The sequence below is a fragment of the [Scytonema hofmanni] UTEX 2349 genome (assembly GCF_000582685.1).
GTDB classification, from domain to species: domain Bacteria; phylum Cyanobacteriota; class Cyanobacteriia; order Cyanobacteriales; family Nostocaceae; genus Hassallia; species Hassallia hofmanni.
In genome coordinates this window covers 4386649-4435511 of record NZ_KK073768.1, presented here as the reverse complement: position 1 = coordinate 4435511, position 48863 = coordinate 4386649, and the positions used below count along the sequence as shown (strand labels likewise).

The following is a 48863-nucleotide window of genomic DNA, read 5'->3' as shown; positions in this document are numbered from 1 at the left end:
ACCCGCCTGTGGCACCCTCCCCGCTTGCGGGGAGGGTTGGGGAGGGGTTCTTCATCAATTATGGGTGATTGCCCGGACATGATATATTATATGTTACAAAAGAGGTAAAGACGTAGAGACGTAGCACTGCTACGTCTCTACATGGGTTTCAGGTAACGCATAATTAATTGACACAGATATCTATTACGAAAACAATTTAAATCGCGCTAATTGAGTTTCAATCGCCTCTTTTAGTATTTTATCTAAGTCGGTGCTATCTGCAAATTCTAAAATTTGCGATCGCGCTAAGTCAAAGGGAAATTGTCCAGATAAATCTGGGCGTTGCATTTTTGCTAGTAAAATTTGTTCAGAGCGTTTACTTTGAATGGCATAGCCAATTTCAATACATACGTTGGGACTGGGTATTAGTTGAGCTATTTCTTTGCCGTCGATGCTAGCAATGGGTGTAGTGTCAGCGATAAACAACAAACTTTTGCGGATTTTTCGCATCATTGTCCGGTTTAGTCGTAGAGAACCATCGCGAGGGCGGTAAGATTCAACTAAGCTTAAAGGTAAGCGCGATCGCATATTCAATATTTCTAAACTAGTTTGCAGCCCTTGTCGCAAAGCGTCACTCGAAAAGGCATACTCAGTTTGATAGCATAAAAAAATTGTCGGCTCTAACTGCGCTAAAACCCCTTGTTTGGTAAAATAAATTTCATGACTAATTAAGTCTATGTTGGCTACGCAATAACCACCGCTACCTTCAATATAAAACTCAATATTTTCTCCTTCCAGATAGCGTTCAAACCAAATTGATTGCTTAATTTGGTCACTTTCTTCTAAAAAATCCGCTCTTAATCCCGATTTTAGGAGGCTTTTTTTACTTAAACGAATATCTGGGGGACGTTTTTCCACTTCCCGAATCGGCTCGTAATCCTCAAGATACCATGCTCTGAGCGCAATAATTGACATAAGGCGCTATTTTAAATCTCTCTTACTATTCAACCTCGTACAAGCTTACACCCAGGCGCGGCACAAATAACAACAACACCCAAGCTTCTACTAGCTGCGTTATTTCCTCTCTTTCTTGCTTTTAGTCAGGGATGCACTTACTTTCATCACTGCACACAAGTAATGAAAATCAGTGACACTACCCCCTGATTTTTATATTTGAGGAAATCTCGGCGTTCGCGTTGGGTGTTGTTGTGTTGTAACGAGACAGATGTAAATCAATCAGCGTTTTTACCTCTTCTTTTCACTTTTAGCTGTTGTATCTGCCAGGAAGCTTATTAGCTTCTACTAACTATTAGATTAGCACCTTTAAAAAATCAGCAAATTATTTGCAACTAAACTTTACCTTTGGGGAGACATCTGAGTAATGATATCGTCTTTCGCTCCCGCGATAAAATTAGCAAAACGCTCTGCTAGCGGTGGTACAATAAGCAAGGGATTGTTAAAAGCAGAGAATATATGAATATTTGTAAAACCCGGAATAGCACCAATCAAAGGTAAACTATTGTTGCTAAAATCGGCTAAACAATGATGCCAAGTACCTGCTACATTTTCCAAGGCTGGTAAAACGTTGCCGATGCTTTTTCTTAACCATTCTTCACTTTCTTCTTCTTTGACTTTGGCATTGACATCGGTGAGAGCGCGGCTAATTTGCCCGATGCGTAAACTACCATCGACAAATTGAACTACACCCGCATCTAAAATTGGTGGTACTATTTCATTACCAGGTTCATCCCATAATTCATCAATTTGAGTTGACTGAGTTTTGAATTTAAACCATTGCAAATTAGCTGGCATGATTAAGGTTTGTAACTGCACATCAATGGGTGGAGTTTTAATCATTTCTGTATGGGTAAAATACAGTTTAATGGAAATACCGGCTGATTTTAATAGCTGTCGGCTGAGTCCCCCAGCGCAGACGACGACGTTACCACTATGATAAGTTTTGGTTGTTGTGGTTACGCCGTGTGGTAATATTTGTAATACTTGCTCAATCTGGATTTCACCGCCAGCACCTAGAAAAGCTTGGATGTATGCTTGTACTGTTTTATCTGGGTTGACATGTCCGTGTTTGACTGTTAAAGCACCGGCGATCGCTTGAGGATTCAGTAGTGGTTCTAATTCACAAGCTTCTTGTATATTGAGTAATTTCGGCGGCGTTGTCACATGGGTGTATAATGCAGCAACTGCTTGCGGATCGACATCCGCAGGAATAGTTAATAATAAATTCAATTCCCGAAATTCCATATCAGCGTCTAACTCTTGTGAGAGGATATGGTGACGGGCGATCGCTTCATTTGATATTTGACGGGTTAATGGTGTAGTAGCAGCCCAATAAGCTAGTCCACCATAACTATAATGAGTAGCATTGTTGGCGATCGCATTTTGTTCTAATAATAGTACTGAGAAGCCTTTTTTTCTCAACTCGTAGGAAAGTGCAGTACCAGTGATTCCACCACCAATTACAATCCAGTCGTAGCTTTTCATATTAGTAAGCAAATTGCAGAGGCGCAGAGAATAAATAATGGATATCCGTAGTGAAAGTTTATCAGATTATGCTGCAATCGCTGAGGTTAATATATTCGCTTTTGGGCAAGAAAATGAGGCAAAGTTGATTGAGGAAATTCGTGACTCTCAAGGCTATATTCCTGAACTTTCTCTGGTTGCAGAGGTTGATAATGTTATAGTTGGTCATATTCTTTTTAGTTATATTGATTTAATTGGTGAAGAAACTTTACAGGTACTCAGTTTAGCACCTCTGGCAATTCTTCCAAAGTTTCAAAAACAAGGAATTGGCAGCGCACTTGTAAAAGCTGGATTGGAAAAAGCAGACGCAATTAAAGAAGCTTTAATTATTGTATTGGGTCATCCGCACTTTTATAAGCGCTTTGGTTTTCAGCCTTCAGTTAATTATAAAATTATCTCTCCTTTTCCAGTTCCAGAAGATGTCTTCATGGTGAAAATATTGCAAAACTATCAAGAAAAATATCAGGGTAAAGTTGTTTATCCCCCAGCTTTTTCGGCTGTTTGAGTATAATATCATGTTGGGTAAATTACTTGCAATGTAAAGACGTTCCGGCGGAACGTCTCTACGACGGTAGGTAGGTTTTCATTACTGTTAATTAAACGTATATGATATAATATTCCATAAAAATTAAAACCTCTGCGAACCTTTGCGCTAACCTCCGCGCTACTTTGCGTTTAAAATTAAACTATTTTGGCACTGACAATACCCTTTGCTTCAAGCACAGATGCAACTTGTAAAATTAACGCTTCGTTGTAGGGAGCAGCTATTAATTGCACTCCTAAAGGTAAACCATTTTCCTGTTGAATTGGCACAGATAAAACAGGTAAGCCGATAAAAGATAATGGTTGAGTGTATAATCCTAAATGGGGACGGACAAGAATTTCTTCACCATCCAAAATCATAGTTTCTTGACCAATTAACGGTGCTGAACAGGGAGTAGTTGGGGCAATAATTACATCTACCTTTTGGAAGATTTCGCGGACGCGATCGCGATACCATCTTCTAAAGCGTTGCGCTTGGATGTACCAACTACTGGGAATTAAAGCACCAGCAAGAAAGCGATCGCGTGTTGCTGGATCGAAATCTTCGGGACGCGATCGCAATTTTGACAAATGCAGATTTGCACCCTCGCAAGCGGTAATTACAAACGCTGCTGCACGAGCGCGATGTGCTTCTGGTATCGTTATATAATCTCGCACACCCAAAGCACGAGCAACTTTTTCAACTGCTGCTAAAGCTTCCAGATTTGCCCCTTTGAGAAAATAATCGTCAGCGATGGCAATTCGCAAATTATCAATATTTTGCAGAGACGTTACATGTAACGTCTCTACAAGAGGACGCTTTGTGCAAATTGGATCGCGATCGTCTTCACCTTGAAGCACATCAAACACCGTTGCAATATCCCGCACCGAAGTAGCAAAATGTCCAATATGGTCAAAACTGCTAGAAAATAAAGCTACACCAGCACGAGACAACCTACCATAAGTCGGCTTCAAACCAAAAATACCACAAAAAGCCGCAGGAACGCGAATTGAACCATTAGTATCAGAACCCAACGTCAGGGGAACCAACCCCGCAGCAACCGCAGCAGCAGAACCACCAGAAGAACCACCAGCTACCCGACTTAAATCATGAGGGTTGTGAGTAGCACCATAATGAGAATTTTCCGTCACAAATCCGTAAGCGTACTCATCCATATTTAAAGTACCGACAAAAACCGCACCCGCTTGTTTCAACCTTGCTACCGCAGTTGCATCCTTAATTGCTGGGGGATTTTCCGCATTAATTTTCGATCCTGCCAAAGTTGTTAAACCAGCAACATCAAAAAGATTTTTTACCGCAAAGGGAACCCCAGCAAGTATTCCCGGATAATTACCTTGCGCTATTTCCCCATCTATGCGTGCAGCATCTTCCATTGCAGATTCAGCAGTCACAGCCGTAAAACAATTTAACTCATTATCCCGTGCCGCAATTCGTTGTAAAGTAGCTTCAGCAACATCCACCGCACTAAAAGAGCGATCGCGCACAGCATTTGCTATCGACAAAGCATCATTCATGGTTCAAAAATTGGTGCAGCTTCAACATCATCCGGCAACTCAAACGAATTCACAATTCTCGCTGTCGCCTTAATTCTCTCAAAATTTGCCACCACGCCATCCCGATACTCATCCCTCAACTGCAAATCCATCAACAAAGCCATTAAATTCACATACTCACCCACATCAAACCCCTTCTCCATCTCTCCTCCTCTGCGTCCTCTGCGGTTCGTTATACTAAATCTACAACCTCTAGCGGCAACTTAAAAAAACCATCTTCCCCTGGTGCAAACTCAACAACCTTCAACACAGCATCAACATTTAAAGCACCATAAACGTGAGGAAACAAATCCTCAACCCCCTCATAACGAATTTCCGCTTCAACATTTTCAGAGTCAATGCAAAGAATTACCAAATCCCTTTCATTTCTAAAACGAAAATTTGCCACTTTGATAACTTGTGTCAATGTCGAACAGTGAATAAAACCCTCCGAATCCAGAGTATCACCGCGATAAAATCCTGCAAGTTTCGCTTTTTCCCATTCTTCGCGCCTCGTGATGTGCAAAATAAGTGTCATAATTTTGTTAAATCATTTTCTGCGTTGTATCTTGTCTTATATTCGCGTGTATCGTTCGCCCCAAGGGAAACTGCTACGCGATCGCTGCAAAAATATTGCTAAAATTTGAGATGTCTATAGAGGCGATCCGATGCTTGAAACTACCATCCTCGAACACCTCCAACAACTACCCGAATCCCTCCAGCAGGATGTTCTCCATTACATCGAATCTCTGCTGAAACAGCAGGCACAGAGCAATCTGTCAGAAGCAACTCCCCCCAACCGCCAGCAAGCCTTTGGGATTTGGCAAGGCAAAGTTCGCATGTCCGATGACTTTGATGCGCCACTTGATGACCTCGAAGACTATATGTGATGGGTTTTCTACTCGATACGCATACAGTCCTGTGGCTAATTCAAGGAGACACAAACTTGAGCGATCGCGCTCGAAGCATAATTGAATCCCCCGATAGCAAATTATACTTCAGCATCGCTAGCGTCTGGGAAATCTCTATCAAAATTGGATTAGGAAAGCTGGAGCTTGATTACTCCCTGCAAGCCCTGACCACGCTTTTGCAGCAGCTTGACATCGATATTCTGCCCATTAGTGTTGCCGATTTGGAATACTATCTGGCGTTGCCGCTCCATCACCGCGATCCGTTTGATCGCATTCTGATTGCGCAAGCGATGCACCATGCCCTGATGATCGTCAGTCGTGATAGTGAGTTTGCGGCTTATTCAGTGCAACGGTTGTGGGCGTGAAAATTGATTTCGCTTTTTGCTGAAGCGATCGCCTGTATACTGTATTTTTTATTCTTCCCTCAACCTTGACTTACTATCACCAACATCAAAACGTTTTTTCTCAACAATACCTGAGTGAGTTGCAAGGACAGATTTTTGGGTGTCCCTATTTTACCGTCAACAACCTCAATCGTGACTTTGTGGGGACAAAAGGATTTTCGCTAGTATTTAGGCGATCGCATATGACAACAGTTGAGCAACGCTTTCCTTACTTCAAGTCTTATTTAGACTTAGCACTGCAACCAGAGTGTAATGCTTTTTACCTCAATCCCCTCTTGTTAAAATCAGGCTCTCGTGTAGATCCGCACATTGATCGCTCACTGCGTTCTTATTGTAAAACTATCGAACCGCCGACAGTCGTTAGTGTTCTTTATGTCGTCGTTCCTCCTGATATAGTGGGAGGGGAACTCGTACTGCGATCGCACAAACGCAAAATTGGGCAGATTGTTCCTCAATCAAATACTTTACTATTTTTTCAAGGCGATTTGACTCATTCTGTCAACGCTGTCATCAGTTCGAGCGATCGCTTGAGTTTAGTTTGCGAACAATACAATCTCGAAGACGATCAACTGTATGATATTCCAGAATTTAAACTAGAATCAAGAGCAAGTCAAGCTAGCGATCGGCAAAGTAAAAAGCGAACAGCAAAAGTGAAGCATTAACCCTCTTAATTAATGCGATTCCCTACAGGATAGCTTGTCTGCGACACGCTCCGCGAACGCTTCAGGCACTTGAAGTGTATACTAACGTTTGACGATAGTAACGTAAAACGATAGGATTGTGATTGTCACCAGTTTCAAATCTGAAGAGACAAAGCTTATCTTTGATGGCTCAATAGCTATATCTCCTCATACCATTTCTGTGTGAAGCTGCGCCTAATTTAGCCCACGCAGGTGGGCTTTGTACGTGTAGCCGCGAGTTTACTCGTCGGGTTATTAAGCGCAGCATAACAGCAGTACAGCATTGCGTCTATCTCGTTATTTTGGTAATAGCGCTCAGTTTTAGTTGAATTTACAAACACAATACGATTTACGTCAAGCTCTTGAAGAAAATGCAGAAGTTTACAATCAAATTCCTAAACTTCCGTTTAATGATGTTAGCCTGAGATTATTTTCAATTCCCGAAACCAGTTATATCATGTCCGATAGATTACATATGATGTAGAGACAAGGATTTTGGTTTTTTTGTTGTTGACGGATTTCCTCTGCGATCGCATCATTTTCTGGAGCTAGAGCGCAACGCAAAGGCTTTCCTTGCAGAGTGGCAATAGTATCCATCAATTCCCGAAACCACTTATCCGCATAAACCGGATTGCGCTCTCTTAACAAAGAGTAAGCAGTATCAATTTCAGCTTTTGCCGTCTGAGTCAACCTAATTTGAAATGCCATACTTTTGCCGCATTTCTTGCTCAAATTCGGTAAGACTAATGTTTAGCATAGAGTTAATTTTGCATCAAATTTAAACTCAATTTAATGCTATCTCATAGAGACGTTACATGTAACGTCTCTATTTTTCTTAAGCGATCGCTGTTATCTATGCTTGCAATTGGCAAAGTAACAAACCAAACCACTCATTTGCATCCTTCCACACATGAAGCGGTATCAAACCTTTTGCTGCAAGTTGTTGTTTAATTGTGTTGATGTCGAATTTACGTGAAATTTCGGTAAAAATTGTTTCGCCTATTTGAAATTTAACACTTAGATTTAAAGCGCGTAATTCCACAGTTTGCTCACACAGACTTTTCAAATGCATCTCAATCTGATTTTCAGTCTCGTTATAAAAAGCTAAATGCTCAAACTGAGTTGTGTCAAAATTGCCTTCAAATCGGCGATTTAAATGATCCAACATATTCAGGTTAAACGCTGCCGTCACACCTTGGCTATCATCATAAGCTGCTTCTAAGATGTGTTTCGGTTTTTGCAAGTCTATCCCCAATAAAAAATACTCTCCCACTTGCAGAGCATCTTTAATTTCCGATAAAAACACATCACACTCTTGAGGATTGAGATTACCCAACGTACTACCGATAAAACAAATCATCCGACTGGGTAATTGCTTTGGTAAAAGTTGCGCTAAAGCCATCTCATAAGTTCCCGCTAGAGCATGAACTTGCAATGTGGGATAATCTGCCAATAGCTGCTTGGCACTAGTTTCTAACATCCCTGCACTCACGTCAATGGGCAGATAACGCAGAGGATAGCCTAGCTGCTTGTACGCATCTAAAATAATACGGGTTTTGGTTGAGCTACCGCTGCCAAGTTCCACGAGTTCGCAATCACCTGTAATTTTGGCAATTTCCTCAGCACAATCAAGTAGAATTGCCGTTTCTGTTCGCGTAACGTAATATTCTGGTAATTCGCAGATTTGCTCAAATAACTCAGATCCGCGATCGTCGTAGAAGTAACGAGGGGGTAAAGTTTTCCGTGTTTGAGTTAATCCCTTAACTACATCACTTCCAGCGCTAGAGGAAACAATCAAAGTTGGTTCTAGCAAACGCTGTATTTCTAAGCGTTTTTCAATGGTATTTTGAGAAGTAACGTTACTGCTGAGAGCTTTAGATATTGACATTGAACCTCCGATAACTTGCGATGATAGGCTGCATTCTAATGTGCAAACCCTAAAGCAAAATTGTAAAACATTAAGGCACATCAAATAACATCACGCCTGAGCTAAATTAGATAGGCATGAAGGCTATTTATTGTGTTTTTTACCTTAAATTGGCACCGAAACGCATCGAAACCCCGCAAAAATCTGACGCACACCAGGATGATACCAGTTGCGAAAACTAGAACGTAGTGCGAAAGGAGTAGTTGCCCAACTACCACCTTTTAAAACTCGGTGTTGCTGGTCAAAATAAACTTGTGAGTAACCCACATAAGGATACATCCTGAAACCATCGTAGCCATCAAACCAGGATGCAGTCCATTCCCAGACGTTACCCAAAGTATCATACAAACCATAGCCACTTTGCCCTTCTGGGTAAGCATCTACTGGGGTTGTGTTGATAATTTGGCGATTCTTCTGTGGAGATGTTACATCAACACAATTACAATATTGCGGTGTTAATTTTTCGTCACCCCAAGGATAGATGCGGCGACGATTCATGTCTGCATCCCAACTAACTGCTTTTTCCCACTCGGCTTCTGTGGGTAATCGCTTACCAACAAATTGGCAATAAGCTTCTGCTTCGTACCAACTAACACCACAAACTGGGTGATTATCCGCAGATAAAACATCGTGCCAATAAAGCGGTTCCAATACATGCTCTATTTGCAACCATTCCCATCCAGCTTGCGACCACCAGAGCGGATTTTCGTAGCCTCCCGCTTCCATAAATGCCCGATACTGCCCGCAAGTCACAGGGTAACGGTCAATATGATAAGTGTCCAAATACACTCGATGTGCTGGGCGCTCGTTATCAAGAGCATCAACTGAATTGCTACCCATTTCAAACTCACCAGCCGGGATTTTAATGAAAGATGAGGTTGACTGTTGACTCTTGACTATTGACTGTTGACTCTTGACTGTTGACTTTTGACTGTTTGCTAATTCCAACAAAAAGGCGATCGTTTCACAGTGTTGGCTTTCGTGCTGAAGCAAAAAACGCCAAAGACGTTCTTGCTGATTCAAATCAGCTACTTCTAGGTAATCTAAGACTTGTTTTCTAACTGTGTCTAAGTAATAGTAAATTTCTTCCAGCTTTGGTAATTGGACTCGCTGTGATTTGGGTAAACCATCAGCTGCAAAAAATTTGCGGTATTGCGGAAATAAACAAGAATTACCTGCACCACGTTCTAGTAGCCATAAAGACTCAGTGTAGGCAATATGTCCCAAGTGCCACCCCACAGGACTAAAATCGGGATGAACTTGACAGCGAAATGTGGCTTCGTCCATATCCTCGAACAAAGCCAGAGTGTTCGCGCGACATTGATCGAAAGCAAGGGAAATTGCTTGTTGTAAATTAGATTTTCTTAATTTGGATATCACAGTCTTCTTCCACAGTCATAATGCTATTTTCCGGGAAAGCAGTCCAATTACCAGCGAATAGCGGTTCAGATGCAATAATTACCGAGTTAGGAAAAATTGGATCGTCCCGTAGCCAATAAAGAGACGGAGCTGGTGAGCTTGCAGCAAAGCGCGAAGCAATCAACCGATGTCCATCGCTAATTATCACATTTACTGAAACATCTACTTCATGATCTTGGGCTAAATCTAAAAGCGTTAATAATGTTTTGCGTAAAGCAGATTCTAAAGTTAGATGTTGATTGTCTTGCCACTGGGAGAGCAATAGAGCAAAAATATGCTCAGAATCAGTACTTCCATTGATTAGTTCGTAATATTCAGGTGTTAAAATGCTGCGAATTTTTCTATATAATGTTTTTCGGAAATTCTCAATTCTGCCATTATGAATAAATAGCAAATTGTTATAGTTGAATGGTTGACAATTAGCAAAATCTAATGATTGACCTGGTGTAGCACTGCGAACATAACTCAGTACGCATTTAGACTCAACGTAACGGCATAGATTTGGTAAATTAATATCGTTCCAAATCGGTACTGTATTTTTGTAGGTAAAAGGTTCAGTATCTTTTTGAAGATGATACCAGCCAACACCAAAGCCATCAGCGTTGACTACTCCAGATATCATTTCGCGGGGTTGGTAACTCTGGACTATCAGCGAGTGTTCTGGTTTGTATAATAGATGGTCTAGAAAAACAGGTGAACCAAGGTAGCCAAGTAATCGGCACATAATTTAAGTATTTGCTTTAATTGAGGTATGTGAATGAATATTGGATTAATTTAGGCGATCGCTCTCCTGAAATTACTTACTAACCCTTTACATAAGTTAACATTTTTTGAAGAGAATTATTGTCTGTAGCGGTGAGATATGATGAACTCAATGATGGTGATTTTTCCCTATCGACATAATTCGACATGGGTGTTTGATGATGAACGAGTCGGATTAGTTCACGAACCTTTTGTAAGTGGTGTACCGGAAATGATTGATATTCTGGTGCAAGACATTCCCAATGTTGATGAAGGTTTTAAACTTTGATTTTCTGCAAATCCTTTCCCAGCTTATCAAGCGGAATTGATTTGGTTAAGAGAAGAATATAACGGAAATTGGTATTATTGGAGTCAAACAAATATGGAAGGATGGCTATGTCCAGCATTGTTTAAATACTTTATTGAAGTGCCTAATACCAATTCTTTATGAGGCTGCGCTTAATAACCCGACGAGTAAACTCGCGGCTACACGTACAAAGCCCACCTGCGTGGGCACTCATTAGGCGCAGCTTCACACAGAAATGGTATAAGAAGATATATTGTAAAGCGGAAAGTCTTTATTAAGGAAATTTTATGAGTTTCGTAGTTAGCACTTCAGCGCTGAAGCGCTGAGTAAGAAGAACTAATTTTAAATATTAATACGGGTTATCTTAACACAATTATTTTTAAACAATCTTATCTATTTATATTTTTTACAGCGCTGAAGCGCTGACTACGAAGAACTAAAGATGAATATTCACGATTTAAATACAATTATTTATCAACAGCCTTACCCGCTTTTATTCGCTACTATTAGCGGTTCCCATTTATATGGTTTTCCCTCACCGGATTCTGATTATGATTTGCGCGGTGTTCACATTTTACCAGTGCGCGAAGTTGTGGGATTAAATACTGGACAGGAAACTATTGAACTGTCGGAAATTCGCGAATCTTTACAGATTGATTTGGTAACTCACGATGTGAAAAAATTCTTTTTATTACTACTCAAAAAGAATGGTTATGTGCTAGAGCAATTATATTCACCTTTAATACTCAAAACAACACCGGAATATGAGGAATTAAAGATTATTGCTAAGGATTGCATAACTCGTCATCACTGCTACCACTATTTTGGTTTTGCTGCAACACAATGGAAGTTGTTTGAGAAAGAACAACCGCATCGAGTTAAACCGTTGCTTTATGTTTATCGAGTGCTGTTGACTGGTATTTATTTGATGCAAACTGGGGTTATAGAAGCAAATTTAGTTAAGCTGAATGAAATTTTTGATTTACCTTATATTTCTGATTTAATCGCAGCGAAGCTGACAAATCTAGAAAAATCAGTTTTACCAGATGCTGATTTTACTTTTTATCAACAAGAATATAATCGCTTACGCGATCGCTTAGAAATTGCTGCTCAAACCAGTATACTACCTGAAGCACCTACAGCTAAAGCAGCTTTGCATGATTTACTGATACGATTGAGAACTAGGAGTTAAAATTTAGCAGTTCTTAATTCCTAACTTTGCGCTTTTAGTAGAGACGTTCTGGTGGAACGTCTCTACTACTCCTAACTATTTAATACTTTAAACTCCAAGCGGCAAAAGCCAAGGCACCCCAACCCGCAATAAGAGCTGCACCTCCAAGTGGTGCGATCGCTCCCAATATTTTCACATTTGTTAACGAGAGAGCATATAAGCTACCTGAGAACAAAGCAATCCCAATAATGAACAGCCACCCACTTGCTAACAAAGTCGGTGGCGGAGATTCTTGGTAGATGCTCAATAATAGTGCTACTAACAATAATGCCAGAGCGTGGTACATTTGGTAACGAGCAGCAGTTTCAAAAATTTCGAGGGAGCGATCGCTAATTTTATCCCGCAATGCATGAGAAGCAAAGGCACCACCCGCAACCGACAAACCGCCTAAAATGGCACCTATACTCAAAAAAATTTGCGTCATGGAGTTATCCCATTTTCGCTGTGTTTAGGGTTTAAACATCAAAATGATAAGAGACTGCCCCATCCTCGCTTACTTTAAAGTTAGCATGAAATTCTTGCGCTTTTTCATCTAAATATTCTCTGGCAACGGCAGCTGGTAGCTGTGACTGCATTGCAAAGCTTAAAACGGTGACACGTCCATTGTTTTCAGTCAGCATTTGATAAAAAAGAGATTGCAAGCGATCGCTCACCTGTTGATTAATCATTTTTTTCTCTTGCTGACTGTCACGGTACAATCCAAATGCTAGCCATCCACCCAGTATTAAAGTCGGAACGCCAAAAACTAAACCACCCACAACAGTATTATTATCAGGATAGGTAACATTTGGAGCATCAAATTCTCGATCAAAATCTACGGGCAATCGCCGAGATGCGTTCTCTATAGCTATTTTGTCAAATAGTGCTGAAACTGATAGCGTCATAAACATAAATCCGAGTGTAAGCAGCCATCCAGAAGCTAATTTTCCTGCTGTCTTCATAGTTGTTCCACTTAAAAGAATGAACTTTGTTTGTGATTCTAGCCTCACTTGCCCAGATGTTCCACTAAGAAAGCAGCGACTAGGGACTGGGGACTAGGAAATAAAAATGACATCTCATGTCATGTCTGGCAGAGCGTACATATTGTAGAGACGTTCCGTCGGAACGTCTTTACGACCGTTGCAGCATTTTTATTACTATTAATGAGCGCGGACATAATGTTAAAGATGAAAAAGGTAACTAATGTTGCCTTGCTCACTGGTTTCAAAAGTAGCGTTGAACTCTTTAGCTTTTTGATCGAGATATTGTTTAGCTTCTTGCCCAGATAGTTGTGCTTCCATCGCTAACTGTAAGACGGTAATTCTACCATTATCGGCTTTGAGCATTTGATAAAAAGTAGAATCTAGGCGATCGCGTAACAATTTTTCATTTCTTCTACGCAATCCCCAAAGCATGTATCCTCCCCCTGCTACTAATGGGACACCTAAGGCTATTCCTCCAACAAAAGTATCTGTCGCGTCTTGCTGTTCTAAGGTATTCTGGTCTTTATCTGGTAACTGCGATAAGGCAGAAACACTGACCATCAAACATAGAAATCCGCTCATCAGCAAGAACCCGGCAGTTAGTTTGGTGAGAAATTTCATAATCGAAAGCGCAAAATGTAAGAGTTATCTTGCCGCAATCTTAACCTCACTTACGCGTAGCTTCCAATATTCGTGAAAAATAAAAGCGAGTCCGAGTCATAGACTGTCTTTCGACACTAAAGCCGTTTTTTTCTAGTATTTTCACTACATCAGCTTCACGATGCAAGTAAGCACGAGTTGCTTTACTCGGTCCTGGGAAAAAACTGCCGATTTTTTTTAGTATACTCAAAGCGCAGGTTTTCGGCGCAAAGCTGAGAATTATCCGCGACTGTGCCAGAGAACATAGATGAGAAATCATCTCGTCTGCCTTTTCTTGGGGATAGTGGATGAGAACATCTAGGCAAATGACGGTATGATAACTACCACTCAACGCTTCTAAATCTTGGACGGCGAAAGTGGGATTATCGCTTTGTCCTAAAGTTTCTAAAGCTCTATCTTTTGCTTCTGTCACCATTTTGTCAGAAATATCGCTGGCATAAACTTTCGCATTATCTGCCGCTAGGGGGATGCTAAGACTACCCACACCACATCCAGCATCACAGATTGATATTTCTGCTAAATTGTTATCAGCTTTTAACCAGCTAAGGACTGTATCGACGGTTTGCTGATGTCCGTTGCGGATGTCTAGCTGAACTTTGTTGACTTCGCCATCACCATAAATACGTCTCCAGCGATCGAAGCCGGTGGAATTGAAATAATCTTTAACAATTGTTTTGTCGTCGGTTGCGTTCATGTTGAATTTTGTTTGATGGGTTCCCAATGCTTAAAAATATCATTAATAGCAACCGTCAAGAACGCTCTTCCAAATTTTTCTATACTCTGGAGCGCGATCGCTTTTGCTGTAATTCGATGACTGTATCTATCGAGCATTGATGCGAACCGACAAGAGCTGACGGTGTTACAGATTTTTTGTGATGTAGTCTCATGCAAAGTGCGCTTTTGGCATAGGTGAAGCGATCGCATTATTTTATAATTATCATTCAAATTGCTCTTTAGACAATACCCTGAGTACGCCTTGAACTGAAGTTCAAGGCTCATAGCCCAAGTCCGTTAAAACGGACTCAAATGTATATCCAGTAAGCTAAAGCTTACTTAAGCTTTGAGCCAAGAAATTTATTTCTTGGCGGACGAACAGGTGTAAGATATAAGGTAGTACAAATTTTTATACTCGCCAATTATCAATTAATAAAGGATATCCTAATGCCTGGATATTTTGATAATGTTTAGTATTCCCTGTTACTAAAACTAAATTATTTTCGATAGCTATAGAGGCTATTAAGATATCTGCTAATCCTATTGGTTGTCCTGCTTTTTCTAAATCTGCCTGAATTAAGCCGGAAATTTCTGCACAGCTTTGGTCTAAATGCAAAATTTATAATTGAGATAAATCTGCCAAAAATTGTTGAATGCGGTCATTCCGATTTATTTTTCTCCATCCCTTAATAATTTCAGAAACAGTAATTACCGAAATTGTGTACTGTTGCCATATAGCTCTATAAGCAATAGCTTTAGCATTTATTTTAGGATTTTTTAATTTGCGAATCTCTGATACAATGTCTGTATCAATTAAAGATTTTCTCACAGCTAATTTAGTTTTTCTAAATTCCTGTGTTTGAAAATATCTGCAACCATTGTATCAACTAATTCCGCCTCGTTAGACCATTTACCGATAAAGGAATCATTAATAACTTCTGGTTGTGTTAGTTGCTCAATCATTGCTTTGATTATGTCAGAAATTTCGCAATGATAAGTTTGTGTTAATTTTTCTATTTTTGCAAATGTTTCTTGATCTAGTTCGATTTCTATTTTTTTCATAATTCAGTTATTTTTGTCATAAATTAAGTAATATTATAACGCTGTGAGTAATTATGGCGGATCTCTCTTTCACCGCCGAAACCAACTGCGAACCCAACGCTACTAACCCCAAAACCCACGATGGGAGAGTACCTTTACGCAAAATTTAGCTCAATAGTCGCTGCCAAGTGAGTTCTTTTGTCGCTTCATCCCAATGCCAGCGTAATAATTTGGCGGGTTGATTTGGGGAAATTCCTGGTAATCCAATTGCTTTTCTTGGTGCTTCGGTTGCAAGAATTATGCCAGTTTCTACATCACAACCCCACTTCACCAAGTTTTGCGCTCCCACCAATAAAGGTAAAGTCGTCCCCGATAAAGTTCCATCAGGCAGTCTTGCCGTACCGTTTTTTACTTCAATTTGCCGAGTATCCCAAGGATAAACCCCATCAGGAAGTCCCAAAGGTGATAAAGCATCACTTACTAAAAAAAGTCCTTTGTGAGAACTGGCGCGTAGAAGAATTTGTAGCATAATTGGTGAAACATGCTCACCATCTGCAATAAAACCACACATCACATCAGAATTAAGAATTGCTGCGCCTAATAATCCCGGTTCGCGATGATGTAATAATGGCATAGCGTTAAAAGCATGAGTCACCATCGTTGCACCCAGTTTAAAAGCGTGTTGCGCTTGGGCGACGGTGGCTTGAGAATGTCCTAAACTAACGGTAATGCCCTTTGAACGCAAGTAAGGAATGACTTCACCAGTGGGATCTAACTCTGATGCGAGGGTGATAACTTTGATAATCTGGGCATAATCGCCCAAAACTCGCTTTACTTCTTCAATTGTTAAAGGTAACAGATATTCTGCCGGGTGTGCGCCGCGCTTTTGGTAATTTAAAAATGGTCCCTCTAGATGGACACCGAGAATTTGCGAACCGACTTTTTGACGAGAAATAAAATCAGCGATGACAGCAAGCGATCGCTGAATATTATCCACCGAAGTTGTCACCAGCGTCGGTAAAAATCCATCTACCCCCACATCCCAAAGATATTCACAGATTTTTTGCAGAAAGTCGAAATTTTCAGCTTTTAATTCCGGAAATGCCAACCCTAACGCACCGTTAATCTGTAAATCGACACCTCCCAAGGAAATCCAATCACCACAAAGATCCAACAATTCCAAGTCAGGAGGTGCGATCGCTTTGAAAACTGTACCCATTGGCAAAATTCGCTCAACTATACCCTCACGAACCAAGAGCATCTGCAAATCTTTGTATCCCGGCACTCTAGCGTTGATAATATTTATGGGTGTTGCTTTGCTCATCACGATAGTTTTGTAAAATTCAACATCACTCTATTGGGGCATTGGGCATTGGGCATTGGGCATTGGTAATAATTCTTTTCCTAGTCCCTAGTCCCTAGTCCCTAGTTCCCAATCCCCAATCCCCAGTCCCCAGTCCCCAATCCCCATTCATATGACTTCCCTTATCGGTATTATTATGGGCAGCGATTCCGATTTACCCATCATGGAGGGTGCGATCGCTATTTGTGAAGAATTTGGCATTCAAACCGAAGTTGCCATTGTTAGCGCCCATCGTACCCCAGAACGTATGGTTGAATACGCACAATTTGCACACCAACGCGGCATTAAAGTGATTATCGCCGGTGCTGGCGGTGCTGCTCATCTTCCCGGAATGGTTGCATCTTTAACTCCTCTTCCGGTTATCGGTGTTCCCGTCCCCAGTCGTTACTTACAAGGACTTGATTCACTGTATTCTATTGTACAAATGCCTACTGGTATCCCAGTTGCGACCGTGGCAATAGGTAATGCGACAAATGCCGGTCTTTTGGCAGTTCAAATTCTCGCTACCCAGCAACCTGAATTACTCGAAAAAGTCCAAAAATATCGCCAAAATCTCTGCGATTCGGTAATAGCAAAGCAAGCAAAGTTAGAAGAATTAGGCTTTGAGCAATATTTGCAACAGATGTAATATCGGTTATTTACTTAGAATTAACTATACTTAAGTAAAACTTTTGTGGGTTTATCTGTATAAAAAGATATAAAGTATCTAATTCCTAACAGCAGTAGCTTTATCTTTTTGTAAAAATTATTAACTTATTTTATCTAAATTTCATAATTTATTGACTTAATGTCCGAAAATGCTGACACTGTAACGGATACAATTACTTTATTTAGCAATGCTGATGCATCCAAGTAGCAGTAAAAACTAGAAAATTGTATTTAACACTACAGAATTACTATTTGGCTTAATAGAAAATCAATCAACTTTATTACTGGATTCACCAAACTTTTGAACAAAAAACAGCACTGAACCTTTGCGAGTTTCTGCTGCGGGGTTAATTGGAGAAAGAAAAAGCTAAAACGATAAGTTGTTAGTATTTTATCCTTTACACTTGAAACTTTTTTAGGAAAGGTTTATGTAATAGGATATTGGCAATTGTTGGCATTAATTAGTAACTAATCTCCAATCCCTAAGGGAAAAAAAATTAACCTGCCAGAGAATAATTATTAAAGAGTGAATAAAGGATGGTTGACTGTTTGACAAAATACATAATATTTTATTAATAATCTCCGTAAAATTTACAGAGATAGCACCAGTTTCTTGATTAATACTGTAGTTATTTGGCTTTTTGATTTTCAGACAATCAATTGCCAATGATGAAAATAAGCAAGTTTCAACAACCAGCTTGCCCGAATGACAAATATCAAAAACGACTTGTTTCGCTTTTGGTGTTAGCGCTTTGTTGCTTAAGGTATTTTTTCAGTTAGGGATATTAAAAGGCATGATGTTAAAAGTTACGCAAAAAAAGAAATCGAAAGCTAGCAGTAGACATCAAAGAAAGAGAACACAATCGAACTCAATTGTCAATAAATTTAATCTAGCGATAAAACGACTATCTCCAAGTTGGCAAGCTTGCTTACCGATCGCTTGTTTGATTGTGTTGGGGTGGGGTTGTGCAGCGGTTGCCCAAACTCCATCAGCCGGACCAACTACAGGGGACTTGAAAGTTGCCCTTGATACATTGTGGGTAGCGATCGCTGCTTTTTTGGTGTTCTTCATGAACGCTGGTTTTTGTATGTTAGAAACCGGGTTCTGTCGCCAGAAAAACGCTGTCAACGTTCTTTCCAAAAACTTGATCGTGTTTGCCCTATCGACAGTGGCATTTTGGGCGATCGGTTTTGCCTTGATGTTTGGCGATGGCAATGATTTCATTGGACTGAATGGGTTTTTCTTAGGAGGAACTGATAACAGCCCCGCCACAGGAGAAGCTTATAAAGGCATCTTCAGCGCCCTAAACTGGACTGGTGTACCTCTAGCTGCTAAGTTCTTATTTCAGCTAGTATTCGCCGGCACAGCCGCCACTATTGTTTCTGGGGCAGTTGCGGAAAGAATTAAGTTTATTGACTTCTTAATCTTTAGCCTCTTACTCGTAGGCATTGCCTACCCCATTACCGGACACTGGATTTGGGGTGCTGGTTGGTTAGCAGATATGGGTTTCTGGGATTTTGCCGGTTGTACAGTGGTTCACTCAGTTGGTGGGTGGGCAGCTTTGATGGGAGCAGCATTTCTCGGACCGCGCATTGGTAGATATGAAAATGGGCAAGTTAATGCCATTCCCGGTCATAACATGAGCATTGCCACCTTGGGCTGCTTGATTTTGTGGTTGGGCTGGTTTGGTTTCAACCCAGGTTCAGTGATGGCTGCCGACCCTGGTGCAATTACCCACATAGCCTTAACCACCAATATGGCGGGTGCTGTCGGTGGCATTGCTGCGACAATTACAGCTTGGCTGTATTTGGGTAAGCCAGACCTTTCAATGATTATCAATGGTATTTTAGCTGGCTTGGTGGGAATTACAGCATCTTGTGCTTACGTCAGCGTTGGCAGTTCTTTCATCATTGGCTTGATTGCCGGAGTCTTGGTAGTTTTCTCTGTCACCTTCTTTGACAAACTCCGCATTGATGACCCTGTGGGAGCAACCTCAGTTCACTTAGTTTGTGGTATTTGGGGAACTCTGGCAGTAGGTTTATTCGCTGTTGGTCCTGGTGGATATCCTTGGATGGTTGACTTGGCAGGTAAGCCAGTCGGACCCCACGGATTATTCTTTGGTGGTAACTTTGGCACATTGATTCCGCAATTAGTCGGTATTGTCTCGGTAGGCGGCATGACTGTTCTTCTGAGCAGCATCTTCTGGCTGGCGCTAAAAGCTACTTTAGGTATCAGAGTAACTCCCGAAGAAGAGTTTGAAGGTTTAGATATCAGCGAACATGGTATGGAGGCTTACAACGGATTTGCGAAAGAGGCTAATCAGAGCGGATTTCCTGAAGTAGGTAATCTAGGAGAAATACCACACCGGGGTAAACCTACTATCACCTAATAGTTGGATCGTTGTTATACCAATTATTTGTGAAGTTGCATAGAATTTTACCCCACCCCGATCAGCCCCTCCCCGCAAGCTCTTAGGGGAAAATCCGGTTCCCTCCCCGCTTGCGGGGAGGGTTAGGGTGGGGTTCTTATGGGTGCAACTTCATATTAAATTGGTATTAGTTGTTTGCTGTTGGGATTTCCATTAAGTATCAACTAACAACTTTTTTAATCAACTATCAACAAATAACAAACACAAAATTTCATATTTGTATAGTAACAAGCTTAAAAATTTAAATTTTGTAGCAATAAATGTGATTGATTAAGAATAACAGATGCAAAAAGTGCATAAGAGCATATTGATTTAAGACTTAGCAACTGCTATAAGAAGTATATTTTTAGTTAGTTATCCCAGAAACGAAATTTGAGTAACTTCCAAGACAAAAAGGAGTATCACAAAGTACTCAAATGTAAGTAACACAAAAAATTGTTGGTACTCAGGGACAAAGAAGAAGTGTTGAAGAAAGTTGTAATGATTGGGGCGATCGCCTCATTGCTTCTAGGTGTACTGACGAGTAATGCCTTGGCAGCACCCACAGATGTAAACGCAGCAATCACTAATGCTCAAACATCAGCCGATACAGCATTTATGCTGATTTGTTCGGCACTCGTGTTGTTGATGACACCTGGATTAGCGTTTTTCTATGGTGGATTTGTGCGATCGCGCAACATCCTAAATACATTGATGATGAGCTTCGTGCTGATGGCGATCGTTGGAGTCACCTGGATTTTGTGGGGCTACAGCCTTGCTTTTGCACCAGGTAATCCCTTCATCGGCGGATTAGAGTGGTTTGGGTTAAATGGTGTCGGCTTAGAGACAACCGATTATCTTAAAGGCACAAGCCCAGTGGAAATAGTTTCCTATGCACCGACAATTCCCCACCAGGCATTCATGATTTATCAGGCAATGTTTGCCATTATCACCCCAGCGTTGATTAGTGGTGCGATCGCCGAACGCATGAACTTCACCGCTTACTCATTATTTGTGCTGCTGTGGTCTACGTTTATTTATTCGCCCCTAGCGCACATGGTATGGGCTAAAGGCGGATTTTTGGGCTTGGCTGGTGGAATGGGCGCCCTAGACTTTGCAGGGGGCACAGTCGTTCATATCAGTTCCGGTGTTTCTGCCCTCGTCGCTGCCATCTACCTCGGACCACGGAAAACATATCCCGACCGTCTCAGCCCTCCTCACAACGTTCCTTTCATTTTGTTGGGTGCAGGCTTGCTGTGGTTTGGCTGGTTCGGCTTCAATGCTGGTAGCGCCTTTGCTTCTGGCGGTTTAGCAACAACCGCATTTGTTGCCACCAATACAGGTGCAGCGAGTGGTGCTTTAATGTGGCTAATCCTGGAAAAAGTCTTGCGGGGTAAACCAACAGCAGTCGGTGCAGCCACAGGTGCAGTTGCCGGATTAGTTGGTATCACCCCAGCCGCAGGATTTGTCACACCTCTAGCTGCGATATTAATTGGCGGTATTACAGCCTTTGTCTGCTTTTATGCCGTCAGCTTCAAGCACAAAGTCAATATTGACGATGCTTTAGATACCTTTCCCGTGCATGGCGTCGGTGGGACAATCGGGGCAATTCTCACCGGAATCTTTGCCACCACCACAGTCAACTCAACAGGGAAAAATGGCTTGTTATTTGGCAACCCCGGTCAAGTGGTAACGCAAATTATCGCCATTGCCATTGCCTATGTCATTGCTGCTGTCGGTACCTGGATTATTTTGAAGATTCTAGATGTCACAGTCGGGTTGCGAATCAAAGAAGAAGCCGAACTGCAAGGCATGGATATCAACGAACACGGCGAAGAAGGTTACAACGAAGAATTTGGAGAGCGTATTAGTGTTAAGTAGTTGGACACAATTAATTACAAAAAATATGGGCTGAAATTCTTACCTGGTAAAGAATTTATATTGTAATTAATTTTGTCTGGTTACTCATACCATTTCTGTTTGAAGCTGCGCCTAATTTAGCCCACGCAGGTGGGCTTTGTACGTGTAGCCGCGAGTTTACTCGTCGGGTTATTAAGCGCAGCCTCATAAAGAATTGGTATTACTAATAGGTAGTGCAATTTATCACCCTTGATTGTTGCTTATTTCCAAGGTAAAAGATAGAAGATAAAAGGTAAAAAATCTTTATTCTTACTTTTACCTTTTTACTTTTTACTTTTACCTCCGCTAACGTGTCAACTCCAGCAAAAATTTTTCCTACCTGGGCATTTTTCTCCTTGGTAATCAACGGCATACTGATGTTAGCGATCGCCTTGCTAATTTTTCGACAGCAGGGTTTGACCGCTTTTTTTTGGTTTGCACATACCGCGACACCAGTCAACCACAACAGTCAACCCCAAGCTACACCTGCTAAAATTACACCTGAACTAGGACTTCGCCATAAATTCAGTTATCCCCAGTGGGTAGATGTCCTCAGAAAAGAAGCTAAAGCAGCTGCCGATAAACCTCACCACAATTTAAGTATCCTTGCGGGAGATTCTCTCTCATTGTGGTTTCCTACAGAGTTATTACCTGAAGACAGAAATTGGCTAAATCAGGGAATTTCTGGAGAAACTAGCGAAGGACTATTAAAAAGATTAGATATATTTGACCGCACTCAGCCAAAGACGATTTTTGTGATGATTGGCATTAATGACCTGATTCGGGGTGCAAGGGATGAGACAATTTTAAACAATCAGCAACAAATTATCACTTACTTGAGAAAGGTGCATCCAAAAACGCAAATTGTGGTTCAGTCGATTTTGCCACATGGAGCAGAAGAAGCAACTTGGGAAAGACGAGACAAACTACTGGCTATTCCTAACAGTCGCATTCGCAAGCTAAATCAGCAACTGCAAGATATAGCTACAAAAGCAAATGTGAAATATCTCAACTTGCATCCTTTATTTACCAACAAGCAAGGCAATCTTCGTCCCGAATTCTCTACCGATGGTTTACACCTAAGTCCCCAAGGCTATCTTGTCTGGCGTTCCGCGTTGCTAATGTACACTCAGATTGAACTGGATAAGGGGGATAAGGGGGATAAGGGATAAGGGGGATAAGGGGGACAAGGTGACAAGGTGACAAGGGGACAAGGTGAAATTTCTTCCCCCCAGTTTTGTAGAGACGCGATTAATCGCGTCTTTTGTACAGACGCGATTAATCGCGTCTCTACTTAAATGGTGTCTGTGCGCTCCTACAATAAGATAGAGGAGTCTCTGATGAAAAAACAATGGATACAAAAGCTTTTAAGCGATCGCTCCAACATTCAGAAAACTATCATCGTCGAGGGTTTGGTCATCAAGCCGAAGTCGCTACTCAGTTGCAATCCGAATATCAAAGCAATTTAATTCAACAAATTCGCGATAATAATTACACCCTAAAACGGGGTAATACAACCATTCAACTAGCACAAGCTTTTGGCTTTTGTTGGGGTGTGGAACGTGCTGTAGCAATGGCGTATGAAACCCGTAAGCATTTCCCCTCAGAAAGGATTTGGATTACTAATGAAATTATTCACAATCCTTCTGTAAATCAGCGAATGCTGGAAATGGAAGTGGGATTTATCCCTTTTGAAGCTGGTAAAAAAGACTTTTCTGTGGTCGAATCAGGTGATGTAGTTATACTACCAGCTTTTGGCGCAAGCGTCCAAGAAATGCAGATCCTTAACGAGAAAGGCTGCAAAATTGTTGATACCACTTGTCCTTGGGTCTCGAAAGTTTGGAATACAGTTGAGAAGCATAAGAAAGGCGATTACACTTCAATTATTCACGGCAAATATAAGCACGAAGAAACCATTGCAACTAGTTCCTTTGCTGGGAAATATTTGATTGTGCTGAATATGCAGGAAGCTGATTACGTTGCTGATTATATTCTTAATGGTGGAAATCGGGAAGAGTTTCTCGCTAAATTTAGCAAAGCAATTAGCGCCGGATTTGACCCGGATAAAGATTTAGAAAGAGTTGGGATCGCTAATCAAACAACGATGCTCAAAGGCGAAACTGAGCAACTTGGGAAACTGTTTGAGCATACCATGTTGAAAAAGTATGGTCCCGTTGATTTAAATCAGCATTTTCAAAGCTTTAATACTATTTGTGATGCTACCCAAGAACGGCAAGATGCGATGTTGGGTTTAGTTGAACACAAGCTAGATTTGATGGTGGTAATTGGTGGATTTAATTCCTCGAATACTACTCAATTGCAACAAATTGCTGTAGAGGAGAAAATTCCTTCTTATCATATCGATTGTGTAGAGCGAATTAAATCAGGAAATGCGATTGAGCATCGACTATTAAATGGTGAGTTGAAGATAACAGAAAACTGGTTGCCAGATAATGAAATTGTTGTAGGAATTACCTCTGGTGCTTCTACACCCGATAAGGTGGTTGAAGATGTGATTGAGAAGATTTTTGAATTGAAAGCTACAGCAACAGTGGTTTAAAAAGAACCTGGTATGCTCTATTTGTGGGGTGGGTATGTTGCCTACCCCATAAATTTATTATAAGTTTGTCAGAGTATGAGTGTTTATATTATTCGACCAAAGGCGACATCAGTAACGCGATCGCTCAAACTGCAATCCCGAAAATTCACCCCAGAAAGTCGTCCCACGCAAGTTAAGGAAGTGGTTGATTTTTGGGAGGAAGATCCAGTTCACAGAGAAATTGAACATTGGCTAGAAGATGCAGAAAACGTCTCAAAGCATCCTACTTACTCAGGAATTACTGGAGCGGCTATTGTAGAAATGTCGGATGAAGAAGCTGTAAGAATGCGTCGCGAGTTGCCTAATGCTTTGATATTACGCGACCAGCCGATTGAGTTGATCCAGCCCGAACGCAATCTACGAGCTAGTAAAGATAAAATCACAGCAGCAGATTTATGGCATTTGGATGCGATCGCTCTCAACAAAGCACGTCAACAGGGATTTACAGGCACTGGCAAAAATATCACTATTGCTGTTTTGGACACGGGTATCGATAACAGTCACTCGGAATTGCAAGGCAAAGTAACTGAATCTTATAGTTTTAATGATAGAACACAGCAAATTCAGTCAATACCTTGCCAAGATACCGATGGTCATGGTACTCATGTTGCGGGATTGATTTGCGGTCAACAGATTGGGGTAGCACCAGAAACTAAACTGATCAACGGTGTTCTCATTCCTCGCGGTACAGGCAAATTATCAGACTTATTTTTATGGCTTGACTGGCTGGGAACTCGCGTAGATGTGAATATTGTAAATATTTCCGCTGGCATTCCTCGATATTCTGATGGAGTCAGCGATTTAATTGATACTTTATTGGCAGTAGGAATATTGCCGGTTTGCGCTGTTGGCAATGATGGATTTAACAGAACTGATGCACCAGCAAATTGTAGAGGTGCGGTTTCGGTAGGTGCTACAAACTCTGGCGGTAAAATTGCATCTTTTAGTGGCAGTGGCACAATATCTATTAATAATCATCTTTATAATGTCCCTTATTTAGTTGCTCCTGGTGAAGGAGTTTATTCATCTGTTCAAGGTGGCGGTTACGAAGCTTGGGACGGAACTTCGATGGCTACCCCAATCGTTTCTGGTGTAGCAGCTTTAATATTAGAGAAGTACAACAAACAAATTACTGTAGGGCATTTGTTTGACGTGCTGCTTTCGACTTGTCACGATTTGGGACACCAAAGTGACCGTCAAGGTCGAGGTTTAATTCAGGTGACAGCGGCACTATAACAGTCCTAAATAAGAGCGTGAAAAATTAGATTCCCGACAACTTTTACGGATACTGCTGGCGATTCAGGGGTATCACCCCCTCACGATTTTTCGACATTCCACACAATTGTAGAGACGTTCCGGCGGAACGTCTCTACGAGGTTTTTAATAAAATGAGGGGTCAGACCTACCATTCGCCAACGATATTCTTTAAGAAGTCGGGAATCTGAACACCGGGAATTTTCGCAAATCATCTAGAATTGCACTATGGATCTTAACGAAAGCCAGATTGCCAAAATTGACCCTTTGCTAGAAGAAGTTCTGACATATGCGCGGGGCAATGAAGAGATTCGTGCAATTATTACTTTAGGCGCTGACAATCAAATCAAAAAAGATGCAAGCAATCCACCCCTTGATCCTAACGAATTTCCATCTTATCAAGCTTATCGACAGGCATTAATTGAGCGCCGAAAAAATCAACTTGCCGAGGCAGTGGGTGATACTGTCCAAGCACTGCAAAATCTTTCTTTAAAACCTATTGGCGGGACTCTCAGCCGTGTTGTGGTTGTCGAAGGTTCAGCGAATGCAATTCTAAGCTCTTTGGATCTGCCTGGAGTTAACCATGTCAGTCTGGATCAGCTGATTGCGCTGCCGGAAATTGCACCAGATGAAGCAGTTAAACATTTCGCTGACCTTTATATAAACATACTTGATCGCCCTTTAGATGAGAAAACAAAAAAACTAATTTATAAAGCATCTCAGCAATACATTATTAACTACCACAAGCGCCACAACAAACTGCAAATATTGGGAATGCAAAAGCCTGTAGATTTGGATTCAATCTATACAGCAGTGCAATGTTTCCAAAATTATGACATTCGGAAATTTGAGTCAGTTGAAGGCTTAGAAGAACTTTACCGCCAAGCAGGAAAGCGCGGAATACAACATAAAAAGGCGAATACAGAAGATGGTCTTAAAGTAGCAAATCAGCAGCAATATTTGATGGTACTCGGCGCTCCTGGCGCGGGAAAGTCTACATTATTGCGAAAAATAGGACTTGAAGCACTTAAGGCTCATCAAAGTGAATATCAGCATCAATGTATTCCACTTTTTATTGACTTGAAACAATTTACTGATAAAGAAATCAATATTCACCAAACAATTGTCAAAGATTTTTTTGATTGTCAATTGCCACTTATTGAAGATTTTACAACCAAAGCATTAGAGCAAGGCAAGTTGTTGATTTTGCTAGATGGTTTGGATGAAGTACCAACAGATAATATGGATTTGGCAATTAAGCAAATTCAAAGTTTTGTTGATGAATGGAAGAAAAATAGGTTTATTATCTCTTGCCGTATCGCTGCCTATCGCCAGAATTTTCCGAAGTGTAGCGAAGTTACCATTGCCGAATTCAATGATGGTCAAATTCAGCAGTTTATTAAAAATTGGTTTTCTTCAGAGGTTGATAAGAAAGTAGAAACTGCGGAAAAGTTCTGGGGCTTATTGAAGCAACAAGAATATACAGCAACTAAGGAACTTGCCCAAACTCCTCTGTTACTAACTTTTCTCTGTTTAGTATATGACGAATCTCAGGACTTGCCAAAAAATCGGTCTACGCTATACAGTGATGCTTTAGATATATTACTGAGAAGATGGCGAGCCGAAAAACGGATTCAAGAAGACCGTATCGATCAGGAACTTGGCATTGATTTAGAGAAAATCATGCTTTCTGAAATCGCCTATCTAGGCTTTGAAGCAGAGAAACTATTCTTTTCTCACCAAGAAGTTGTTAGAGAAATAAAAGAGTTCCTCGCAAGTAACGACAATGCACCAAAGCATTTAGAGGCTGAGGTAGTGTTGGATGCTATAGCTATTCAGCAGGGAATTTTAGTAGAACGAGAACGGGATATTTATTCATTCTCCCATTTGACGCTACAAGAATATTTAACAGCAAAATATATTGACGACCATCAACTGATTGAAAAATTGGTTGCAGAACATCTTACTGACGAACGCTGGAAAGAAGTATTTTTGCTAGTGGCTGGATTAATGCGCGGTGGTGCAGATAAGTTGCTGTTGTTAATGGAAAAGGAAGCACAAAAGTATATTAAAACCCGTAAATTCCCAAATCTATTCCGCACTTCTAAGTTACAAGCCTTACTGCACTGGGCAGAACAGATAACAGATGGATCTGAAGGTAATTTTAAACCAGTTGGTAAACGTGCAGCTGCGATCGCCATCGCCATCGCCAACGCCTACGCCATCGCCATCGTCAACTCCAACCCCAACGGCTACGCCATCGCCTACGCCATCGGTATCGCCAACGCCGATGACATCGCCAAAGCCAAAGCCAACGCCAACGCCAAGGCTTACGCCATAGCCATAGCCAACGCCAAGGCTTACGCCATAGCCAACACCTACGCCATAGCCATCGCCAAAGCCAAAGCCAACGCCATAGCCAAAGACATAGCCAAAGACATAGCCAACGCCAACGCCATAGCCAAAGCCATCGACAAGTTTATTAACCTAGCTACAGAGCTAGATCAAATAAAAATTTTCAAACCTGTAAACTTTACAGTGCTAATTGCCCGACTCAAAGAACTCAAAGCCCAAATTCCTTATAATAATCAATTTCAGCAAGTGCATCGGCAATTTGTTGACCGCCTCATACAAACTTGGCTTAATGCTTTTAATCTCACCCCAGAAATGGTCGATTTATCTGCGGAAGAATTGCAGGCACTGGACAATTATCTCTATGCAAATTACCTGATTATCCAGTGCAAACAAGCAGCAGTGCGGGTGTCACCCCAAACTTGGGAAGCGATTGAGGCGCGGATGTTGTTGGTTCCAACGGGTTAAGCAACAATAAGGTAATGAAATATAGCTAGATAAACACTCTATGAGTTCATTAAAACAGGCTCAAGACAAAAAAACTCAAACTTTTACAGCAATTCTGCATTGGGAAGAAGATGTTTACGTCGCTGAATGTCCAGAGGTGGGAACTGCTAGTCAAGGAGAAACCATAGAAGAAGCGATCGCCAATTTGCGCGAAGCAACTGAACTATATTTAGATGAGTTCCCGCTTTCGGAAACCGCACCTCGTCGGTTGTTGACTACATTTGAGGTGACTAGTGCCTAAGTTACCCAGAATTAAAGCCTCTGAAGTCATTCGTGTTCTGGAACATTTAGGCTTTGTTCAGGTAAGACAACGTGGCAGTCATGTAATTTTGAAGAAGCAACTGTTAGACGAAGGAGAAGAACAGGAAGTGATTGAAGTCGGTTGTGTTGTGCCACTACATCGCAAAACTGTAGCTGTTGGGACGCTTAAAAGTATTCTGAATCAAGCTGGAGTTTCAGTTGAGGAGTTTATTGAAAATCTTTAGCTTACAGTAGAAAGATGTTTACGTGGCTGAATGTCTGTGAGGTGGGAACTGAAGCGTCAGGGAGAGACGATCTTATGAAGCGATCGCACTCTTTGCGCGAAGCAACTAAACTATATTTAGATGAGTTCCCCCTGTCGGAAACCGCACCTCAGTCTTTGAACTTCATTAATCAGTATCTAAGGTAGATAAACGAGTCTTTGAGAGAGATGAACGAGTATCTGAGCTAGATAAACGAGTATCTGAGCTAGATGAACGAGTCTCTGAGGGAGATGAACGAGTCTCTGAGGGAGATGAACGAGTCTCTGAGGGAGATGAACCAGTATCCGAGGGAGATGAACGAGTCTCTGAGGGAGATGAACGAGTATCCGAGAGAGATGAACGAGTATCCGAGGGAGATGAACGAGTATCCGAGAGAGATGAACGAGTCTCTGAGCTAGATGAACGAGTATCCGAGGGAGATGAACGAGTCTCTGAGGGAGATGCACGCTATTTTATTACTCTTGCCAGATAAAATTTGAAACCCTATTTCCAGGTTAGTCCGCGTAGGCGGACTTTGTTTGTATAGCCAAGCCAGTGCGTTGCGCGGGTTCCCCGCGTTGAAGCACCTGGCGTGCGATTTTAATCGTCAGGGCTTATCATTTTAACCCTTAGAGAGACGCGATAAATCGCCGTCTCTACAGAAAATCTATGCGTCAATTAGTCCTTGACGCACTACTAGCTAAATAGCCAAACGCAAGCAAGGACACTTTTGCAGAAATCCAGATGCTTTTTGTTCTGCATCTGGATTATCAATATGTGCTGGTGTCGGGCGAATAATGCCGCCAAATAAATCATCTAAGCCGTAGGGGGTGAAAAATTGCCATTTTCCCTCTGCATCTAGCTTCACGCCTACAGCAGTGGCTGTGTGGAGCCAATTCGTAATGCCATCTTCTGTACTATTAAAGGTTTGACGACCGGGACGCCAATGAGCGAAACTAGCTTGATTTTTGACATCAAATTTGTACTCAGGAAATTGATTTGTCAAAGCTGTTTTTGCTGCTAGTTCTTGAGAACGATTTCCGTGTTGATCAAAGAAGGCAATATCAAAGTCGTTAATAACTAACTTACATTCTTCGCCGAAAATATGACGCCAAACGGTATTTCGTACTGCACCACCTGCTAACCACCAGTTGGGAAGATTGCTTTGCGCGATCGCACTCAATACAATACCAACAGGCGAATCAGCTAAAATTATCTGTAAGCGTGTGTTAGCATCCATTTTATTATCTTAGTGTAGTAAGCGCTTCAGCGCTTAAAGTGCTTACTAACTTCTTCGGGGGCTAAAAATTCCCTAATATAAAGCGCTGAAGCGCTTACTACGGGTTAAGCAGGTAGTTTTGGTTGAGTAGGATTCACAACAACTTCTTCGGGGGCTAAAAATTCCCGAATCAGTCTTGCGATGGCTTTTTGGATTAAGAGACTGGTAACTTGCTGACCCAAACGCTGCACTCCAGGATTTACTATTAATTGTGCAAGTTGGGGAACAAGTTGCGCTGGATCAAAGCCACGGGTTTCTTGGAGAATATTAAAAATACGTTTGATATGCTCTAAGGTTTGTTGCTGTTCAACTGATGCTGAGGGAGTTTCGTTGATTGCTGTTAAACCGACTCTTTCCCGCAACAAATATGTGAAATTATGCAAAGCGTTTTTACCTAAAGCATCGACTCCTTTCACAACTTCATCTACAACCCGATTTCTAATAAAAGCGCCTCTATCGGAAGATAGAAACTCTAATGCTTGATTCAAAACCACATTCAAGTCATAATCTTGATTGTTACGGGCATTTTTTAAGAGGTTTTCTAAACGGTTCCAGCGGAATGTACCTTCTTTAAAAAGTAAATCTTGCAAAGATGCTCTTAATTGTGGTGCTGGGTCGGTTAATAAGCGTTTGGAAACGTAAGGATAAGCTTCGCTAAGGACTTTGAAATTTGGATCTATAAAGATAGCAATTCCTTCGAGCGTTACCAATGAACGGATAATCAAAGCGTAATAAGGTGGAACGCGGAAAGGATACTCATACATCAAAGCTGATAATTCATCGGTGATGCTTTTGATGTTGAGGTCAGCAACGCTAGCACCTTCGGCATTGGCAAATACTCTGGCAAAAGCGGGAATAATTGGGGTTAAGTCGGTTTCTGGTGATAAGAAATCTAACTTGACGTAATCTTTGGCTAAACCTTCAAAATCGCGGTTGACAACGTGAACGATCGCTTCAATTAAACCATATCTTTGCAGCGGTTGAATCTCGCTCATCATCCCAAAGTCAAGATAAGCTAGTTTACCATCGGTTGTGGCTAACAAGTTACCTGGGTGCGGGTCGGCATGGAAAAATCCATGTTCTAATAATTGTCGCAATGAACACTGCACACCCACTTCAATTAGATAACGCGCATCGATGCCTTGGGCGCGAATTTCTGCTGTATTAGTTAATTTTGTGCCGTTAATCCACTCCATCGTCAAAACGCGGCGGTTTGTATATTCCCAGTAAATATTCGGTACATAAACGTCTTTCATGTGACCGTATAACTGAAAAAATCGCTCCGCGTTTTGTCCTTCGTGGATGTAGTCCATCTCTTCAAAGATGCGATCGCCTAATTCATCTAGAATCCCTACAAGGTCACTTCGCACCCTTTTAAAGGTTCTTTGCGCCCACCCCGCAAGGCGACGTAAAATATACAAGTCAATTGTTATACCTTCGCGTAAGTCGGGACGTTGGACTTTAACTGCAACTTCCTCACCAGTACTTCTCAACTTACCTTTGTAAACTTGTCCCAAAGAAGCTGCGGCAATTGGTTCGGGGGAAAGTTCCGAGTAAATCTCTTCTGGAAGCGCTCCTAATTCTTCTTGAATAAATTGATACGCGATTTCATTGGGAAATGCTGGTAACTGGTCTTGTAGTTTGGTTAATTCTTCTAAGTATACAGGGGGAACTAAATCCGGTCTGGTAGATAAAGCTTGCCCAATTTTAATGTAAGCGGGTCCCAATCCTGTCAGCAATTCTCGTAACTGACTCGCACGACGCGGGTCATTTTTGACGACAACTCCCCGTTTGCTGTCCAACCACAAACCAAAAGCAAAGGATAAACTCGGTGTCAAAACTGTGAAAATACGACGCAAAACTTGCAGGGGTCGTTTTTTATAATATGCGGCAAGGGCTAAAGGATCGTAACGCAATTCGGGTTTTTGTTCTGGTGCCTTGGCTATCTGAGGTACGCTTGGTGTCACCACAGGAACTATAGCTCCATCAATAGAAACCACTTCAACATCAATCGGTTGGTCAGTTGGGGAAATTGTCTTAGCACTCATGAAGTTTGCCACCAGGTCGATACGTCCACGTTAAGTATTGTAACAATTTATTACAGGCGAGTCTTGTAAATTCACATCAAAGACAAATTAAACTAAGTAGGTGGGCATGGGACATGGGGCATGGGGCATGGAAAGAATTGTATTTATTCACGCACTTGCTTTATTGAACTTCTTTAATTCTGACTGCAAGCGTGCCCATTGCCCATTGCCCATTGCCCAATGCACATTGCCCAATGCCCAATGCCCATTGCCCAATGCCCTTCTATTAAGTGTCTCTTAAATTTAGAAAATCCGGCGTCTGCCAGTAGGATGAACTGGAAACGGAAAAACTGTATCAAATTAATGACTCAAGTCTCAAATAAGGAAATATCTGAAATCGTAGTGGGACACAAGGACAGACTTTGCCGTTTTGGATTTGAATTTGTGGAATGGTTCTGCAATCTTCATCATTGCAAAATCACCGTGGTTAATAACGCCAAGCTTTCTCCCCATGAAGAATTGATGCAAGATTTTATGGCGATTATGCATTGTTTTAGTTCCAAGCTCTACTTCCTTCGCGCTTACAAAAAGAAGATTGAAGAAGAACAAAACATTTCTGATGTTCAAGAACTAACTCGTAGTCAGTGTGAGTCAATGTGAGTATAATCAAGAAAACGTAGTGAGTCGAGACTATGAAGCGTAAATTGAAAGGTCAAGTAACGGTAACAAGAATAGCTATTCTTGGCACTGCAAAGTTAAACAAATGGAAGGAAAAAGAACTTGATACTATTGCGTTTCGGCTCGGTAAACTACGCTCTGATTTGTGGAACGAATTCGGTTCACTCAAGGCTTGGGGAATATCAAAATTTGACATTGACAAGCAATTAAGGGGTTGCTCATACAAGTATCAGCTACCCGCGAAACTTTGGGAGGCAACACTTTACGATGTCATTGACGATATTCATTTAGTTCAAGCTGCCTGCGTAGAAAAAGTGATGAATGCGCTGGGGCAGTCTTACCAATCATTTCAAGCTAAAAAAGAACTATTACAACTCACCTTAGAAAGTCGTGAATGGTTGAATCACCCCTTACTTTGTACGCTGGTTAGACGATTTTGGTATCGTGGACACACGAAAGTCGCCAACCAAATAGTTCTTAAAGCTTTTGATACTCAAACTGATAGCAGGGATGTAGTCTGGCTTAAGTTTGGGGGATTGGTTAATGGTAAAACCCTTAAACTTCCTACAACCCTGCCACACAAAGTTAAATGCCAGCTACGCCTAATTAAGCGGTCAGGCAGATGGGAAATTCACTATACAACCGATATTCAAAAAGCCGATAAAAAGACAGAAGGTCTTGTTATTGGTTGCGACCGAGGATACACCGAAGTTTACACAACATCATCAAATGATGGCGCGAGATTTTTAGGTAAAAACTTCGGCGCAATCCAAACAAAAGAAACTGATTATCGAACTGAAAAACTCATCAAACGTAATAAGTTGTTGGCAGTTGCAAACAAAGCAACTTTAAAAGGAGACTCTGCACGCGCCGACCGAATTAAGCGCAATAATCTCGGAAAAATAAAGTGGATAGCCCGTGAGAATTCCTTTAAAGGACAAATCAAAACCATTGTATTTACAGCTACTCATGCGTTAATGTTAAACGCAATTACAGTGGCTTATGAAGATTTAACTGAGCAAATAAAAAGCAAAAAGCCCATGAAAAAGCGCATGAAGAGAAACGTCTGTTCATGGTGCAAGGGGATAGTTGTGGATGCTCTCAAACAAGTTTCAACCCGTGTAGGTTGCACGGTAAAGAGTGTCAATTGTGCATATACGTCACAACTTGATTCTAGATTTGGAACCTTAACGGGAACCAGGTCTGGAGACAAGTTTACCGGACATGATGGGGTCGTTATGCACTCGGATACTAACGCTGCTGACAACATTCTAGTAAGGATGGGGGACGTTGAAATCCCCCGTTACCTTAAACATTCAAGTGTTAAGGTGATCTTACAAGATCGAACTCAGAAGTTTTTGGACACCTTCATCCCATGTAGGGATGAAGTGTTTGAAGCGATAACGGGTACGGATAAACCCCAGACTCTAGAACCTAAAAGACAACGCACTCGTTTAGGTCAATCAGAGAGCGAACTATGAGCAATTAACGCTGTTTGACTTCGGTTGACTACGTTACTTGTGTATCCCTTAACGGAGAAATTGGTTTCATGTTGCTCTGCCTCAGAATAGAAAATTTTGCCCTAGTTGACCAATTAGAATTAGAATTCGGCGCTGGACTAAATGTATTAACAGGTGAAACTGGCGCGGGAAAGTCGATTATCCTGGATGCAATTGATGCAGCTTTAGGGGGTAAAGTCTCTAGTAGGCTAATTCGCACTGGTACAAGTCGAGCGATGGTAGAAGCTACTTTTGCCTCTAATTCTGCCTTTGCTGCTTGGTTGAGCGAACAAGAAATTGATTCAATAGATGATAATTCTGTAGTTATTAGCCGAGAAATCACTGCGACATCAGGAAATATCCGCAGTCGATCGCGTGTGAATGGAGTTTTGGTAAATCGACAATTAATGACAGGTTTACGCGATCGCCTTGTGGAAATCACCGCTCAAGGTCAAACTGTACAAGTAGGACAATCTGCTCAAGTGCGTGATTGGTTGGATCTTTACGGTGGGGAAAAGTTGATGCAACAGCGTCAAGTTGTGACAACTGCTTTTACAGCTTACCAAATGGCGCATCAACTAACCGAAAAACGCCGCACTTCTGAACGGGAACGTTTACAACAATTCGATTTACTAACTTATCAAGTTCAAGAATTGGGAACGGCAAATTTGTGCGAACCTGATGAATTGGAACAGTTAGAACAAGAACATCAGCGCTTGAATCATGTAGTTGAATTGCAACAAATGAGCTACAAAGTTTATCAAGCGTTATACCAAAACGATAACGAAGCTTTAACTGTCGGCGACTTACTCGCAGACAGCGAAGTAGCATTAAGTCACATGGTAGAATACGATTCGCAGTTACAATCGCTGTTAGATTTGGTGAGAGATGCTCAAACGGCGGTGGTAGAAGTAGCGCGACAAATTAACACTTATGGTGAAGGTTTGGAAGCAGATCCCCAACGATTGGAGGAAGTAGAAGAGCGAATTCGGGAATTGAAGCAAATCTGCCGCAAATATGGACCGACACTCACCGAAGCGATCGCTTACTATCAACGCATCCAATCAGAATTAGCTGAACTGAACGACAGCGAACAATCTATCGAAAGTCTGGAACAGCAAGAAAAAGTTTGTTTAGAAAAGCTGACTCAAGTTTCTGGGCAATTAACTGATTTACGTCGCACAGCAGCAGCAGCTTTAGAATCACGATTGTTAAATGAACTAAAGCCTTTAGCGATGGAAAAGGTAAAGTTTAAAGTTGAAATAGTACTGACTACTTTCACCGCAGTTGGAGCGGACAAAATTACTTTTATGTTTAGTCCGAATCCGGGAGAACCGCTGCAACCTTTAACAGAAATTGCTTCTGGTGGAGAAATGAGTCGTTTTTTATTAGCGCTGAAATCTTGTTTTTCTCTAGCTGATAGTGCGGGAACGATGGTATTTGATGAAATTGATGTTGGTGTTTCTGGGAGAGTAGCACAAGCGATCGCCGAAAAGTTACATCAACTCAGTCAACATCAGCAAGTATTGTGTGTTACTCACCAACCTTTAGTAGCAGCAATGGGAGATCGTCATTTTCGCGTAGATAAGCAAACGATCAATAATAACGATAATAACGGTGTGCGTACAGTCGTGCGCGTTACCAGCCTAGATAATAATACCACCCGCCGCGATGAACTCGCACAGCTAGCCGGTGGGAAATCAGCAAATGATGCGATCGCTTTTGCGGAATCTCTTTTATTACAAGCTGCCAACCACCGAAGAGGAGTGGGGGAGGGGGGGACAAGGGGACAAGGGGACAAGGGGGACAAGGGAGACAAGGGATAACTCCTAACTCCCAAATCCTGATTCTTGCTGTATTAAAAATTAGGAATAACCGGAAGCTTAGATTTCTCTGCTTCTAATATACTTTGAGTTAAATTACGAGCATCTATAGCTTCCTTGTAATCTGGCTTAAATTTAACCGCTTGTTCATATGAAGCGATCGCTTCTTGATATCGTTTCAAATTATATAATGCATTGCCTCGACTATACCAAGTTTCGTAAGAATCTGCTTTGTAACGAATTGCCTTATTATAAGATGCGATCGCTTCTTGGTATTTCTTTAAATTAAATAGCGAATTTCCCTGATTGTACCAAGCTTGATAATCGTTGCGTTTAATTTCTATCGCTTTATTATAAGCTGTAACAGCATCTTCATAACGTTGCATTTTATGCATTGCCCAACCGCGATTAAACCATGCTTGATGGCTGCTGCGATTATATTTAATCACTTGATTGAAAGATTCAATTGCTTCTGGATACCGTTGCAAGTTCATCAACATATTACCTCTAGACAACCAAGCTTGGTAATAATTAGGTTGATATTGCACAGTTTTATCGTAAGATGTAAACGCATCTTGATAGCGTTGTAAATTAACTAGAGCATTGCCGCGATTATACCAAGCTAGCCAATAATCTGGCTTTAGTTCTACAGCTTTGTCGAATGCAGTAATTGCCTCTTCATATCGTTTTAAATTTTGCAAGGCAAAACCTTTATGATACCAAGCTTCATAATAATCTGATTTGAATTCAATCGCTTTATCATAAGCTTTAATAGCATTGTCGTATTGTGCTAAATTACTTAAAGCTTCACCTTTAGCATTCCAGATATCTGAGTGATTGTTTTCTAATTCTAAAGCTTTATCAAAAGAAGCGATCGCTTCACTGTAACGCTGCATTTTTTCCAAAACAAAACCTCGTCCACTCCAAGCTTCCAAATAATCAGGTTTAATTTGAATTGCCTTATCGTATGCTGTCAAAGCTTCTTTATATTGCTTTAACTCATACAGCGCTTTTCCTTGACCATTCCATCCTTGAGCATATTTTGGTTTAATATCAACTGCTTTTTCATACACAGATAAAGCATCTTGATAGCGTTGCAAATCATAAAGCGTATTTGCTTGATTATACAACTGAATCGCATTTCTAGAGTTAATTTTATGAACAATTGCTAGAGAACCTGCAATACTTACCCCAATTAAACTTAACCCGATTAAAGATTTAAATAATAGACCTTTTTGTTTTTGCTTTACCTTGTTGATTTGATTTTTTATCGGAGAGAAACTTAATGTAACTGTTTTAGATGGTGGTTTATTTAAATCTTTGAGTGTTTGTAATGCTAAAGTTGCCGAAGCATAGCGTTGTCGAAAATCATAACGCACCATTTTATCGATAAAATTTGCTAAATCTGGCATTGCCGAAATATGATTTTGCCAAATAATTTCATTTGTTTCTATATCTTTTTCAATTTGGTCAGGTGATAAACCTGTTAATGCTTGAATAGCAATTATCCCCACAGCATAAATATCACTACTATATTTTGGACTACCTTGAGCTTGTTCACCAGGCATATATCCGGGAGTTCCGATAGCAACTGTAGATTTTGTTTTAAGTTGCAGATTAATTACTTGAGTAGTAATTTCTTTAACTGCTCCAAAGTCGATTAAAATTAACTTATTATCTAGCTTTCGTCTGAGTATATTTCGCGGATTGACATCGCGATGAATGACCTTTTGTTGATGGACAAACTCTAATATTTCTAATATTTCTTCTAAAAGAGAAATAACTTCCGCTTGACTGAAAGTTTTTTCTGATGTTAACTCTTGACTAAGATCATGACCTTCGATAAATTCTTGAACGAGATAAAATTCTTCATTTTCCTCAAAGTAAGCCAAAAGTTGGGGAATGCGATCGTGAGTACCCAACTTATAGAGAACTTGAGCTTCCGTATCGAATAAACGTCTAGCTGTTTGCAAAGATACCGGGTCTTTTGACTGAGGTTTGAGTTTTTTGACAACACATTGAGGTGAACCTGGTAATTGAGTATCACAAGCAACAAAAGTTTCACCAAATCCACCACCTCCCAAATGTTTAATAATTTGGTATCGTCCAACAAGTGTGTTTCCCAGCATTTGCCTTGCCATAAGTTCTAGCGCAATATTATCTGATTCCAATCTTGCCACAGGGGAACCGGATGAAGGGGGAGAGGGGGAGAGGGAGAGGGGGGGAGGGGGGGAGAAATATTAATTTAAAATCTAAAATCCAAAATCCAGATGATTCCGATTAGTGATAACATTTATACGCGCAGAAAGCCGATTGTTAATTCCTGGTTGATTGGCATTAACATGGCTCTATTCTTATGGGAATTAAAATTAGAACTGACTGGTGAATTAGGCTCCTTTATCAACAATTGGAGCGTGATTCCGGCACAAATTAGTGCGGCGGCTACGCAAGCGCTCTTCGGCAATCCCGCAGCTTGGATAGTAGTAGTACTGCGTTCCAGTTCGCTGCTAGTAAGTATGTTTCTGCATGGCAGTTTTAGTCAAATATTAGGCAATTTACTATTTTTGTGGGTTTTTGGGAAGACTGTAGAAAACATTTTTGGGGCTAGACGCTATCTAGCATTTTACTTGGCTTCTGGGATATTCACTGGGGTGATACAAATTATCGCCGAACCGAATTTGAGCGTATCATTGATTGGGGCGAATGGTGCGATCGCATCGGTTTTAGGTGCATATCTGGTAAAATTTCCCCAAACGAAAATCTACTCAATTTTACCGCTATTGATTGTCTATATCCCGGTTGAAATACCAGCAATTTTCTATCTATTTTGGTGGTTTGCACAACAACTTTTTTACGGGATCGGTAGTTTAAACATTCCCACCAGCATTAATCAACCTAGTTTTGCTTATTGGGTTCATGGTGTCGGATTTTTGATTGGTGCAGCTTACATGCGAATACTACAACGACGTTAATATTATAAAATAAAAAATTCACCTGCCAAGCTCAACAGCCATGTCAAAAATTATCTTAGATGAACTTAACGTGGCACTGCCCCCAACCCAAGCAGAACTCAAAAGCGACGACGGTATCCCAATGGAAACTCAACGGCACAAAGTCCAAATGGACATGCTTATTGATACTTTATCTATTTGGTTAGCAAGTCGTGATGATGGCTATGTCGGGGGCAATATGTTTGTCTACTACAGCTTGGCACAAGTCAAGAACCAAGATTTTCGAGGACCCGACTTTTTTGTAGTATTGGGAGTACCGAAAAAAGAACGTCTTTGTTGGGTTGTCTGGGAAGAGGGGAAGGGACCTGACGTAGTAATTGAATTGCTATCTAACAGCACTGCTGCCCAAGATAAAAATGAGAAAAAGCTAATTTATCAAAATTTGCTACGTGTCTCTGAATATTTTTGGTTTGACCCCTTTAATGCTGATGATTGTGCCGGGTTTTTTCTCAATCGCGGAGTATATGAAGCGATCGCACCAAATGCCCAAAATCAGCTTGTGAGTCAATCGTTAGGTTTAGCGTTAGTGCGCTGGCAAGGAATATACAAAGGCATTGATGCGACTTGGTTACGCTGGGCAACAATGGATGGAAAGTTACTGCCAAATGCTGAGGAAATAGCCGACTTAGAACATCAACGTGCCGAACAAGAACATCAACGTGCCGAACAAGCGCGATCGCAAATCAGACAAATAGCTGTGAATTTATTGCAGCAAGGAATGGGGATAGAAAAGGTAGCTCAGTTAACGGGTTTGTCTGAATCTGAAGTTGAACAATTAGGATAAACGAAATCACACATATTATATTGTAGAGACGTTCCACCGGAACGTCTGTATTTTTATTATTGCTAATTAAACGGACATGATTTTCATCGCTTGATGCAAGATGTGCAATTACCTTTTACGATTAAATTTTCTTACCTGCTTCTTCAAAAAACCCAAAGTGAAGTATTGCCGATAGCGTTGCGCTACTTCTTTACCTACCATCAGGACACCCAACCAAAACAAAATTTCTGCAACTACCAGCAACACAGGAATTGTTAAGGCTTTTTGGGCAGCAGAAAGCGGTAAAAATGGCACAACCAAAGGAATTGCAACCCACGGCAAAAATGACAGGACAATTAAAATTAAACCCAGTTTCTGCATATTTCCTGATTGTCACAGATTCTAAGTTTAGCGTTGTTGAATGAGTGAAAAACTCCACCATGAGAGTTAATTTTTTTATGATAGGTGAAACTCACACACCAACTTCGGGATTGGAGAATTGTGAGCCTATTTGTTTGATAAGTGGATTTAAGCAACACATTATAAAAAAAGATTAATCGTTGCTAAATGTAACTGAAAAGTGAAGTTTAAGTGTTTTTCCTGATTACAGTCTTCCTTAGAGGTGACTAAGATAGAGCGCATAATATAGCGTAGCGTACGTTACGCTTTATGGCGCGTTTAAGTAAAAATACGGTTGGTTATAAAAAGTTTGATCGCTATAGCTAGAAAATAACTTTTGCATCAATCTGCTATTCAATCAAATACCTAAAAAATATGACCAACCTAATTTATTTAGAGGAATTTACATGGGAATTAACCTACAAAAAGGGCAACGCATCTCGCTTTCTAAAGAATCTCCAGGGCTAACAAAGCTAATCTGTGGGCTGGGCTGGGATGTCGCAAAAAGCTCTGGTGGCGGATTTTTTGGAGCTTTTAGTAACACTCAAAACTGTGATTTAGATGCCTTAGTAATCTGTTTAGACCAAAATGGCAAAGTGAAAGATGTAGCCAACTTAGTTTACTTTGGAAACCTATCCCACAAATCAGGAGCAATTACCCATCTGGGTGACAATCTCACAGGTGCAGGAGAAGGTGATGACGAGCAAATTATTGTAGATTTAGCTCGGCTACCAAAAGAGATTGCAAAACTAGTTTTTACAGTTAATATTTACGACTGCATTGCTCGTAAACAAGACTTTGCCCAAGTTAAAAATGCTTTTGTACGTCTGGTCAATACATCTAATAATCAAGAACTTGCCAAATATAATTTGTCAGGTTCTGAATACAAAGGAATGACTGGGATGATCATGGCTGAAATTTACAATCACAACAATGAGTGGAAAATGGCTGCCATTGGTACTGGTGTTAACGTTAATGGTTTAGAAGGACTCGTACAATCCTACGCTTAATCATTTGTTGAGTATCTAAATACGCCCTAATTATTGAGTAACTCAACTCAATGTCAACTTCAAATAAAAGTCGTTTTCTAGAAAAAGGTAGTAATCATGTCAATTAACCTAAGCAAAGGCGAAAGAATCAATCTCTCAAAAGAAGCACCTAGCTTAAAAAATGCTGGTATTGGTTTAGGATGGGATATCAACGCCACAGATACAGGTTCAGCTTTCGACTTGGATGCTTCTGTATTTATGTTAGGAGCTAATGGAAAAATTATTAATGAAAAATACTTTGTATTTTATAATAACTCACAATCGCCAGACGGTTCTCTAAAACATGAAGGAGATAGCAAAACCGGAGAGGGTATAGGTGATGATGAAACAATTAAAATTGATTTGAGCAAAGTTGATGCTTCAGTTCAAGAAATAGTTTTTGTCGTGACTATCCATGAAGCGGAGCAAAGAAAGCAAAACTTTGGACAAGTCAGAAATTCATATATCAGAATTTACGATAATGCTACCGAAAAACAAATTGCCAAGTATGAATTAGAAGAAGATGCTTCGGCAGAAACAGCAATTGAATTTGGTAAACTTTATCGAAAAGATGGGGAATGGAGATTCCAAGCTGTCGGGGCTGGATATAAATCAGGTCTTCAGAGTTTTGTAGACAGATACGCTGCTTAGTAGCTATCTAAGTAGTTAATAAAAAGGGGGTATTCATTGTTGTTAACCCCCTTTTTTTTAAGATTGATAACATAATCAAAAATTAAACCAAGATAATTTATACAAAATGGAAATTGAATTAAGCAAAGGTGGCAGGTTTAATCTTTCTCAAGAAGCTCCCGATTTAAAGAAAGTGGCTATTGGTTTAGGCTGGCAGGTAAGTAATAATGGACAAAGCTATGATATTGATGTTTCTGTATTCATGTTAGGTGCAGATAGCAAAGTCAGTCATGAAAAATATTTTGTATTCTACAATAACCTTGAATCTCTTGATGGGTCACTTAAACACTCAGGAGATAATAAAACTGGAGAAGGTCACGGAGATGATGAAACTATTTATATTGATTTGACAAAAGTAGATCCGGTAATTCAGGAAATAGTTTTTGTTGTAACTATTCACGAAGGGCAGGGAAAAAATCAAAACTTTAGTCAAATAAAAAATGCTTTTATCAAAATTTACAACCAGGAAAATAAAAGGTCTTTAGCTCGGTACAATTTGAGAGAAGCTTTTTCTCAAGAGACGGCATTGGAGTTTGGAAGGTTGTATAAAAAGGATAATGAATGGAGGTTTCAAGCTGTAGGAGAAGGTTATAATACTGGATTACAAAGTTTTGTAGATAAGTATATTGTTGAAACTAAACAAAAACAAAACAAAGAACAACCATTAGCGGAGATTCCTGTAATAAATCATAGCCAAAATACCAAACCTCAGCATATTGATATTACAAAAAAAGCAAACATTAGCCTTTTAAAAGCAAAAGTAGATATTGTTCTCAAAAAGAAAGGTATTGATAATACTGTAGCAAGAGTTGCTTTGGTTTTGGATATTTCTGGTTCTATGAGCAATCAATATAATTCTGGTGCAGTGCAAGCATTTATTGAAAGAATAGTCCCGGTAGCTAGTAGGCTAGATAATGATGGAAAATTAGACGTTTGGTTTTTTGGCTCAACATTTAAAAGAACAAAATCAATTCAGGAGACAAATGTTGATGGCTACATTCAAAAAGAATGTGGTGAAATGAAGAGGGCTTTACTTGTTTTGAAAATGCCCTCTCTCATGCTGGAATTAGGTGGGGGAAACAATGAGTCTCCTGTAATACGAGATGTAATCAAGAAATACACTAAAGAAGAACCTAGTAAAGAGCCTACGTTTATTGTATTTCTTAGTGATGGAGGCGTTACTGATGAAGAAGGAATTAAAAAAGCTGTAGTTGATGCAGCCAAATATCCTATATTTTGGCAATTTGTTGGGTTGGCTGGTTCTAGCTATGGAATTTTGAAAAGACTAGACACGATGAATGGTCGTATCGTTGATAACGCCGACTTTTTTCATGTGGATGATTTAGGAAAAATCACTGATGAGCAATTGTATGAAAGACTGCTGAATGAATTTCCTAGTTGGATTAAAAAGGCAAGAGCGAAAGGTATATTGCCCTAAGGGACTTAAAATGTCTTTGTACGATCGCTTTGATTTAACCAGAACAACTCGCAAGCTTAAAGTCCCTATTTACGAACGTATAGACCTGACAAGACCCTCCAAACTCCGCTGTCAGGGATGTCGTTCCCGTATCCAGTACGAATTTCCAATTTTGCGGTTTAAAAATCTTGCCTGCCCCAAGCGCTTAATTCTTCATCCCTGTTGTCGCAATACCCTGGATAAACTGACGCTGCCCAATTAGAAATAATACCATCACAGGGATGGTAGCGATCGCTACTGCCGCCATCATCAAAGACCAATTATTCGTAAATTGCTCTTGAAACTCTGCCAAAGCAAGTTGCACCGTTCTTAATTCTGGACGCGTCGTAAACACCAAAGGCTTAAATAAATCGTTCCATTCACCGATAAACGTGAATAAAAACAATGTTACCAAAGCCGGACGCGCTAAAGGTAACATTACCCTCCACAAAATTTCTAATCGGTTTGCCCCATCTATCGCTGCTGCTTCTTCCAACTCCACGGGAATAGTTTGGAAATATTGACGTAACAAAAAAATGCCAAAGCCATTAACCGCAGTCGGCAAAATCAACGCTCCGTAAGTGTTTATCAGGTGTCCCGACTTCAGTACCAAAAAAATCGGAATCACCAATAACTGAAAGGGTATCACCAAGGTCGCCAAAATAATTAGCAGCAATGCTTGCTTACCCCGAAATTTGAACCGGGCTAAAGCGTAACCCGCTAACGCCGAAGTCACAATTTGAAACGCTGTCACAGCTACTGCCACCAAGGTAGAATTAGCAAATGCCAGCAAGAAATTACCTTGTTGCCAAGCATCGCGGTAATTGGCTAAAGATAACTTATTAGGTAAAATTTCCAGAGATGCACCAGAAGGAGCAAAGGAGATAACAAACACAAGCAGCAGTGGCAAAAGGACGATAAACGCTCCGAAAATAAGTACTCCCAGGCTGAAAAAATCAGTATATTTAAAATTCCAACTTTGTTTGGACATAAATTTTGCTTAAAGTATTTGTTTCTCTACCACTAGAGCATCGCGCTACAGAACCGCTAGTCTATAACATAGTAAGTTGTTAAGTTAAATTAAATCACGGCAACTATTACCCTAAAAGATAGGGTCTACCAAACTCTGGTATCAATTAGATTCACATTTACAGGAGTGTTCATTTCATGCAGCTTGCAGCCGAATCGGAAATTGATTTTCAAAGCGAAATTTACAAAGATGCTTACAGCCGCATTAATGCAATTGTCATTGAAGGGGAACAGGAAGCATACGAAAATTACATTACACTGGCTGAACTGCTGCCAGAAAGCAAGGATGAACTAATTCGCCTATCTAAGATGGAAAGCCGCCACAAAAAGGGATTTGAAGCTTGTGGACGCAATCTCAACGTTACACCGGATCTGGAATTTGCCCGCGAGTTTTTCTCTCCCTTGCACCAAAATTTCCAAGATGCAGCAGCCGAGGGTAAGGTTGTTACTTGCCTGCTGATTCAATCTTTGATTATTGAATGTTTTGCGATCGCTGCATACAACATCTACATCCCCGTTGCTGATGATTTCGCTCGTAAAATCACTGAAGGTGTGGTAAAAGATGAATATAGCCATCTCAACTTTGGTGAAGTTTGGTTGAAAGAAAACTTTGCCGAATCCAAAGCGGAATTAGAACAGGCAAATCGTCAAAACCTTCCCATCGTCTGGAGAATGCTCAATAAAGTTGAGAAAGATGCCCACACCTTGGCAATGGAAAAGGAAGCTTTGGTAGAAGACTTCATGATTCAATATGGAGAAGCTTTAAGTAATATCGGTTTCACCACCCGCGACATTATGCGTATGTCAGCCTACGGACTCACAGCCGCTTAATTATTGCCCAGAGTGGGGACAAGGGGGACAAGGGGGAGAAGGAGACAAGGGGACAAGGAGACAAGGGGACAAGGGGACTTGGCGGAATTTCTTCCCCTGCTCCCCCTGCCTCCCCTGCCTCCCCTGCTCCCCCTGCCTCCCCTGCTCCCCCTGTCTCCCCCCTCTCCCCATCCCCCCACCCATTCCACGCTTTCAATGAAGCACACGTTTAATAACACTACATGTTTGGTCTAATCGGACATCTCACTAGTTTGGAACACGCACAAGCGGTAGCTAAAGAATTGGGCTACCCAGAATATGCAGATCAAGGTTTAGATTTTTGGTGCAGCGCCCCACCGCAAATTGTTGATACTATTACTGTCACGAGTATTACTGGGCAGAAAATTGAAGGACGCTATGTAGAATCTTGCTTTTTGCCGGAGATGCTAGCTACTCGACGCATCAAGGCAGCAACGCGCAAAATTCTCAATGCTATGTCTCATGCCCAAAAAAATGGCATAAATATCACGGCTTTGGGTGGGTTTTCTTCAATTATTTTTGAAAATTTTAATTTGGAGCAGTTTCGGCAAGTCCGCAATATTAAACTAGAGTTTGAACGCTTCACTACCGGGAATACTCACACTGCTTATATTATTTGTCGGCAGGTAGAGCAAGCCTCAAAGCAATTGGGAATTGAACTGAATAACGCGACTGTTGCTGTGTGCGGTGCTACTGGAGATATTGGTAGTGCTATCTGCCGCTGGCTAGATGCGAGAAGTGATGTTAAAGAACTATTGCTGATAGCGCGTAACTCCGAACGCCTGAAAAATTTGCAAGATGAACTGGGGCGGGGTAAAATCATGTCCTTGGATGAAGCACTACCACAAGCTGATATTGTGGTTTGGGTTGCGAGTATGCCCAAAGGTATGGAAATTGACCCCACTGTATTGAAGCAACCCTGTTTGCTAATTGATGGAGGCTATCCCAAAAACCTTGCCATGAAAATTCAGCATCCAGGTGTGCATGTATTAAATGGTGGCATTGTCGAACATTCTCTAGATATTGACTGGAAAATTATGAGCATAGTCAATATGGATATTCCTGCAAGGCAGTTATTTGCTTGCTTCGCCGAATCAATGCTGCTCGAATTTGAGAAGTTATATACGAACTTTTCTTGGGGGCGAAATCAGATTACGGTAGAAAAAATGGAGCAGATCGGTCAAGTGTCAATCAAACACGGATTTAGACCACTGCTGGTTTAGTAAGCTTGTTAGTTGTTCGTTGTTATTGGTTAGTAGAACAACTAACAACTAACTACTATCCACTATCCACTATCCACTAACCACTTTCTATTTCCTAAGTTATGGCTACTACCGAGCGTAAACCGCTGTTGTTGGATTTTGAAAAGCCTCTTGCAGAACTTGCTAACCGAATTGAGCAGATTCGTCTACTTGCTGAAGAAAATGGCGTTGATGTTTCTAATGAAATTCGGAAATTAGAAGCCCGTTCTATGGAACTGCGTGAGGAAATTTTTACTAGTTTATCACCGTCTCAGCGGCTGCAAGTGGCTCGTCATCCCCGCCGCCCTAGTACTCTTGATTACATTCAGGCAATCAGTGATGAATGGATGGAGTTACATGGCGATCGCTGTGGTTCTGACGATCCGGCTTTGGTTGGTGGTGTGGGTCGTTTGAGTGGAATGCCCATTGTCATGTTGGGTCATCAAAAAGGACGCGACACTAAAGATAATATTGCCCGTAACTTTGGCATGGCAACCCCTGGCGGTTATCGCAAAGCAATGCGCTTGATGGAACATGCTAACAGGTTTGGGATGCCAATTTTATGCTTTATTGATACCCCAGGTGCTTTGCCGACGGTAATCGCCGAACGACAAGGTGCAGGTGAAGCGATCGCCTACAATTTACGAGAAATGTTCTGTCTAGATGTACCAATTATCTGCACAGTCATTGGTGAAGGTGGTTCCGGTGGTGCCTTGGGTATTGGGATAGGCGATCGCCTGATGATGTTTGAACATTCTGTCTATACTGTAATTACTCCCGAAGCCTGCGCCGCCATTTTATGGAAAGATGCCAGCAAAGCTCCTCAAGCTGCCGCTGTCTTAAAAATGACATCACATGACCTCAAGGGTTTGGGAATTATCGATCAGATATTAACTGAACCCATCGGTGGCGCTCATTCCGACCCGATCAAAGCCGTTAATACTCTTAAACAAGCTCTGCTGGACAATTTGGAAGAACTTTACCGGTTAACTCCTGCCGAACGCCGTCAATTGCGTTATGAAAAATTCCGCAAAATTGGTGTTTTCACGGAAGTTCCCCATTCTTAAGACTATGGGGTAATTTATTCGTTTTACAGCAATGCTATAATTGCCTGTGGTATGTAAAGATTTTTAACAATCTTCAACAGCCATAGGTATTCGCATTTTTGGTGTTTTGATGACTAACTAATCAATTTTCACTCCGGACAAAGAATTTCGGTAGCGAAAGCTGTATAGTATTCCTTTGGAAAACTTAAAAGTGAGAATATACATACCTTGGCAAGGAATTATAGCAGTTTAGAAGGAAAATTTATCATATTTTTCAGAATTCTTTAATCTATGTCAAAGTAAAAGTTTTGAGTAATTAGGTGGTGGTGCAGTTTGCAAACCACCAAAAAAATTGGAGATAGCATGAGTGTTACCCAGAAACGACGCGCTCTGATTACTGGAGCAAGCAGTGGAATTGGCAAAGCAACAGCATTGGCATTTGCGAAAGCGGGAATAGATGTCGCTTTGGTGAGCCGTTCTGTTGAAAAATTGGAGTCAGTAGCGATGGCAGCAAGGCACGCAGACGTGACAGCGAAAGCTTATAGTGTTGATCTAGCTAGTATTGCCCAAGTACAAGAGTCAATGAGTGCGATCGCGCGTGACTTTGGGGACATAGATATTCTAGTCAACAATGCTGGCATGGGATACACAGCGACGTTGAGCGAAACTTCTTTAGCTGACTGGCAGCAGGTAATCGACTTAAATCTTACCAGCGTGTTTCAGTGTATTCTGGGGATTTTACCTTCAATGCGCGATCGAGGACACGGCACAATCATCAATGTCGCTTCTATTGCCGGCAAACAAGCCTTTGCCAGTTGGGGAGCATACAGCGTTAGCAAAGCTGGTTTGATATCCCTTTCTCAAGCTTTGGCACAAGAAGAACGCGCTCACGGCATTCGCGTCACTGCTATTTGTCCAG

General features: G+C 41.0%; 51 protein-coding genes (1 of these 51 running past the window's edge). 29 read left to right on the top strand and 22 right to left on the bottom strand.

Features of this window, described 5'->3' with window-relative positions:
• Positions 1-183: 183 nt before the first annotated feature.
• Both TOL9009_RS0125115 and TOL9009_RS0125110 read right to left on the bottom strand, forming a co-directional pair.
• Positions 184-954, bottom strand: a complete 771-nt coding sequence (locus tag TOL9009_RS0125115) for a hypothetical protein (RefSeq protein ID WP_029635626.1) — start codon at positions 952-954, stop codon at positions 184-186.
• 381 nt (positions 955-1335) lie between these two features.
• Positions 1336-2481 carry an NAD(P)/FAD-dependent oxidoreductase gene (locus TOL9009_RS0125110; protein ID WP_029635623.1) on the bottom strand — a complete coding sequence of 382 codons (1146 nt, stop codon included), beginning with the start codon at positions 2479-2481 and terminating at the stop codon, positions 1336-1338.
• Between the two features lie 37 nt (positions 2482-2518).
• On the opposite strand from TOL9009_RS0125110, the gene TOL9009_RS0125105 reads away from it, so the two are divergent.
• Entirely contained in the window at positions 2519-3025 is a 507-nt protein-coding gene (locus TOL9009_RS0125105; RefSeq protein ID WP_029635620.1) for a GNAT family N-acetyltransferase, read from the top strand.
• A 176-nt stretch (positions 3026-3201) separates the two neighbouring features.
• On the opposite strand, the gene TOL9009_RS0125100 is transcribed toward TOL9009_RS0125105, so the two are convergent.
• Genes TOL9009_RS0125100 through TOL9009_RS0125090 form a run of 3 tightly spaced genes read right to left on the bottom strand, consistent with a single transcriptional unit; the run spans position 3202 to position 5134 of the window.
• Entirely contained in the window at positions 3202-4578 is a 1377-nt protein-coding gene (locus TOL9009_RS0125100) for an AtzE family amidohydrolase (RefSeq protein ID WP_029635619.1), read from the bottom strand.
• On the bottom strand, positions 4575-4760 hold the full coding sequence (locus TOL9009_RS0125095) for a DUF4089 domain-containing protein (RefSeq protein WP_029635618.1): 186 nt from the start codon (positions 4758-4760) through the stop codon (positions 4575-4577). The genes TOL9009_RS0125100 and TOL9009_RS0125095 overlap by 4 nt, the downstream gene beginning before the upstream one ends.
• Positions 4761-4789: 29 nt before the next feature.
• On the bottom strand, positions 4790-5134 hold the full coding sequence (locus tag TOL9009_RS0125090) for a DUF952 domain-containing protein (RefSeq protein WP_029635616.1): 345 nt from the start codon (positions 5132-5134) through the stop codon (positions 4790-4792).
• 130 nt (positions 5135-5264) lie between these two features.
• Between TOL9009_RS0125090 and vapB the strand changes: the two genes are divergently transcribed.
• The 3 genes from vapB (at position 5265) to TOL9009_RS0125075 (ending at position 6573) form a co-directional block, all read left to right on the top strand.
• Positions 5265-5486: a type II toxin-antitoxin system VapB family antitoxin gene (vapB, locus tag TOL9009_RS0125085; RefSeq protein WP_029635614.1), complete on the top strand. Its 222-nt coding sequence runs from the start codon at positions 5265-5267 to the stop codon at positions 5484-5486.
• The gene (locus TOL9009_RS0125080) at positions 5486-5872 is read left to right on the top strand and encodes a type II toxin-antitoxin system VapC family toxin (RefSeq protein ID WP_029635611.1); all 387 of its coding nucleotides are present in this window, start codon (positions 5486-5488) and stop codon (positions 5870-5872) included. The genes vapB and TOL9009_RS0125080 overlap by 1 nt, the downstream gene beginning before the upstream one ends.
• A 65-nt stretch (positions 5873-5937) precedes the next feature.
• Positions 5938-6573: a 2OG-Fe(II) oxygenase gene (locus TOL9009_RS0125075; RefSeq protein ID WP_029635609.1), complete on the top strand. Its 636-nt coding sequence runs from the start codon at positions 5938-5940 to the stop codon at positions 6571-6573.
• A 468-nt stretch (positions 6574-7041) separates the two neighbouring features.
• Here the strand turns inward: TOL9009_RS0125075 and TOL9009_RS40430 are convergent, their stop codons facing one another.
• From TOL9009_RS40430 to egtC, 4 genes are all read right to left on the bottom strand, one after another.
• Positions 7042-7299, bottom strand: coding sequence for a hypothetical protein (locus tag TOL9009_RS40430; protein ID WP_063628703.1), 258 nt, complete (start codon positions 7297-7299; stop codon positions 7042-7044).
• 145 nt (positions 7300-7444) lie between these two features.
• Positions 7445-8479 carry an L-histidine N(alpha)-methyltransferase gene (gene egtD, locus TOL9009_RS0125065; RefSeq protein WP_029635607.1) on the bottom strand — a complete coding sequence of 345 codons (1035 nt, stop codon included), beginning with the start codon at positions 8477-8479 and terminating at the stop codon, positions 7445-7447.
• Between the two features lie 144 nt (positions 8480-8623).
• Entirely contained in the window at positions 8624-9898 is a 1275-nt protein-coding gene (gene egtB / locus TOL9009_RS0125060) for an ergothioneine biosynthesis protein EgtB (RefSeq protein WP_029635604.1), read from the bottom strand.
• Entirely contained in the window at positions 9873-10661 is a 789-nt protein-coding gene (gene egtC / locus TOL9009_RS0125055; RefSeq protein ID WP_029635601.1) for an ergothioneine biosynthesis protein EgtC, read from the bottom strand. Before egtC ends, egtB begins: the two co-directional genes overlap by 26 nt.
• A 138-nt stretch (positions 10662-10799) precedes the next feature.
• On the opposite strand from egtC, the gene TOL9009_RS49660 reads away from it, so the two are divergent.
• Positions 10800-10967 carry a hypothetical protein gene (locus TOL9009_RS49660; protein WP_242055038.1) on the top strand — a complete coding sequence of 56 codons (168 nt, stop codon included), beginning with the start codon at positions 10800-10802 and terminating at the stop codon, positions 10965-10967.
• Between the two features lie 460 nt (positions 10968-11427).
• Positions 11428-12177, top strand: a complete 750-nt coding sequence (locus TOL9009_RS0125045) for a nucleotidyltransferase domain-containing protein (protein WP_029635599.1) — start codon at positions 11428-11430, stop codon at positions 12175-12177.
• Positions 12178-12256: 79 nt separating this feature from the next.
• Here TOL9009_RS0125045 and TOL9009_RS0125040 read toward each other — a convergent pair whose 3' ends face one another.
• The 8 genes from TOL9009_RS0125040 to nagA all read right to left on the bottom strand — a co-directional run bounded on the left by TOL9009_RS0125040 (position 12257) and on the right by nagA (position 16917).
• A complete protein-coding gene (locus TOL9009_RS0125040; protein WP_029635597.1) occupies positions 12257-12640 on the bottom strand; it encodes a DUF423 domain-containing protein in 384 nt (127 codons plus the stop codon).
• A 31-nt stretch (positions 12641-12671) separates the two neighbouring features.
• Positions 12672-13157 carry a hypothetical protein gene (locus TOL9009_RS0125035; RefSeq protein ID WP_029635594.1) on the bottom strand — a complete coding sequence of 162 codons (486 nt, stop codon included), beginning with the start codon at positions 13155-13157 and terminating at the stop codon, positions 12672-12674.
• 219 nt (positions 13158-13376) lie between these two features.
• A complete protein-coding gene (locus tag TOL9009_RS0125030) occupies positions 13377-13799 on the bottom strand; it encodes a hypothetical protein (RefSeq protein WP_029635592.1) in 423 nt (140 codons plus the stop codon).
• Positions 13800-13845: 46 nt separating this feature from the next.
• On the bottom strand, positions 13846-14532 hold the full coding sequence (gene bchM / locus TOL9009_RS0125025) for a magnesium protoporphyrin IX methyltransferase (protein ID WP_029635590.1): 687 nt from the start codon (positions 14530-14532) through the stop codon (positions 13846-13848).
• A gap of 429 nt (positions 14533-14961) precedes the next feature.
• Positions 14962-15168, bottom strand: coding sequence for a PIN domain-containing protein (locus TOL9009_RS49655; RefSeq protein ID WP_242055037.1), 207 nt, complete (start codon positions 15166-15168; stop codon positions 14962-14964).
• A gap of 3 nt (positions 15169-15171) precedes the next feature.
• A complete protein-coding gene (locus TOL9009_RS49650; protein ID WP_242055032.1) occupies positions 15172-15381 on the bottom strand; it encodes a PIN domain-containing protein in 210 nt (69 codons plus the stop codon).
• Positions 15382-15383: 2 nt separating this feature from the next.
• Complete coding sequence (locus tag TOL9009_RS0125015) at positions 15384-15614, bottom strand: hypothetical protein (RefSeq protein WP_029635588.1); 231 nt, start codon at positions 15612-15614, stop codon at positions 15384-15386.
• 145 nt (positions 15615-15759) lie between these two features.
• Entirely contained in the window at positions 15760-16917 is a 1158-nt protein-coding gene (gene nagA / locus TOL9009_RS0125010; protein WP_029635586.1) for an N-acetylglucosamine-6-phosphate deacetylase, read from the bottom strand.
• A gap of 151 nt (positions 16918-17068) precedes the next feature.
• On the opposite strand from nagA, the gene purE reads away from it, so the two are divergent.
• From purE to TOL9009_RS0124960, 11 genes are all read left to right on the top strand, one after another.
• Entirely contained in the window at positions 17069-17584 is a 516-nt protein-coding gene (gene purE, locus TOL9009_RS0125005; RefSeq protein WP_029635584.1) for a 5-(carboxyamino)imidazole ribonucleotide mutase, read from the top strand.
• Positions 17585-18401: 817 nt separating this feature from the next.
• Positions 18402-19994 (top strand): ammonium transporter, encoded by a 1593-nt coding sequence (locus TOL9009_RS40415; RefSeq protein WP_398344932.1) that lies wholly within the window; start codon positions 18402-18404, stop codon positions 19992-19994.
• Between the two features lie 519 nt (positions 19995-20513).
• Positions 20514-21893 carry an ammonium transporter gene (locus TOL9009_RS0124995; protein ID WP_186227698.1) on the top strand — a complete coding sequence of 460 codons (1380 nt, stop codon included), beginning with the start codon at positions 20514-20516 and terminating at the stop codon, positions 21891-21893.
• A gap of 329 nt (positions 21894-22222) precedes the next feature.
• Positions 22223-23083 (top strand): SGNH/GDSL hydrolase family protein, encoded by an 861-nt coding sequence (locus TOL9009_RS0124990; protein ID WP_029635580.1) that lies wholly within the window; start codon positions 22223-22225, stop codon positions 23081-23083.
• Between the two features lie 179 nt (positions 23084-23262).
• Entirely contained in the window at positions 23263-24471 is a 1209-nt protein-coding gene (locus tag TOL9009_RS0124985) for a 4-hydroxy-3-methylbut-2-enyl diphosphate reductase (protein WP_029635578.1), read from the top strand.
• A gap of 75 nt (positions 24472-24546) precedes the next feature.
• A complete protein-coding gene (locus TOL9009_RS0124980; protein ID WP_029635576.1) occupies positions 24547-25746 on the top strand; it encodes a S8 family peptidase in 1200 nt (399 codons plus the stop codon).
• Between the two features lie 246 nt (positions 25747-25992).
• Positions 25993-28584, top strand: coding sequence for an NACHT domain-containing protein (locus tag TOL9009_RS40410; protein ID WP_038296577.1), 2592 nt, complete (start codon positions 25993-25995; stop codon positions 28582-28584).
• Positions 28585-28624: 40 nt separating this feature from the next.
• The gene (locus tag TOL9009_RS40405; protein WP_038296575.1) at positions 28625-28864 is read left to right on the top strand and encodes a type II toxin-antitoxin system HicB family antitoxin; all 240 of its coding nucleotides are present in this window, start codon (positions 28625-28627) and stop codon (positions 28862-28864) included.
• Complete coding sequence (locus TOL9009_RS0124965) at positions 28857-29108, top strand: type II toxin-antitoxin system HicA family toxin (protein ID WP_029635572.1); 252 nt, start codon at positions 28857-28859, stop codon at positions 29106-29108. The genes TOL9009_RS40405 and TOL9009_RS0124965 overlap by 8 nt, the downstream gene beginning before the upstream one ends.
• 14 nt (positions 29109-29122) lie before the next feature.
• On the top strand, positions 29123-29293 hold the full coding sequence (locus TOL9009_RS47735) for a hypothetical protein (protein WP_186227719.1): 171 nt from the start codon (positions 29123-29125) through the stop codon (positions 29291-29293).
• A 63-nt stretch (positions 29294-29356) separates the two neighbouring features.
• Positions 29357-29545: a hypothetical protein gene (locus tag TOL9009_RS0124960; protein ID WP_029635569.1), complete on the top strand. Its 189-nt coding sequence runs from the start codon at positions 29357-29359 to the stop codon at positions 29543-29545.
• A 281-nt stretch (positions 29546-29826) separates the two neighbouring features.
• On the opposite strand, the gene TOL9009_RS0124955 is transcribed toward TOL9009_RS0124960, so the two are convergent.
• Together TOL9009_RS0124955 and TOL9009_RS40400 are read right to left on the bottom strand one after the other, a co-directional pair.
• Positions 29827-30366: a nucleotidyltransferase family protein gene (locus TOL9009_RS0124955; protein WP_029635567.1), complete on the bottom strand. Its 540-nt coding sequence runs from the start codon at positions 30364-30366 to the stop codon at positions 29827-29829.
• Positions 30367-30470: 104 nt separating this feature from the next.
• The gene (locus tag TOL9009_RS40400) at positions 30471-32453 is read right to left on the bottom strand and encodes an ABC1 kinase family protein (protein ID WP_038296573.1); all 1983 of its coding nucleotides are present in this window, start codon (positions 32451-32453) and stop codon (positions 30471-30473) included.
• A 219-nt stretch (positions 32454-32672) separates the two neighbouring features.
• Here TOL9009_RS40400 and TOL9009_RS49645 point away from each other — a divergent pair, with 219 nt between their 5' ends.
• The 3 genes from TOL9009_RS49645 to recN all read left to right on the top strand — a co-directional run bounded on the left by TOL9009_RS49645 (position 32673) and on the right by recN (position 36435).
• Positions 32673-33092: a recombinase family protein gene (locus TOL9009_RS49645; RefSeq protein WP_260675939.1), complete on the top strand. Its 420-nt coding sequence runs from the start codon at positions 32673-32675 to the stop codon at positions 33090-33092.
• 32 nt (positions 33093-33124) lie between these two features.
• Complete coding sequence (locus TOL9009_RS40395) at positions 33125-34591, top strand: addiction module component (protein WP_051503023.1); 1467 nt, start codon at positions 33125-33127, stop codon at positions 34589-34591.
• Positions 34592-34659: 68 nt separating this feature from the next.
• A complete protein-coding gene (gene recN, locus TOL9009_RS40390) occupies positions 34660-36435 on the top strand; it encodes a DNA repair protein RecN (protein ID WP_051503022.1) in 1776 nt (591 codons plus the stop codon).
• Between the two features lie 32 nt (positions 36436-36467).
• Here the strand turns inward: recN and TOL9009_RS0124930 are convergent, their stop codons facing one another.
• Complete coding sequence (locus TOL9009_RS0124930; protein WP_029635565.1) at positions 36468-38561, bottom strand: serine/threonine-protein kinase; 2094 nt, start codon at positions 38559-38561, stop codon at positions 36468-36470.
• Between the two features lie 141 nt (positions 38562-38702).
• Here TOL9009_RS0124930 and TOL9009_RS0124925 point away from each other — a divergent pair, with 141 nt between their 5' ends.
• Both TOL9009_RS0124925 and TOL9009_RS0124920 read left to right on the top strand, forming a co-directional pair.
• Entirely contained in the window at positions 38703-39404 is a 702-nt protein-coding gene (locus TOL9009_RS0124925) for a rhomboid family intramembrane serine protease (protein WP_029635563.1), read from the top strand.
• A gap of 40 nt (positions 39405-39444) precedes the next feature.
• Positions 39445-40227: a Uma2 family endonuclease gene (locus tag TOL9009_RS0124920; RefSeq protein WP_029635561.1), complete on the top strand. Its 783-nt coding sequence runs from the start codon at positions 39445-39447 to the stop codon at positions 40225-40227.
• Positions 40228-40335: 108 nt separating this feature from the next.
• Here the strand turns inward: TOL9009_RS0124920 and TOL9009_RS0124915 are convergent, their stop codons facing one another.
• Positions 40336-40587, bottom strand: a complete 252-nt coding sequence (locus tag TOL9009_RS0124915; protein WP_029635559.1) for a transporter suffix domain-containing protein — start codon at positions 40585-40587, stop codon at positions 40336-40338.
• 425 nt (positions 40588-41012) lie between these two features.
• Between TOL9009_RS0124915 and TOL9009_RS0124910 the strand changes: the two genes are divergently transcribed.
• The 3 genes from TOL9009_RS0124910 to TOL9009_RS42670 all read left to right on the top strand — a co-directional run bounded on the left by TOL9009_RS0124910 (position 41013) and on the right by TOL9009_RS42670 (position 43761).
• Positions 41013-41615: a TerD family protein gene (locus TOL9009_RS0124910; RefSeq protein ID WP_029635557.1), complete on the top strand. Its 603-nt coding sequence runs from the start codon at positions 41013-41015 to the stop codon at positions 41613-41615.
• Positions 41616-41711: 96 nt separating this feature from the next.
• On the top strand, positions 41712-42284 hold the full coding sequence (locus TOL9009_RS0124905; protein ID WP_029635555.1) for a TerD family protein: 573 nt from the start codon (positions 41712-41714) through the stop codon (positions 42282-42284).
• Between the two features lie 106 nt (positions 42285-42390).
• Complete coding sequence (locus TOL9009_RS42670; RefSeq protein WP_029635553.1) at positions 42391-43761, top strand: VWA domain-containing protein; 1371 nt, start codon at positions 42391-42393, stop codon at positions 43759-43761.
• 184 nt (positions 43762-43945) lie between these two features.
• Here TOL9009_RS42670 and TOL9009_RS0124895 read toward each other — a convergent pair whose 3' ends face one another.
• Complete coding sequence (locus tag TOL9009_RS0124895; RefSeq protein WP_029635551.1) at positions 43946-44770, bottom strand: carbohydrate ABC transporter permease; 825 nt, start codon at positions 44768-44770, stop codon at positions 43946-43948.
• A gap of 176 nt (positions 44771-44946) precedes the next feature.
• On the opposite strand from TOL9009_RS0124895, the gene TOL9009_RS0124890 reads away from it, so the two are divergent.
• The 4 genes from TOL9009_RS0124890 to TOL9009_RS0124870 form a co-directional block, all read left to right on the top strand.
• Positions 44947-45639, top strand: coding sequence for an aldehyde oxygenase (deformylating) (locus TOL9009_RS0124890; RefSeq protein ID WP_029635549.1), 693 nt, complete (start codon positions 44947-44949; stop codon positions 45637-45639).
• Between the two features lie 221 nt (positions 45640-45860).
• Positions 45861-46880: a long-chain acyl-[acyl-carrier-protein] reductase gene (locus TOL9009_RS0124880; RefSeq protein ID WP_029635547.1), complete on the top strand. Its 1020-nt coding sequence runs from the start codon at positions 45861-45863 to the stop codon at positions 46878-46880.
• A gap of 101 nt (positions 46881-46981) precedes the next feature.
• A complete protein-coding gene (locus tag TOL9009_RS0124875; RefSeq protein WP_029635545.1) occupies positions 46982-47965 on the top strand; it encodes an acetyl-CoA carboxylase carboxyltransferase subunit alpha in 984 nt (327 codons plus the stop codon).
• 342 nt (positions 47966-48307) lie between these two features.
• Positions 48308-48863, top strand: partial view of an SDR family oxidoreductase gene (locus TOL9009_RS0124870; RefSeq protein ID WP_029635544.1) — the 5' portion only. The gene runs 170 nt beyond the window's last position; 556 of the gene's 726 nt are visible here — the first part of the coding sequence; its start codon is at positions 48308-48310; its stop codon lies beyond the right edge, outside the window.

Excerpts from the sequence above, each read along its gene's own strand:
- TOL9009_RS0124875 (WP_029635545.1), top strand. The coding sequence starts at position 46,982 with ATGGCTACTACCGAGCGTAAACCGCTGTTGTTGGATTTTGAAAAGCCT.
- egtD (WP_029635607.1), bottom strand. The coding sequence starts at position 8,479 with ATGTCAATATCTAAAGCTCTCAGCAGTAACGTTACTTCTCAAAATACC.
- TOL9009_RS0125105 (WP_029635620.1), top strand. The coding sequence starts at position 2,519 with ATGGATATCCGTAGTGAAAGTTTATCAGATTATGCTGCAATCGCTGAG.
- TOL9009_RS0125095 (WP_029635618.1), bottom strand. The coding sequence starts at position 4,760 with ATGGAGAAGGGGTTTGATGTGGGTGAGTATGTGAATTTAATGGCTTTG.
- TOL9009_RS47735 (WP_186227719.1), top strand. The coding sequence starts at position 29,123 with ATGTTTACGTGGCTGAATGTCTGTGAGGTGGGAACTGAAGCGTCAGGG.
- TOL9009_RS40405 (WP_038296575.1), top strand. The coding sequence starts at position 28,625 with ATGAGTTCATTAAAACAGGCTCAAGACAAAAAAACTCAAACTTTTACA.
- TOL9009_RS0125045 (WP_029635599.1), top strand. The coding sequence starts at position 11,428 with ATGAATATTCACGATTTAAATACAATTATTTATCAACAGCCTTACCCG.
- TOL9009_RS0125110 (WP_029635623.1), bottom strand. The coding sequence starts at position 2,481 with ATGAAAAGCTACGACTGGATTGTAATTGGTGGTGGAATCACTGGTACT.
- TOL9009_RS40395 (WP_051503023.1), top strand. The coding sequence starts at position 33,125 with ATGAAGCGTAAATTGAAAGGTCAAGTAACGGTAACAAGAATAGCTATT.
- TOL9009_RS0125030 (WP_029635592.1), bottom strand. The coding sequence starts at position 13,799 with ATGAAATTTCTCACCAAACTAACTGCCGGGTTCTTGCTGATGAGCGGA.
- TOL9009_RS49645 (WP_260675939.1), top strand. The coding sequence starts at position 32,673 with ATGCACATTGCCCAATGCCCAATGCCCATTGCCCAATGCCCTTCTATT.
- nagA (WP_029635586.1), bottom strand. The coding sequence starts at position 16,917 with ATGAGCAAAGCAACACCCATAAATATTATCAACGCTAGAGTGCCGGGA.
- TOL9009_RS0125115 (WP_029635626.1), bottom strand. The coding sequence starts at position 954 with ATGTCAATTATTGCGCTCAGAGCATGGTATCTTGAGGATTACGAGCCG.
- TOL9009_RS0125040 (WP_029635597.1), bottom strand. The coding sequence starts at position 12,640 with ATGACGCAAATTTTTTTGAGTATAGGTGCCATTTTAGGCGGTTTGTCG.
- TOL9009_RS0124960 (WP_029635569.1), top strand. The coding sequence starts at position 29,357 with ATGAACGAGTCTCTGAGGGAGATGAACGAGTCTCTGAGGGAGATGAAC.
- TOL9009_RS0124930 (WP_029635565.1), bottom strand. The coding sequence starts at position 38,561 with ATGCTGGGAAACACACTTGTTGGACGATACCAAATTATTAAACATTTG.
- vapB (WP_029635614.1), top strand. The coding sequence starts at position 5,265 with ATGCTTGAAACTACCATCCTCGAACACCTCCAACAACTACCCGAATCC.
- TOL9009_RS0124925 (WP_029635563.1), top strand. The coding sequence starts at position 38,703 with ATGATTCCGATTAGTGATAACATTTATACGCGCAGAAAGCCGATTGTT.
- TOL9009_RS0125015 (WP_029635588.1), bottom strand. The coding sequence starts at position 15,614 with ATGAAAAAAATAGAAATCGAACTAGATCAAGAAACATTTGCAAAAATA.
- TOL9009_RS0125100 (WP_029635619.1), bottom strand. The coding sequence starts at position 4,578 with ATGAATGATGCTTTGTCGATAGCAAATGCTGTGCGCGATCGCTCTTTT.
- TOL9009_RS0124910 (WP_029635557.1), top strand. The coding sequence starts at position 41,013 with ATGGGAATTAACCTACAAAAAGGGCAACGCATCTCGCTTTCTAAAGAA.
- TOL9009_RS40410 (WP_038296577.1), top strand. The coding sequence starts at position 25,993 with ATGGATCTTAACGAAAGCCAGATTGCCAAAATTGACCCTTTGCTAGAA.
- TOL9009_RS0124980 (WP_029635576.1), top strand. The coding sequence starts at position 24,547 with ATGAGTGTTTATATTATTCGACCAAAGGCGACATCAGTAACGCGATCG.
- TOL9009_RS0124915 (WP_029635559.1), bottom strand. The coding sequence starts at position 40,587 with ATGCAGAAACTGGGTTTAATTTTAATTGTCCTGTCATTTTTGCCGTGG.
- TOL9009_RS40400 (WP_038296573.1), bottom strand. The coding sequence starts at position 32,453 with ATGAGTGCTAAGACAATTTCCCCAACTGACCAACCGATTGATGTTGAA.
- TOL9009_RS0124905 (WP_029635555.1), top strand. The coding sequence starts at position 41,712 with ATGTCAATTAACCTAAGCAAAGGCGAAAGAATCAATCTCTCAAAAGAA.
- TOL9009_RS0125080 (WP_029635611.1), top strand. The coding sequence starts at position 5,486 with ATGGGTTTTCTACTCGATACGCATACAGTCCTGTGGCTAATTCAAGGA.
- TOL9009_RS0125090 (WP_029635616.1), bottom strand. The coding sequence starts at position 5,134 with ATGACACTTATTTTGCACATCACGAGGCGCGAAGAATGGGAAAAAGCG.
- TOL9009_RS42670 (WP_029635553.1), top strand. The coding sequence starts at position 42,391 with ATGGAAATTGAATTAAGCAAAGGTGGCAGGTTTAATCTTTCTCAAGAA.
- TOL9009_RS49660 (WP_242055038.1), top strand. The coding sequence starts at position 10,800 with ATGATGAACTCAATGATGGTGATTTTTCCCTATCGACATAATTCGACA.
- TOL9009_RS40430 (WP_063628703.1), bottom strand. The coding sequence starts at position 7,299 with ATGGCATTTCAAATTAGGTTGACTCAGACGGCAAAAGCTGAAATTGAT.
- TOL9009_RS0124985 (WP_029635578.1), top strand. The coding sequence starts at position 23,263 with ATGGATACAAAAGCTTTTAAGCGATCGCTCCAACATTCAGAAAACTAT.
- TOL9009_RS0124955 (WP_029635567.1), bottom strand. The coding sequence starts at position 30,366 with ATGGATGCTAACACACGCTTACAGATAATTTTAGCTGATTCGCCTGTT.
- TOL9009_RS0124920 (WP_029635561.1), top strand. The coding sequence starts at position 39,445 with ATGTCAAAAATTATCTTAGATGAACTTAACGTGGCACTGCCCCCAACC.
- TOL9009_RS0124895 (WP_029635551.1), bottom strand. The coding sequence starts at position 44,770 with ATGTCCAAACAAAGTTGGAATTTTAAATATACTGATTTTTTCAGCCTG.
- TOL9009_RS0124880 (WP_029635547.1), top strand. The coding sequence starts at position 45,861 with ATGTTTGGTCTAATCGGACATCTCACTAGTTTGGAACACGCACAAGCG.
- TOL9009_RS40415 (WP_398344932.1), top strand. The coding sequence starts at position 18,402 with ATGTTAAAAGTTACGCAAAAAAAGAAATCGAAAGCTAGCAGTAGACAT.
- purE (WP_029635584.1), top strand. The coding sequence starts at position 17,069 with ATGACTTCCCTTATCGGTATTATTATGGGCAGCGATTCCGATTTACCC.
- bchM (WP_029635590.1), bottom strand. The coding sequence starts at position 14,532 with ATGAACGCAACCGACGACAAAACAATTGTTAAAGATTATTTCAATTCC.
- TOL9009_RS0124995 (WP_186227698.1), top strand. The coding sequence starts at position 20,514 with ATGATTGGGGCGATCGCCTCATTGCTTCTAGGTGTACTGACGAGTAAT.
- egtC (WP_029635601.1), bottom strand. The coding sequence starts at position 10,661 with ATGTGCCGATTACTTGGCTACCTTGGTTCACCTGTTTTTCTAGACCAT.
- recN (WP_051503022.1), top strand. The coding sequence starts at position 34,660 with ATGTTGCTCTGCCTCAGAATAGAAAATTTTGCCCTAGTTGACCAATTA.
- TOL9009_RS0124890 (WP_029635549.1), top strand. The coding sequence starts at position 44,947 with ATGCAGCTTGCAGCCGAATCGGAAATTGATTTTCAAAGCGAAATTTAC.
- TOL9009_RS0125035 (WP_029635594.1), bottom strand. The coding sequence starts at position 13,157 with ATGAAGACAGCAGGAAAATTAGCTTCTGGATGGCTGCTTACACTCGGA.